This window comes from Aquimarina litoralis, from assembly GCF_019295435.1.
Lineage (GTDB): Bacteria > Bacteroidota > Bacteroidia > Flavobacteriales > Flavobacteriaceae > Aquimarina > Aquimarina litoralis_A.
In genome coordinates this window covers 1-56,925 of record NZ_WEKL01000030.1, presented here as the reverse complement: position 1 = coordinate 56,925, position 56,925 = coordinate 1, and the positions used below count along the sequence as shown (strand labels likewise).

Genomic DNA, 56,925 nt, shown 5'->3' with positions numbered 1-56,925 from the left:
GTTTTATTTATGAGTTGTGAAGAGTTATTTTGGAATACTTGATTTGGCGCTTCTCCAGTTGGCATAGCTTCTAAAGACTTTATTAACCAATCTTTGTTGTTTCTAGATTTAGATTTAAAAGAATTGGAAAGGTATTTCATAAAATCAAGATTGTTAGGTCTTTTATAAACTCCATTTGTTATAAATAAATCTTGACGAGTATCGTTATCAAAATCTGCAAATAAGGGAGACCAGCTCCAGTCTGTAGCAGCAACATTGTTGTATAGTCCGGTTTCGTAAAAATAGTTTCCGTCTTGATTTATTTGGAGCATATTTCTTGCATATTGCTTTTTATATCCTTGATTTAGAAGAAAACTTTGCGTGTTATATGAAACATCTCCATCAGATTCTTTCACAATTTTTTCATCATACGGAAGCATGTCTAATGTGATAAGATCGAGATTACCGTCATTGTTGATGTCTGCTATATCGCTACCCATTGAAAATCTACTGGTATATGCGAATGTTTTAGAGAGTTCATTTCTGAAAGTTCCATCACCATTATTTATATAGTAATAATCATCTTCATGGAAATCATTACAGACGTATATGTCATCTAAACCATCATTATTAATGTCTCCAATTGATGCGCTAAGACCGTATCCATTAGCTCCTCCGTAAATCTTAGCTTCTTGGCTAACATCTATAAATTTTTGGTCATCATTTCTTAGTAGTCTATCACCAATATAATCAACTCTTTTCTTTCGAATGTAAGAAGGACCATGTGAGTTTTTTGTGTGTAAAGCATGATTAACAATGTAGACATCTAAATCATTGTCTTTGTCATAATCAAAAAAATAAGCTTGAGTGGCATATCCTTTTAGATCTAATCCGTATTTTTTAGACTCTTCCCTAAATGTTCCATCGCCATTGTTGATGAATAATTCGTTGTTTCCTTGGTATCCTAATATTTTTGAGACTGCACAAACGTATATGTCTAAATATCCATCGTTATTAATATCCACCATTGTAACTCCTGTGTTCCATTCTGAATTACCTTCGGTTCCAGAACTTTTGGAGATGTCTTTAAATTTTAAGTTTCCTTGATTTAAAAAGAGTTTGTTTTTTCCTCGATTTGAAACAAAATAAATATCAGGAAGTTTGTCATTGTTAATGTCTCCAATTGCTACACCACCACCATTATAGTAATACAAATAATTTACAATATTGAATTTTTCGTTTTCCTTAATTTCGTTAATGAAGTTTATTCCGGTTATTGAACGATCTACCTTATTAAGTAAAAAGGATTTTTTATTTGTTGTTTCATTAGAGCAACTAATGATTAACAACGATATGATAAGTTGAGTTATTCTCTTCATTTGTTTGAAGTCTTATAAGAGTTTTAGTTTTGACGGAACTAAATTAAGGTAACAAGAAAACTTACTTGCTAAAATTGTTTTCGTTTTTAATTTGCAAGTATTTATGGGGAACTATAATAGAATTAATTCCTTTGTTTATGACTAGGTAGTTCTTAAGATAAATATTTAAAAACACTGAAAAAGAAAAATCCGAACAAATTTTAATTCATTCGGATTTATTATTTCTCTCACCGTATAAATACAATTAGATCTATAAAGGTGAATCAGTCTGTTTTTAATTTAGATCTCCAGGTAATGGATTGAAGTCAGTTTCAAATGCTGGAACTGGCCAATATTCTAAATAGTCATAATTAATAGTTGCGTTAGTGTTTAGTACACCAGCTGCATCCAATATCCATGCGCCAGTTCTAGAACCTGATGATATACCATAACGTCTAGCATCGTAAAATGATACTGCTCTAAAAAGTAATGCTAGTCTTCTTTCTTTTCTTACTTCTTCTAAAGCATCTGCTTCACTAAGACCGGTTCCTACAGTAGCAGCCAAACCTGATTCTTGAAGTGTTCTTACAGCATCTAAGTGTCCAAGACCTCCTTCAATATCTCCAGTTCTTATTTTAGCTTCTGCTAAGAAAAGTTGGTTTTCTTCGTAGCTACCTGCATAGTACATGGATACTGTTTGTGATCCACTGGATACTATTGCTGATTCATCTTGCCAGAAGTGAGAAGCTCCATACTGTATACCTCTACCTCTTGGATTTGGGAAGTCAAAATCAGCCTCGAAATAAGCAGCTAATCTTTCGTCACCCGCATTGATATCCTGTATCAAACGATCACTTGGGAAATACCAGAATCCTGTTACTACTCCTGGAAGCCAGCTACCATTTAAGAAAGTGTCTTCTGATTTGATAGTGAAAGAATTCGTGTTGTCGCTAATACCACTATTTCCTAATGTGATAACTTCATTCCACTGAGCAGTAGTCATGGCTGCAACTGTCGTGTTGTATACAAGGTTTCTAATTCTTAACGTGTTTACATTTTCCATTAATCCACTAAGTCCCACAGTGTTTTCAATGATAGCTAATTGGAAGTTTCCTAAAAGAGTATCAAAGGCTGCTTGATCAGCTACTCCATTCAGTAAAGTTTCTAACTCACTTAAAATGGAATTTGATTCATTAATAAGATCTGTGTTTGGAACAAATTCATTGTTGATGGTACCTAATCCATCATTACCAATTAGTCCTAATTCAACAATTAGCCCTTGCTCATATAATGATCCAATTTTATGATAACCGTAAGCTTTCCACCATAGTGCCCAAGCTCTGAAAGCATCTAATTCTGATGGTGTTGCATCAGTAATGTTTGGTAATGCTTCAAGTATAGTATTTGCTTGACCTATAGTTCTATAGATATCTCTCCATTCGTATTGAGTAGCATTATCTGCACCAGCTGCTCTCGTGTTTCTAATAGCGATTTCACCTGGTTGTGGACCTCCAGCTGGAGGGGTTACAACAGTACCATCATCAAGGACTACAGAAGATGTTTGGTTTACCCATCTTCCTCCAAAATTACCCCAAGGCATGGTCATAACATCACCCATCGTTTCATGATAACCATAGTTAAACCATAAGTATGGGTTATCTATATGATTATATACTCCTTTCGCAAAAGTTGTTAACCCTGCTTTGTTTCCTAGAGATGCAAGAGATGGAGAGTTAAGATCTTCTGGTTCAATATTAGTATCTAGAATATTATCCTGGCAAGAATATATACCTAGTAAAAGTGTCAATAGTACTGATATTCGTTTTATAGTTTTCATAGTTCAATTTTTTTAAAAAGTTATGTTAAGACCAAAGTTGTAACTTTTCGTGTTTGGATGTGTAAATTCATCGAAACCTCTTTGAAAAGTATTACCAAATGATCTAGCTGCTTCTGGATCTAATCCCTTATAATCAGTTATAGTGATTAAATTTCTTCCAGAAATACTTAAACTCAATTTGTCAAGGAAATTAAACTTCATGAGATTGTTAAGGTCAAATCTTAGAGTGATATCTCTAAAACGTAAGAATGAAGCATCTTCTACGAATTCTGATGTCGGAACATTAGTGTTGTAAAGAGATGTATAATAGCTTACAAAAGCACCAGTTTGAACTGCACCTGTAGGATCTTCAATAGAAATAGGAACTGCTGTGTCTTCATGTAAAGCGTTGTTATATAGCCATTGTCTTGCTCTGTTGTAAACATCTAAGCCTTGAAACCAATCCAGTTGAACTGATAAAGAAACAAAGTTGTTAAATCTGAAATCATTTAAAAATGTCATAACGAAATCAGGCTGAGAACTACCAACTGTTCTTTTGTCTGGAGTAAGTACTACATTACCAGTGTTTTTATTTACAACATATCCAGAACTAGCAACGGTAAAATCATTTTCATCTGCAGCAGCAATAATTCTATTACCTTCAAGATCTGTTTGATCTAGGCTTGTTAGCACTTCAAATACTGAGAAAGAACCAATTTCCTGTCCTTCTTCTAAAACAAAGTTATCTGCAATTACTACAGGTAATCCATTTTCTATTCTATCTAAAATTGCTTTAGATTGTGTATATCGAATTCCAAAATTCCATGAGAATTTGTCAGAGTTGTAAACTGAAGTATTCAAAGAGGCTTCAATACCATCTGAAGTGATATCGTAAGCATTATCCTGAACATTTCCTGAAGAAGAACTTGTAGGAACACCAGCTCCAAAAACAGCACCTTCAGTTTTTCTATCAAAGAAGTTTACGAATCCGTCTAATGAAGAAAACCAAGCATTGTCACTTAATCGAATACCGAAATCAGCACCTACTTCAAGCTCTCTTGAAATTTCCACATCTAAATCTTCATTAGAAAGTGTGCCAGGTATACTTGAGATAGCTTCACTTCCTACTGTTTGTGAATTAAAGGTTAAGATGTTTGCACTAAATAATGGCTGGATACCAGCTTCACCATATGCAGCTCTAAGTTTTAGGATGTTAATATTATCACTTTTAATTAAATCATCGAAGTTGATATAAGCATCCGCTCTAGGGAAAGTAAAGTTTTTACCTGACCCAAATCTGTTGGAATAATCTGTTCTAAAACCACCAGAAAATCCAAATAATCTTCCATAAGTAAACTTTTGGTTTACAAGTACACCATATGTTCTAAATGGAGCTCCGAAAAAGAAATTAAATGTTTTTACATTCGCTTGGTTGATATTAATACTTCCAAAAGGTCCAGCCGGAATATCTGCTCCACTTACACTGGTTTGTTCTAAATTTCTATCTCTCCAGTCAAAATTAACAGTAGTTGTAGATTTTAATGGGATGCTCCAACTAAAATCTTCTTCAAAATCTAAGTTTAAGTTAGCTGATAATAATAAGTTTTGAAAGTATTCCTGAGAAGTTAATTGGTTAATTAAACCTGTTCTGTTACCTCCAATTGTGCTTGCTTGTAAGTGACTATCTTGATTTTCTTGAAAAAATGTAAATACTTCGGTGTAAGTATCATATCCATATTTCAAATTAAAAGATAAGTAATCTACCGGATCGTAAGTAATATCAATATTTGCTAAATAACGAGTAATGTCATCTTGTCTTATTTGGATGTCTCTAAAAAAGAAAGGGTTCGTGGAGTTAGGATCTGTTTCATCTGGAGAAACAGTTAAATCTCCATCACTATTTAAAATGTCAAATCTTACATGAGGAAGGTTTTGAAAAACGTTATTAATAGCGTTATTAGCGTTAGCGTTATCTGTATTTGCACCAGTTGTGTTAGAACTGTTAACAACGTCAAAACGAGTGTTGATTCTTATTTTTTTAGATAGATCAAAACCAAAATTTAATCTAGCGTCATATTTTGTGTATTTTCCTGGAACTAAAACACTTTCTTCTTCTGATCTGTTTCCTGAAACAGCATAGTTGATAGTGTCAGAACCTCCAGATACTGTTATTCCAGTACTTTGACTTACAGCAGTCTCAAAAAGTAGATCCGTAGCATCAAAAGTTTCTTCTGCAAAAGGAGTATCGTTAATTCCTTGTGCTCCTAATTGAGTTCCATTTACATCAACTACATTAGGAACTACAGCTCCATATTGTGATTCGTCATTTAAATCAATTACACGTGTTCCGTCTAAACGTGTTAAAAAGCCTTGAGCATCAGTTTGATAATGGTGAAGACGTGTTCTGCGTTGGTCTTTACCTGTAATCGCATTAGTGAAACCTACGTTAGTTCTAATGTTAACTTTTGGAGCTCCAGCTTTTCCTTTTTTGGAAATGATGTTAATAACCCCATTAGCACCTTGTGCACCATAAATGGTACCGGCAGCTGCACCAGAGATTGTTTCAACTCTCTCTACATTGCTGAAATCAAGATCAGCTAATCTAGAACTAAGGTTGGAAGCTCCACCAATACTGTTTTGGCTTGCTAATACTTGAACTCCATCAATAAGAATTAGTGGTTGAGAAGAATTTAAACTGTTAATTGCTCTTAATACTATATTTTGTTGCTGTCCTGGCTGTCCACTAGTAGACTGGATAATAGTACCCGCAATTTTTCCTTGAAGCGCTTCGTCAACAGATTGTGCTCCTAAAGCTTCTAAATCTTCCGCTTTTACCGAATTTACCGAAACACCAATGTCTCGTTTAGAGGTTCCTGATGCAACTCCCGTTACAACAACCTCATCAAGTATAGCGGCATCTTCTTCCATTTGAACATTAATTGCCGTTTCATTGCCCACGGTAATTAACTTTTTTGTGAAACCTAAATAACTGAAAGTAAGTACTGATCCTTTAGAAGCGTTGATGGTAAAATTACCATCAAAATCGGATTGGGTTCCGTTGTTAGTACCTCTTTCTACTATGTTTACCCCAGGAAGCGGTAAACCTTGATTATCCGTAACTTTTCCAGTTATGGTAGTGCTGTCTTGCGCAAACGAAATTTGCGCTACTAATACTAATAAAAGTACTAGTAGGTGATTTGTGTGTGATCTCATTATAGTTTTAAAAATTTGAATTAGCCAATTCCAAAAATCATAATAAAATCTTAATAAAACAACTTTTATTTAGTAAAAAAATAATTTGCTGTTCAGGTTTAGTTAACATAGAGCGCGATAAAGCTATATGTTTGAGATACTGTGTTTAAAGTGTCTTTTTGATGTTTTTTGTGGTTTGTTTTGATTAAAAAAGAAATTGAAGTAAACAGAAGGAAAAGTGTGTAACTGTCTGTTTTTTAATGTTTTGTTTTGATTTGTTTCTTAGGGTTAAGTTAGGTGTTTTGCTGTTAAGACTTTTGCTTAATTTTTTGTTTAATTGTTAAATTATTGGTTTTTGTTTAATCAACTTTCGTTGTTAACAATTTGAAAAATATATAGGCGGAATTAGATTTTTTTTTGTGGTGAATTCTATGTCACTTAAAAAGTTGCATTCAAGCTAATGTGAACCTTGGTGTTCGAAAATTTAAAATTTGAATCGCTGTTTTTCCCATTAGCAAAAATTAGCCTAAATAGACCGGTCTTCGTGTTTAGGCCTAATCCAAATCCAAAACTGGTTAAGTTGTCAGTCAAATTATTGCTTTCATCTTCAAAATATGAGAAATCTGTTATCGTGTGTACGTAGATGTTTTTAGAAAGTAGGTATCTATACTCAGAGTTGATAACATTAAATAGAGAAGCATTAATACTGTTTTCTTCAAACCCTCGAATTGAGTTAATTCCACCAAACCTAAAAAGTTCATTAAAAAAAAACTCATCAGAGAGAATTATAGCGGTGGAGTTTTTTAGGAAAATAGAATTTCTTTGATTGAGATTAAAAATATAGTTCACATCTATTTTTCCTTTTGCTTGCTCGGTGTTTAGGGTTTCACTTTTTCTTGATCCATATTCAATTTCTATATCGAGACCGTTTTTTACTGGAAAAAGAGGGTTGTTTTGTCGTGTGATCCGGTTAAAACCAATTCCGAAGAATGATGATGAGTAATTGTCTATATTTAAAGAAGGTTGTGGTATATCAAGAAGATCGTCTGATGAAATTGTTTTATATCCTATATAAACATTGTTTTTGTCGTTGATTATGTAATTCAAACGAAATCTTTGCTCAGTAATTAAAAAACTAGAGTCTTTTTTAAAGATATCTAAACCTGCTTCAATACCAATAGGAGTTTTTAGTAGGTAAGGTAAGGATATGTTAGCTTGGAATCTTTGTTGTTCGTTTCCGTCGCTTTTGTAAATTAGATTGAGTCTTTCTCCAAAATTTAGATTGTTGATAAGATTTAGATTTAAGTAGCCATTTAGTTCAAGATTTCCTGATTCGGAGTCGTTTGAAAATCCAAGAAAACCATCGAAGTTGTTAGCGGATTTTTTTTCTAAATACAAGTAAACTTTAGTAGAATCCTTTTCGAATAATACTTCAGGTGGCTTAAGGTTTTTGGCGAAACCTAAATTGTCTATAGTGAGAGATTTTTCAATAATCTTATTCTTTTTAAAAATCTCACCTTTTCTTATTTTACTGTTGTATTTTAAAAAGGAGTAGGGGAACTTAGTGTAGCCTTTTATAATAATGTCATCAATTTTTCTTTCATTGCTTTTGGAACTTACAAGTTTTGCTGAAATTTCATGGTTGTTTTTTTTGATCTCAGTTAGATATAGGTTGCTAAAAGTATTTCCTTGATTTACTAGATATGTGGTTAAAAGTTCTAATGTCTCTTTAGTTTTTTGAAAGGGAATAGTGAAAGTTTCGTTCGTAATGTTAGTTGAAATTTTCTCAATAATTGCTTTTGGGATAGTTTCTTGATTGTATTGTATTGTTATTCTTTCATACTTTCTGTTTAATTCAAAAATTCCTACGAATGAAGTGTCTGAGCTTTTTTTTAGTTCAATTAATTGAGAATCTAGATATCCTGTTTTAAGTAATTTTTCATGTAGGGTTTCTGTTTCGGTTTTTAATTCTAAGTAGTTTTTGAATATTTTGTTATATGTAATGCTATCAATTTTTGAAGTTTCTGTGGAATCTTGTCCTTTTAATTGAAGTGAGATTAAGGAATTCTGTGCATTACAAAATGAATGTATACATATATTAAGGACAAAGATATAAAATGATAACGTTTTCAACTTGCAATTTAATACTGCTAAAATAACGGAAAATACAGGGATTTCTTACGGCTAAATCGTATCATTTTAAATGTATTTGAAAATTAATGCATTAGGATTTGAATTGCTGAAAAATATTTCTACCTTTGCAGCCCTCTATAAAGAGGTAATTTAAATTATTTAATAATAGTGTAAAGCAAATTATGCCAACAATTTCACAATTAGTAAGAAAAGGTAGAGCCAAAATAACTAAGAAGAGTAAATCGGCTGCTTTGGATTCGTGCCCACAACGTCGTGGTGTTTGTACGCGTGTTTATACTACTACACCAAAAAAACCAAACTCGGCAATGCGTAAAGTTGCCCGTGTTAGGTTAACTAATGGTAAAGAAGTAAACGCATACATCGGAGGTGAGGGTCACAATCTACAGGAGCACTCGATAGTATTAGTTAGAGGTGGAAGGGTAAAAGATTTACCAGGAGTTAGGTATCACATCGTTCGTGGAGCTTTAGACACCGCAGGTGTTGAAGGTAGAACACAACGTAGATCTAAGTACGGTGCAAAACGCCCTAAGAAGTAATTAAAAAAACTTTAAGAAGAAGACATGAGAAAAAGAAAGGCTAAAAAAAGACCTATTTTACCAGATCCACGTTTTAATGATCAATTAGTGACTCGTTTCGTTAATATGATGATGTGGGATGGAAAGAAATCGGTTGCTTTCAAAATTTTCTACGATGCAATTGATATTGTAGAAGAGAAAAAACAGAACGAAGAAAAAACAGCTTTGGAAATGTGGAAAGATGCGTTATCAAACGTAATGCCACATGTAGAAGTAAGAAGTCGTCGAGTTGGAGGGGCAACTTTCCAGATTCCTAATCCTATTAGACCTGACAGAAAGATATCTACCGCGATGAAGTGGTTGATTCAATTTGCTCGTAAGAGAAATGAGAAGTCTATGGCACAGAAATTAGCTGCAGAAATTATCGCTGCAGAAAAAGAAGAAGGTGCAGCGGTTAAGAAGAGAGTTGATACTCATAAGATGGCTGAAGCAAATAAAGCATTCTCACACTTTAGATTTTAATCACGAACAGAAATGGCTAGAGATTTAAAATATACAAGAAATATAGGTATTGCTGCACATATTGATGCAGGGAAAACTACAACTACAGAGCGTATCTTATACTATACAGGTGTTAGTCATAAGATCGGTGAGGTGCACGATGGTGCTGCTACTATGGACTGGATGGAGCAAGAGCAAGAAAGAGGTATTACTATTACTTCTGCTGCTACCACTTGTGAGTGGAAGTTTCCAACAGAAAATGGTCAGGCTGTTGCTGATACTAAAGGATATCATTTTAATATTATCGATACTCCAGGTCACGTTGATTTTACGGTAGAGGTTAATCGTTCTTTACGTGTTCTTGATGGATTAGTATTCTTGTTTAGTGCTGTTGATGGTGTTGAGCCTCAATCAGAAACTAACTGGAGGCTTGCAGATAATTACAAAGTTCCGCGTATTGGATTTGTAAATAAAATGGACCGTCAAGGATCTAACTTTATGGCAGTATGTCAGCAGGTGAAAGATATGTTAGGTTCTAATGCAGTTCCTATTGTAATGAATATTGGTGATGAAGCCGATTTTAAAGGGATTGTAGATTTAGTAAAGAACCGTGCTATTGTATGGCATGATGAAACTCAGGGATCTACTTTTGATGTAATTGATATTCCTGAAGAGCTAAAAGAAGAGGCTGCCGAATTAAGAGGTAAATTAATTGAGGAGGTTGCTGCTTATGACGAAAATCTTTTAGAAAAATTTATGGAAGATGAAGATTCAATTACAGAAGAAGAGGTGCATGCTGCACTTAGAGCTGCTGTAATGGATATGTCTATCATTCCTATGATTTGTGGATCTGCATTTAAAAATAAAGGAGTACAGTTTTTATTAGACGCTGTATGTCGTTACTTACCTTCTCCAACTGATAAAGAAGGTATTGTAGGGATTAATCCTAATACAGATCAGGAAGAATTAAGGAAGCCTGATGTAAAAGAGCCATTTTCTGCTTTAGCATTTAAGATTGCTACAGATCCTTTTGTAGGGCGTTTAGCATTCTTCCGTGCATATTCAGGACGTTTAGATGCAGGTTCTTATATATTGAATAATCGTTCAGGTAAGAAAGAGCGTATTTCTCGTATCTATCAGATGCACTCAAACAAACAAAATGCAATTGAATATATCGAGGCTGGAGATATTGGTGCAGCAGTAGGTTTTAAAGATATCAAAACTGGAGATACAATGTCGGATGAAAAAAATCCTATTGTATTAGAATCAATGGATTTCCCTGATCCAGTAATTGGTATCGCAGTAGAACCAAAAACTAAAGCTGATGTTGATAAGTTAGGTCTTGCTTTAGCTAAGTTAGCGGAAGAGGATCCAACATTTACTGTAAGAACAGATGAGGCTTCTGGTCAGACTATTATCTCAGGAATGGGAGAGCTTCACTTAGATATTATTGTTGATCGTTTAAAGCGTGAATTTAAAGTAGAGGTTAATCAAGGTCAACCACAAGTAGAGTACAAAGAGGCTATTACACAGCGTGCAGAACACAGAGAAGTTTATAAGAAACAATCTGGTGGACGTGGTAAGTTTGCTGATATTGTATTTACTTTAGAGCCGGCTGAAGAAGGTAAAGTAGGTTTAGAGTTTGTTTCTGAGATCAAAGGTGGTAACGTTCCTAAGGAATTTGTTCCTTCTGTTGAAAAAGGATTCAAAATGGCAATGCAAAATGGTCCATTAGCTGGATACGAAGTAGATGCTATGAAAGTTACTCTTACTGATGGTTCTTATCATGATGTGGATTCGGATCAATTATCATTTGAGTTAGCGGCTAAGCTTGGTTTCAAAGCTTCTGCTAAGGCTGCAAAAGCAGTGATAATGGAGCCTATTATGAAGTTAGAAGTTATTACTCCAGAAGAAAACATGGGTGATATCGTAGGTGATTTGAATAGACGTAGAGGACAGGTAAGTGATATGGGTGATAGAGCTGGTGCAAAAACTGTAAAAGCTACTGTGCCACTTTCAGAAATGTTTGGATATGTAACTACTTTAAGAACATTGTCTTCAGGTAGAGCAACGTCTACAATGGAATTTTCTCACTATGCTGAAACTCCTTCTAATATTTCAGAAGAGGTAATTGCAGCAGCAAAAGGAGTTAACGCTTAATTTTACAGAAATGAGTCAAAAAATTAGAATAAAATTAAAATCTTACGATCATAATTTAGTAGATAAATCTGCTGAGAAGATTGTTAAGACTGTAAAAAGTACTGGAGCTGTGGTGACTGGACCAATTCCATTACCAACGCATAAAAAGATCTTTACAGTTTTAAGATCTCCACACGTAAATAAGAAGTCAAGAGAGCAATTTCAACTTAGCTCTTATAAAAGACTTTTGGATATATATAGTTCTTCTTCAAAAACGATTGATGCGTTAATGAAGTTGGAATTACCAAGTGGGGTTGAAGTAGAAATCAAAGTTTGATAAAACTTCAAAGTAAGATAAAGAACTTACATGAAAATGTCCTGAGCTGCGTGCGAAGGAAAAACGGCAAAAAATACATTCAGGGTTGAAGTATTTTGACCCTGTTTTTTTGCAAAATTTTAAATAAGAATACTAATTAATAATTAATAAATATGTCTGGGTTAATAGGAAAAAAGATCGGTATGACCAGCATTTTCGATGAGAATGGAAAGAATATTCCATGTACAGTTATCGAAGCTGGACCATGCGTGGTTACCCAAGTCAGAACTGAGGAAGTGGATGGTTATGAAGCTATCCAATTAGGTTTCGATGACAAAGCAGACAAAAATGCTACAAAAGCGGCTTTAGGTCACTTTAAAAAAGCAGGAACTGTTGCTAAACGCGAAGTTGTAGAATTCCAAGGTTTTGAGGAGGAGTACAAATTAGGTGATACAATCACTGTAGAACACTTCGTAGAAGGAGAGTTCGTTGATGTGTCAGGAACTTCTAAAGGAAAAGGTTTTCAAGGGGTTGTGAAAAGACATGGTTTTGGTGGTGTTGGACAAGCAACACATGGTCAGCATAACCGTTTAAGAGCTCCTGGTTCTATTGGAGCTGCATCGTATCCTGCAAGAGTGTTTAAAGGAATGCGTATGGCAGGAAGAATGGGTGGAGATAAAGTAAAAGTTCAAAACTTAAGAGTGTTAAAAGTAGTTGCTGAAAAGAACTTACTTGTTGTAAAAGGATGTGTTCCTGGTCACAAAAACGCTTATGTAACTATTCAGAAGTAATGAAGGTAGCAGTAATTGATATTAACGGAAAAGAAACAGGAAGAAAGGTAGACCTTTCTGATGCTGTTTTCGGTATAGAACCAAATGATCATGCTGTATATTTAGATGTGAAGCAGTATTTGGCAAATCAACGTCAAGGAACTCACAAATCTAAAGAGCGTGCAGAGATCGCTGGAAGTACAAGAAAAATTAAGAAACAAAAAGGAACTGGTACAGCGAGAGCAGGTAGTATTAAGTCTCCGATCTTTAAAGGTGGAGGTAGAATATTTGGTCCAAGACCGCGTAATTATTCTTTTAAATTAAATAAAAATTTAAAAAGATTAGCACGTAAATCTGCACTTAGTATAAAGGCAAATGACAAGGCAATTACGGTTGTTGAAGACTTTACTTTTGATACAATAAAAACAAAGAATTTTACTGCTGTTTTAAAGTCTTTAGGGCTAGAAGACAAAAAATCTTTGTTTGTGTTGGGAGAGTCAAATAAAAATGTATATTTGTCGTCACGTAATTTAAAAAGCTCTGAAGTTGTAACTTACTCAGAATTAAGTACTTACAAAATACTTAATGCAAAGAGTGTTGTGCTTTTAGAGGGTTCTTTGAAAGGAATTGAAACGAATTTAAGTAAATAGAAGCCATGAGTATCTTAATAAAACCTATTATTACGGAAAAGGCTACTGCGGATAGTGAAATTTATAATCGCTATGGTTTTGTAGTAGAGAAAAAAGCGAATAAGGTAGAGATCAAAAAGGCAGTTGAGGCTGCTTATGGAGTATCTGTTACTAAAGTTCGAACTATTAATGTCCGTCCAGACCGTAAAACTCGTTACACTAAAACGGGAATGGTTACTGGTAAAACAAAAGCTATTAAAAAAGCTATTGTACAGGTGGCGGAAGGTGATGTAATTGATTTATATAGTAATCTTTAAGACTAAGAAATGTCAGTAAGAAAATTGAAACCAATTACCCCAGGTCAGCGTTTTAGAGTAGTTAATGGGTTTGATGCCATTACTGCTGATAAGCCGGAAAAAAGCCTATTGGCTCCGAAAAAAAGATCTGGAGGTAGAAACAATCAAGGAAAAATGACCATGCGCTACAAAGGTGGAGGTCATAAAAAAAGGTATCGTATTATCGATTTTAAAAGAGACAAGCAAGGAATACCTGCTACTGTTGCTACTATCGAATACGATCCGAACAGAACTGCTTTTATAGCGCTTGTAAATTATCAAGATGGTGAAAAGCGTTATATTATTGCTCAAAATGGGCTTCAAGTGGGGCAAAATGTCGTTTCTGGTAGCAATGTTGCTCCAGAAATTGGAAATGCGATGCCACTTAGTGATATCCCTTTAGGTACAATCATATCTTGTATAGAATTAAGACCAGGTCAAGGTGCTGTTATGGCAAGAAGTGCTGGTTCTTTTGCTCAGCTTATGGCAAGAGATGGTAAGTTTGCTACTGTAAAATTACCTTCTGGAGAAGTAAGAATGGTGTTAGTAAACTGTATGGCTACTATTGGAGCAATTTCTAATAGTGATCATCAATTAGTAGTTGGTGGTAAAGCCGGTAGAGGAAGATGGTTAGGTCGTCGTCCACGTACAAGACCAGTAGCTATGAACCCTGTTGATCATCCAATGGGTGGTGGTGAAGGACGTTCTTCTGGAGGTCATCCACGTTCTAGAAAAGGTCTTCCTGCTAAAGGATTTAGAACCCGTTCTAAGACGAAAGCGAGTAATAAGTATATTGTAGAACGTAGAAAGAAATAATAAGATATGGCACGTTCATTAAAAAAAGGACCTTACATTCACTATAAGTTAGAGAAAAAAGTTGCAGCGAATGTAGAGGCTAATAAGAAAACTGTAATTAAGACTTGGTCAAGAGCCTCTATGATTTCTCCTGACTTTGTTGGTCAAACAATTGCAGTTCATAATGGTCGCCAGTTTGTTCCTGTATACATTACAGAAAATATGGTAGGTCATAAATTAGGAGAATTTTCGCCAACACGTTCTTTTAGAGGGCACGCTGGTGCTAAAAATAAAGGTAAAAAATAATTTAAGCTATGGGAGTTCGTAAAAGAGAAATGGCAGAAAGAATTAAGGAAGAGAAAAAGCAGATTGCTTTTGCTAAACTTAATAACTGTCCTACTTCACCTCGCAAAATGCGTTTAGTAGCAGATTTAATTCGTGGTGAAAAAGTTGAAAGAGCGCTTCATATTCTTAGATTTAGCCAAAAGGAAGCAGCACGTCGTTTAGAAAAACTGTTGCTTTCTGCAATAGCAAACTGGCAAGCGAAAAATGAAGACGCAAGTATAGAAGATGCAGATCTTTTCGTTAAAGAGATCCGTGTTGATGGAGGTAGTATGTTAAAAAGACTACGTCCAGCTCCACAAGGTCGAGCACACAGAATAAGAAAACGCTCTAATCACGTAACAATCGTGGTTGCAGCAAAAAATAATACACAAAGCTAATATAAATAGTATGGGACAGAAGACAAATCCAATCGGAAATCGCCTTGGTATCATCAGAGGATGGGAATCCAACTGGTATGGAGGTAATGACTACGGTGATAAATTAGCCGAAGACGATAAGATTAGAAAGTACGTACACGCACGTTTATCAAAAGCTAGTGTATCTAGAGTAATTATTGAGCGTACGCTTAAACTTGTAACCGTTACTATCACTACTGCTAGACCTGGTATTATTATCGGAAAAGGTGGACAAGAGGTAGACAAGTTAAAAGAAGAGCTTAAGAAAATTACTGATAAAGAAGTTCAGATCAATATTTTTGAAATCAAAAGACCAGAACTTGATGCATTTTTAGTTGGATCTAGTGTTGCGAGACAGATTGAGAGTCGTATCTCATATCGTCGTGCAATAAAGATGGCTATTGCGGCTGCAATGAGAATGAATGCTGAAGGTATCAAAATTCAGATTTCAGGACGTTTGAATGGTGCGGAAATGGCACGTTCAGAGTCGTATAAAGATGGAAGAATTCCTTTATCAACATTTAGAGCTGACATAGATTATGCTTTAGTTGAAGCACATACTACTTATGGTAGATTAGGTGTTAAAGTATGGATTATGAAAGGCGAAGTATATGGTAAGAGAGAACTTTCTCCTTTAGTGGGTCTTTCTAAGAAACAAGGAAAAGGAGGAGATAGAGGTTCCGGAAGAGGTGGAAATAATAAATCACGCCGTAGAAAGTAATTTTTTAAAGTAAATTAACAATGTTACAGCCTAAAAGAACAAAATTCCGTAAGCAGCAAAAAGGACGTATGAAAGGTCTTTCTCATAGAGGGCATACACTTTCTAATGGAACTTTCGGAATAAAAGCATTAGATTCAAGTTTTGTAACTGCTAGACAAATAGAAGCAGCTCGTATTTCTGCTACTCGTTATATGAAAAGAGAAGGTTCTCTGTGGATTAAAATATTCCCGGACAAACCTATTACTAAGAAACCTCTTGAAGTACGTATGGGTAAAGGAAAAGGTGCTGTAGAATATTGGGCAGCAGTTGTAAAACCAGGAAGAATCTTATTTGAGATAAGTGGTGTTCCTCATGATGTTGCTAAAGAAGCATTGCGTTTAGCAGCTCAGAAATTACCAGTAAAAACTAAGTTTATCGTAGCTAGAGATTATCAAGCTTAATAATTGAAGATTATGAAACAATCACAAGTAAAAGAATCGTCGACAGCTGAATTACAAGAGGAGCTTGGTAAATATCGAAAAGAATATTCAGATTTAAAAATGGCTCACACTATGTCTCCATTAGAAAACCCTTTACAATTACGTAAAGTTAGAAGATCTATTGCGAGAATGGAAACTGAGCTTACTAAAAGAGAATTAAACGGTTAATTCTGCTGAAAGATGGAAAAAAGAAACTTAAGAAAAGAACGTATAGGTGTAGTTACTAGTAACAAAATGCAGAAATCGATTGTGGTTTCTGAGGTGAAAAAAGTAAAACACCCGATGTACGGAAAGTTCGTGTTAAAAACAAAGAAATATGTTGCACACGACGAGAAAAATGACTGCAATATTGGTGATACTGTAAAGATCATGGAAACAAGACCTATGAGTAGAACCAAATGCTGGAGATTAGTAGAAGTAATTGAAAGAGCTAAGTAATTATGGTACAACAAGAGTCTAGATTAAAAGTAGCAGATAACACAGGTGGTAAAGAAGTTTTAGTTATCCGTGTTTTAGGTGGTACAAAGAGAAGATACGCCTCTGTAGGAGACAAGATCGTTGTCAGTGTAAAAGAAGCAACTCCAAATGGAAACATAAAAAAAGGAGCCGTTTCAACTGCAGTTGTAGTTCGTACCAAAAAAGAAGTGCGCAGACCGGATGGTTCATATATCCGTTTTGATGATAATGCTTGTGTTCTTTTGAACCCAGCAGGAGAAATGAGAGGAACACGTGTGTTCGGTCCTGTAGCGAGAGAACTTCGTGACAAACAGTTTATGAAGATTGTATCACTAGCGCCAGAAGTGCTTTAATAGTATTGCAGACATGACAAAACTAAAAATTAAATCAGGAGATACAGTAAAGGTTATTGCTGGTGACAATAAAGGTCAGCAAGGAACTGTACAGAAGGTATTGAAAGATAAGAACAAGGCAATTGTTGAAGGTGTAAACCTTGTTTCAAAACACAAGAAGCCTAGTGCTGCTAATCCACAAGGTGGTATAGTAAAGCAGGAAGCACCAATTCATATTTCTAACTTATCATTGTTAACATCTAATGGTGAAACAACAAGAGTTGGTTATAGAATGGAAGGTGATAAGAAAGTGAGATTTTCTAAAAAATCTAATGAAGTAATATAGTTATGGCTTATATCCCAAGACTAAAACAAGAGTATAAAGACAGAATAGTGTCTGCTCTTACAGAAGAATTTAGCTACGGCAATGTAATGGAAGTTCCAAAACTTAAAAAAATTGTTTTAAGTAGAGGAATTGGTGCAGCTGTAGCAGATAAGAAGTTAATTGATTACGCAGTTGATGAGTTAACAACTATAACAGGACAAAAAGCAGTAGCTACAATTTCTAAGAAAGATGTTGCTTCTTTTAAATTACGTAAAGGAATGCCAATCGGTGCAAAGGTTACGTTAAGAGGAGAGAGAATGTATGAATTCTTAGATCGTTTGATTACTTCAGCTTTACCACGTGTAAGAGATTTTAATGGTATTAAAGCAACTGGTTTCGATGGTAGAGGTAATTACTCGTTAGGAATTACTGAACAAATCATTTTCCCAGAGATTGATATTGATAAAGTGAATAAAATTTCAGGAATGAATATCACTTTTGAAACTTCTGCGAATACTGATAAAGAAGCAAAATCATTGTTAACTGAACTAGGTTTACCATTTAAAAAGAATTAATTATGGCTAAAGAATCAATGAAAGCCCGTGAGGTGAAGAGAGCTAAAACGGTTGCTAAATATGCTGAAAAACGCAAAGCTTTAAAAGAAGCTGGAGATTATGAGGCATTACAAAAATTACCGAAAAACGCTTCACCAATCCGTATGCACAATCGTTGTAAGTTAACGGGAARACCAAAAGGATATATGCGTCAGTTTGGAATTTCTCGTGTTACTTTCAGAGAAATGGCAAATAAAGGATTAATTCCAGGTGTAACTAAAGCTAGTTGGTAGTAATAAAAAATTAATTGGTCTAAGGTTCGATTAGGTTATAATTGAAAACCAAGACCATAAATATTAGATAATGAATACAGATCCTATTGCAGATTATTTAACTAGAATTCGTAATGCGAATAGCGCTCAACATAGAGTTGTTGAGATTCCTGCATCGAAAGTTAAAAAGGAAATTACTAAGATATTATTCGATCAAGGATATATCTTAAGTTATAAATTTGAGGACAATACAACACAAGGTAGTATTAAGATAGCTCTTAAATACGATAAGTTAACAAAAGAACCTGTAATCAAAGAATTACAAAGAATCAGTAAGCCTGGTTTACGTAAATATGCAGGATCTAAAGAGATACCAAGAATTCTTAATGGATTAGGTATTGCGATCGTTTCTACTTCTCACGGTGTAATGACTGGTAAGCAAGCTAAGCGAGAGAATGTAGGTGGAGAAGTACTTTGTTACGTATACTAACAGTAAAAAAAGACAAAAGAAATGTCAAGAATAGGAAAAAATCCAGTAACTATTCCGTCTGGTGTCACTGTAGAAGTGACAGGTAATGTTGTTACTGTTAAAGGAAAATTAGGAGAGCTTTCACAAGAGATTGATAGTATCAATGTGAAAGTAGAAGAAGGTCAGGTTGTTCTAGAAAGACCTAGTGATGCTAAAGATCATAGAGCAAAGCACGGATTATACAGAGCTTTGATTAATAATATGGTACAAGGTGTTTCAGAAGGTTTTACTAAGGAGCTAGAATTGGTAGGAGTAGGATATAGAGCTTCTAACCAAGGACAGAAATTGGATTTAGCTTTAGGTTTTTCTCATAATATCGTTATTGATGTTGCGCCAGAGATAAAAATCGAAACTATATCGGAAAAAGGTAAAAACCCAATCGTAAAATTAACTTCTCATGACAAGCAATTGGTAGGTCAGGTAGCCGCTAAGATTAGAGGATTCCGTAAGCCAGAACCATATAAAGGAAAAGGAGTTAAGTTTGTAGGAGAACAATTAAGAAGAAAAGCAGGTAAATCTGCATAATAACGAAGTTATGGCATTCTCAAAAGATTTAAGAAGATTAAAAATCAGAAAGCGAATCCGCGGTACAGTAAGCGGAACAGAACAACGTCCTAGATTATCTGTTTTTAGAAGTAATAAAGAGATCTATGCTCAGATCATAGATGATGTAACTGGTAAAACTATTAGTGCTGCTTCTTCAAGAGATAAAGATATTGCTGCTGCATCAGGAAGCAAAGCTGAAAAAGCTGGCTTAGTTGGTAAAGCTCTAGCAGAAAAAGCTAAGAAAGCAGGTGTAGAAACCGTATCTTTTGATAGAGGTGGGTATTTATACCATGGAAGAGTAAAATCATTAGCTGAAGGAGCTAGAGAAGGAGGACTTAAATTCTAAGAAATTATGTATCAAAAATATAAAAACGCAGAATTAGTAAAACCAAGTGGACTTGAATTAAAAGATCGTTTAGTTGGTGTACAACGTGTTACTAAGGTAACAAAAGGGGGTAGAGCATTTGGATTCTCTGCTATCGTAGTTGTAGGAGACGAAAACGGTGTTGTAGGTCATGGTTTAGGTAAGTCTAAAGAAGTTGCTGAAGCTATTGCTAAAGCAGTAGAAGATGCTAAGAAAAATCTAGTACGTATACCGTTAAATAAAGGAACTTTACCGCACGAGCAAAAAGGTAAGTATGGTGGAGCAAGAGTATTATTAATGCCTGCTGCAACGGGTACAGGAGTTATTGCTGGTGGAGCGATCCGTGCGGTGTTAGAATCTGTTGGTGTACATGATGTACTTTCTAAGAATCAAGGATCATCTAACCCTCATAACGTAGTAAAAGCAACTTTTGATGCTTTGTTACAAATGAGAAGTGCAGAGCAAGTAGCTAAGCAACGTGGTGTTTCACTTGAAAAAGTGTTTAAAGGATAAATTAGGAACAATGGCAAAGATTAAAATAACTAAAGTAAAAAGCGCTATAAACCGTACTCAGAGACAAAAAAGAACTCTAGAGGCTTTAGGTCTTAAAAAGATCGGTCAGGTTGTTGAGCATGATGACACTCCTAATATCCTAGGAATGGTAAATAAAGTTAAACATTTAGTTTCTGTTGAAACAAAATAATATAAGCACATGGATTTAAGTAACTTAAAACCTGCTGCAGGTTCAGTAAAAAATAACAGCAAACGATTAGGTCGTGGACAGGGTTCTGGTAAAGGTGGAACTGCTGCTCGTGGTCATAAGGGAGCAAAATCTCGTTCGGGTTATTCTAGAAAGATTGGTTTCGAAGGAGGGCAAATGCCTCTTCAAAGACGTGTGCCTAAATTTGGATTCACTAATATTAATAGAAAAGAATATCAGGGAATCAACTTAGATACACTACAGAAATTAGTAGATGCTGGTAAAATAACTGATACTGTTGATCTTGATGTGATTTTAGAAACACGTCTAGCAGGAAAAAATGATTTAGTTAAGATACTAGGAAGAGGTGAGCTGAAAGCAAAGCTAAAAGTTTCAGCACATAAATTTACAGCAACTGCAAAAGCTGCTATCGAAGCAGCTGGTGGTGAAGCGGTAACCCTATAAAAGATATTTCATGAAATTTATTGATACAATAAAAAACGTTTGGAAAATCGAAGAACTTAAAAATAGAATTCTTGTTACATTAGGACTTCTATTAGTATATCGATTTGGAGCACAGGTAGTACTTCCTGGAGTAGATGCAGCAGAACTTGCTAACTTAGGAACTCAAACTCAAGATGGTTTGCTAGGTTTGCTTAATGCCTTTACAGGTGGAGCATTCGCAAATGCATCTGTTTTTGCTTTAGGAATTATGCCGTATATATCAGCTTCTATTGTGGTGCAGTTGATGGGAATTGCTATTCCTTATCTTCAAAAATTACAAAAAGAAGGAGAAAGTGGTAGAAAGAAAATTAACCAAATTACTAGATGGCTAACCATAGCTATTACCTTAGTACAAGGTCCTGGTTACATTTATAATTTGTTTGCTACGCTTCCGCCTACAGCTTTTAGTGCAGAAATAAGTCAAACCGTTTTTGTTGTGTCATCTGTTATCATCTTAACTACGGGTTGTATTTTTGCAATGTGGTTAGGGGAAAAGATTACAGATAAAGGTATTGGAAACGGTATTTCCTTATTAATTATGGTTGGTATCATCGCAACATTACCACAATCTTTTGTTCAGAACTTTATTTCAAGAACTTCTGGAGAAGGTGGTGATATTATTATGGTACTAATTGAATTGGTAATTTGGTTTGTTATTATTCTTGCTTCTGTTTTATTGGTAATGGCGGTACGTCAGATTCCTGTTCAGTACGCAAGAAGAACCGCAAGCGGAGGATATGAAAAGAATGTTTTCGGTTCACGCCAATACATACCTTTAAAACTAAATGCTTCGGGAGTAATGCCAATCATTTTTGCACAGGCAATTATGTTTATACCTGCTGCGGTAGCTGGATTATCAGATTCAGAGACGTCACAAGGAATTGCTGCTGCATTTAGTGATATTTTTGGTTTTTGGTATAATGTTGTATTTGGATTATTAATTATCATATTCACATATTTTTATACCGCTATTACAGYTCCAACAAACAAGATGGCTGATGATTTAAAAAGAAGCGGTGGATTTATTCCAGGTATAAGACCAGGTAGTGAAACAGCTGAATATTTAGATAAAATAATGTCTCAGATTACCTTACCTGGATCAATATTTTTAGCGTTGATTGCTGTTTTTCCGGCAATCGCTGTTAAATTGTTAAATGTTCAGCAAGGATGGGCATTGTTCTTTGGAGGTACTTCATTGTTAATCATGGTTGGAGTTGCAATTGATACAATGCAACAAGTTAATTCCTATCTGTTGAATAGACATTATGATGGATTAATGAAAACTGGTAAAAATAGAAAAGCAGTAGCATAATGGCAAAACAACCAGCAATAGAACAAGACGGAAGTATTATCGAGGCATTGTCTAATGCAATGTTTAGAGTAGAATTAGAAAATGGTCATGTAGTGACTGCTCATATCTCTGGTAAAATGCGAATGCATTATATCAAGTTATTGCCAGGTGATAAGGTTAAATTGGAAATGAGTCCTTATGATTTATCAAAGGCTCGTATAACATATAGATACTAATAATTTTAAGAATATTAGTTAATTAAGATTTTTTGTGTACTTTTGCAGGCTGAAAATCTTGTTAACGAGACCTTCTGAAATGCTTAATATGTATTTTCAGGATTTAAACACAAAGAGATGAAAGTTAGAGCATCAATAAAAAAGAGAAGTGCCGAGTGCAAGATTGTGCGTAGAAAAGGCCGACTTTACGTAATTAATAAAAAGAATCCTAGATTTAAACAAAGACAAGGGTAATTATGGCAAGAATTGCAGGGGTAGATATACCTAAACAAAAGCGAGGAGTTATAGCATTAACCTATATCTTCGGAATCGGTAGAAGTAGAGCTAAAGAAATATTAGCAACTGCCAAAGTAGATGAGAGTATTAAAGTTTCTGACTGGGATGATGATCAAATTGGTCGAATTCGTGAAGCTGTAGGAGCCTATACCATAGAAGGAGAATTACGTTCAGAAGTACAATTGAATATTAAACGTCTAATGGATATTGGATGTTATAGAGGTATTCGTCATAGAGCTGGTTTACCATTAAGAGGACAGCGTACTAAGAACAATTCTAGAACACGTAAAGGAAGAAGAAAAACAGTTGCTAACAAGAAAAAAGCAACTAAATAATAATTAATTAAAGAGACATTAGTCATTAGTGAATAGAAGTTAGATGAATCTGTTTGAGATAGCAATGTTTAGGATTCTAACAACTAAAAGCTAACAACTAAAACTAGACAATATGGCAAAGTCAACTTCAAAAAAACGTAAGGTAATTGTTGAGTCAGTAGGAGAAGCACATGTTACTGCTTCTTTCAACAACATTATAATTTCGTTAACGAATAAAAAAGGAGACGTGATTTCTTGGTCTTCAGCTGGTAAGATGGGATTCAGAGGTTCTAAAAAGAACACTCCATATGCTGCGCAATTGGCAGCAGAAGATGCTTCTAAAGTAGCTATCGAAGCTGGATTAAAGAAAGTAAAGGTATACGTTAAAGGTCCTGGAAATGGTAGAGAGTCTGCTATACGTTCAATACATAATTCTGGAATTGAAGTTTCTGAAATTATTGATGTAACTCCAATGCCTCACAATGGATGTCGTCCTCCTAAAAGACGTAGAGTATAATTAAAAGTTGTCCCGAATTAGTTCGGGATATCTTTTATTGATATATAATTAAAGTAAGTCTAAAAAGAGGGAAGACAATTATCGAAGGAAAGAGACCTTAATTCATAATTACCTCTTAAAATTTAAGTAATAATCAAATGGCAAGATATACTGGTCCAAAAACTAAAATCGCTCGTAAATTTGGTGAAGCGATCTTCGGAGACGATAAGTCATTCGAAAAGAGAAATTATCCTCCTGGTCAACATGGAAATAACAGACGTAGAGGAAAGAAAAGTGAGTATGCAATTCAGTTAATGGAAAAGCAGAAAGCTAAATATACATACGGAATATTAGAACGTCAGTTCAGAAATATGTTCGAAAAAGCAACTAGATCACAAGGTATTACCGGTGAGGTTTTACTTCAACTTTGCGAATCTCGTTTAGATAATGTTGCTTTTAGAATGGGATTAGCGAACTCTCGTAGAGGAGCAAGACAATTAGTATCTCATAGACATATCACTGTTAATGGAGAGTTAGTTAATATTCCTTCTTACCGTTTAAAGCCTGGTGATGTAGTAGGAGTAAGAGAAAAATCAAAGTCTTTGGAGGTTATTCAAAACTCACTAGCTAATAATAGCAAAGTGTACGAGTGGATTACTTTTAACAATGACACAAAAGAAGGTACTTTTGTATCTGTACCGGCAAGAATTCAAATTCCGGAAAATATCAACGAACAATTCATCGTCGAATTATATTCGAAGTAATAAATAACTCTTAGAAGAAACAATAATATGGCAATATTAAATTTTCAGAAGCCCGATAAAGTTATCATGATCGACTCTAGTGAGTTTGATGGTAAGTTTGAATTTAGACCATTAGAACCTGGATACGGACTGACAGTTGGTAACGCTTTACGAAGAGTTTTGCTATCTTCTTTAGAGGGATTCGCTATAACTTCATTGAGAATAGAAGGAGTAGATCACGAGTTTTCTACAATTTCTGGAGTTGTAGAGGATGTAACTGAGATTATTCTAAACCTGAAACAAGTTCGTTTTAAACGTCAGATTGAAGATATAGATAATGAATCAGTAACCATTTCTATTTCAGGGCAAGAGCAATTAACTGCTGGAGATTTTCAGAAGTTTATTTCAGGTTTCCAAGTGCTTAATCCAGACTTGGTGATCTGTAATATGGATAAAAAAGTTGCTCTGAATTTAGAGATAACTATAGAAAAAGGTAGAGGTTATGTACCAGCAGAGGAAAATAAAAAGACTAATGCACCAATAGGTACGATTTTTACGGATTCTATATATACACCAATTAAGAACGTAAAGTATAGTATTGAGAATTACCGTGTAGAACAAAAAACAGATTACGAAAAACTAGTTTTCGAAATTGTTACAGATGGTTCTATACATCCAAAAGATGCTTTGACAGAAGCAGCTAAAATCTTGATTCACCACTTTATGTTATTCTCAGATGAGCGTATCACATTAGAAGCTGATGAAATTGCTCAAACTGAAACATATGATGAGGAATCATTACATATGAGACAGTTATTAAAAACTAAATTGATAGATATGGATCTTTCTGTTAGAGCATTAAATTGCTTGAAAGCTGCAGAAGTTGATACTTTAGGAGATTTAGTTTCTTATAACAAAAATGATTTAATGAAGTTCCGTAATTTCGGAAAGAAATCTTTAACAGAGCTTGAAGAGCTTGTAAATGTTAAAGGGCTTAATTTCGGTATGGATCTTTCTAAATACAAATTAGATAAAGACTAACACATCATATTTTGCTCTCTGCACGAGGCGGATTGAGCAAGATGATGCTTAAATTTTTAATGTCATGAGACACGGAAAAAAAGTAAACCACTTAGGAAGAAAAACTGCACATCGCAAGGCAATGCTTGCAAACATGGCTTGTTCTCTTATCGAGCATAAAAGAATAAATACTACTGTTGCAAAAGCAAAAGCTTTAAAACAGTTTGTAGAGCCATTAGTTACAAAATCTAAAGAAGATACTACACACAACCGTAGAATTGTGTTTAGTAAATTACGTAATAAGTATGCTGTAGCAGAATTGTTTAGAGATGTGGCTGCTAAAGTTGGTGATAGACCAGGAGGATATACTAGAATTATCAAGTTAGGAAATCGTCTTGGGGATAACGCTGATATGGCAATGATCGAATTAGTGGATTACAACGAATTGTATAACGCTGGTAAACCTGCTAAAAAGAAATCTACTCGTAGAGGTAGAAGCAAAAAAGCAAGTGCTCCTGCAGCTCCTGCACCAGAAGCTACTAATTCAGAAGAAGAATAAATGATTAGTATTAATCACACATAATAAAAAAGGATAAACGTTCTGTCGTTTATCCTTTTTTTTTGAATTTTTGTAAAAGTTTAAATCCTAGAAAAAGGGAATTGTAATATTAAAATATATAAAGGATGAAATATCAATCTCGAAAAAAGGCAATTGTTTTATTAGCAGATGGTACTATTTTTTATGGAAAAGCGGTTGGAAAAGAAGGAACTGCATTTGGAGAAGTTTGTTTTAATACCGGAATGACGGGTTATCAAGAAATTTTTACGGATCCTTCTTATTTTGGGCAGCTAATGGTTGCTACCAATGCACATATTGGAAATTATGGAACACAAGAAGAAGAGGTTGAATCTGATTCAATAAAAATTGCAGGGTTAATTGTAAAAAACTTTAGCTATGAGTTTTCTAGAGATCGAGCTGATAGTTCTTTACAGGATTTCTTAGAGAAAAATAATCTATTGGCAATATCAGATGTAGATACAAGAGCATTGGTAAGTTATATTAGAGATAATGGTGCCATGAATGCTTTAATATCTACAGAGATTGATGATATAGAATCATTAAAAAGAAGATTGGCAGAGGTTCCAGATATGAATGGTTTGGAATTAGCATCAAAAGTATCTACAAAAGAACCTTATTACTTTGGAAACCCTGAAGCAACCTATAAAATATCAGCATTAGATATTGGGATTAAGAAAAATATATTACGTAATCTTTCTGAGAGAGATGCTTATATAAAGGTTTTTCCTTATGATGCTACTTTTGAAGAAATGAATGAATGGGGACCTGATGGTTATTTTTTATCCAATGGTCCTGGTGACCCAGAGCCTTTATCACAAGCGATTGAGACTGCTAAAGAGATCATTAGTAGGAATTTACCTTTGTTTGGTATTTGTTTAGGACATCAAGTAATAGCATTAGCTAATGGAATCAGCACGTATAAAATGCATAATGGACATAGAGGAATTAACCATCCTGTAAAGAACTTAACAACTGGCAAAGGAGAGATTACTTCACAGAATCATGGTTTTGCGATTAATAGAGAAGAAACTGAAGGTAATCCAGATGTAGAGATAACTCATGTTCATCTAAATGATGACACAGTAGCAGGTATAAGACTAAAAAATAAAAATTGTTTTTCTGTACAATATCATCCCGAGGCAAGTCCTGGTCCAAATGATTCTATTTATTTATTTGATCAGTTTATAAATAATATTAAAAACGCAAAAGTAGAAGCTTAAAAACTGCATATTTTTCACAAAATCAATACGTAAAATATAATTAGTTGACCTATAACGTTATAGTTGATAACTTGTCGTGTTTACTGGGGTTTAAGCAATAAATTAAGAGGTTTTCTGAGGTATTTAAACTAACTGGTTTTGTATATTGCGAAGAATTAAAATTATCCAACAAAAACAAATCAAGAAATGAGTGTAATAATTAATATTCACGCCAGACAAATTTTAGATTCACGTGGTAACCCAACAGTCGAAGTAGATGTGATTACCGAAAATGGAGTGTTAGGTAGAGCTGCAGTTCCATCTGGTGCATCAACGGGAGAACATGAAGCAGTAGAGTTGAGAGATGGTGGTAGTGATTATATGGGTAAAGGAGTTAAAAAAGCTGTTGAGAATGTAAATACAATAATTGCAGAAGAGTTACTTGGCTTTTCTGTATTCGATCAGAATCTATTAGATCAGACAATGATTRAATTAGATGGTACTCCAAATAAATCAAAACTAGGAGCTAATGCTATTTTAGGTGTTTCCTTGGCTGCTGCTAAAGCTGCTGCTAATGAATTGAATATGCCATTGTATAGATATGTAGGAGGAGTAAGTGCAAATACGTTACCTGTTCCTATGATGAATATTATCAATGGAGGTTCTCATAGTGATGCGCCAATCGCTTTTCAAGAGTTTATGGTAATGCCAGTAAAAGCTGAAAACTTCACACATGCAATGCAAATGGGAACTGAGATTTTTCATAATTTGAAAAAAGTTCTTCATGATAGAGGATTAAGTACAGCTGTTGGAGATGAAGGAGGTTTTGCTCCTACATTAGAAGGAACAGAAGACGCTTTGGATTCTATTGCACTTGCAGTAGAGAAAGCAGGATACAAGTTTGGTGATGAAGTAATGGTAGCTTTAGATTGCGCTGCTGCAGAATTTTTTGTTGATGGAAAGTATGACTATACTAAATTTGAAGGGAAATCTGGTGTTGTGAGAACAAGCGAAGAACAGGCTGATTATCTTGCAGAATTAGCTGAAAAATATCCAATAATTTCTATTGAAGATGGTATGGATGAGAATGATTGGGAAGGATGGAAGTATTTGACAGATAAAGTGGGAGATAAAGTTCAGTTAGTTGGTGATGACTTATTTGTAACCAATGTTGAGAGATTGTCTAGAGGTATTGAAAATGGTATTGCAAATTCAATTTTGATAAAAGTTAACCAGATAGGTACACTTACAGAAACAATTGCTGCTGTAAATATGGCACATAATGCAGGATATACTTCTGTAATGTCACATAGATCTGGAGAAACTGAAGATAATACAATAGCAGATTTAGCAGTTGCTCTAAATACAGGACAAATTAAAACTGGATCAGCATCCAGAAGTGATAGAATGGCTAAGTACAATCAATTACTTCGTATTGAAGAAGAATTGGGAATTGTAGCCTATTATCCAAAAGAGAAAGCATTTAAAGTTAAATAGTATATTTAGAAATGTAGGAAAAAGCTCACTTTTAAGTGAGCTTTTTTTTTGTGGATAACCCGTATTTATAAGGTTTTTTACCCGTTTTCTTAAAATTTTGAACGATGAAAAGCATGTTTCTTTGGTTAAAATGCTGATTTTTAACTTATTTTAACTATTTTAGAAGGCTGGGTAAGTATTTTTTAATACTTTCGCGGAATCAAAACACATTATATGAAGAGACTTTTACTATTGTTCTTCTTACTGACTTTATCAACTAATCAAACATTTGCATATGAATTTGTGAGAGAAGATGATATTGTAGATTTTGTAAATAATTCTAGTCGATCATTATCCTACAATGATATGTCAGATGAAGAATTTTATAAGACAAAAGAGTTTGATGCTACTTTTAGTTATACACCCTCAGAATTTTGTCAGAATGATATAGATCCAATTCCTAATGTAACAACTCCAGGAGGAATTTTTACCAGTACATCCGGTTTAATATTTTCTAATAATAGTACAGGAGAGATTGATTTAGATGCAAGTACACCAGGAACCTATCAGATAACTTATACTGTAGCTAGCGGAAGTCCCTTAACATTTATGCAAAATGTTACGATTCATTCTTCTCAATCTACTAGTATTACATATAATAGTAGTGCTACAACTTCAACAACTCTATGTACATCAGGATCGAATCCTACACCAGTTATTACAGGAATCACAGGTGGAGAGTTTACAAGTTCACCTTCTGGTTTGGTATTTGTAAGCGGTGGCGGCGGTTCTGATTTTTCGATTGGAGGAAATAAGTCCGCCAAAATGCCTTCAACAACTGGAGAAATTGATTTGAATGCTTCTATACCTGGTGAATATACTGTTCAGTATACCACTCCAGGAGGTTGTGTAATCGCTACTCATACTGTGAAAATAGTAGTTACTCTTGATCCAAACTTTTCTTACACCTCAGATAGTTTTTGTAGTGACGACAATACTCCTATAGTCCCAATATTAAATGAAGAAAAACCTGAGTCATCAGGTCAAGTATTTTTAGCAGGAGCGGGTTTGGCTATGAATGCTTCAACAGGAGTTATAAGTCCGGGATCTTCAACACCCGGAACTTATTTTGTAAGAAGGTTTGTTACAAATAACTGTCAAGGAGTAACTAGTTCTTCTACTCCTTTTACTATAAATATAGTATCATCAGGAGATGCTTCATTTTCGTATGATAGTTCATCCTATTGCAAAACAGGAACTAATCCGATAGCTACGATATCAGGAACTGGAGGAGGAACTTTCTCAAGTACTGATAGCAGTTTGGTATTTACAGATACAAGTACAGGTGAAATTGATTTAGCATCCACGCCTGTTGGAACTTATCCTATAGTGTATGCATTAAGCGGTGGTTGCGCAGCGACAAGTGCACCTCAAAATATAACCATAACACAAACAGATACTTCGTTCAACTATTCCTCAACTGAATATTGTAGTGATGCTTCAGATCCAACTCCAACCATTACAGGAACAACAGGAGGAACCTTTAGCAATAGTTCTGCTTCAGGTTTGTCAATAAATCCTTCTACAGGTGTCATTGATATAAGCGCAAGTTCCTTAGGAGCTCATGAGGTTACCTACTCAATTACTGGAACATGTGCTTCTTCAAGTACTTTTGATCTTACCATTACATCAACAGGAATAGCTACATTTAATTATGGAGCATCTACGTATTGTACATCTGATAGTAATCCAACTCCAACAATTACAGGAACCGCTGGAGGAACTTTTTCAAGTACAGATGCTAATATCATATTTGCGGATGCTAGTACCGGAGAAATTGATTTGATGGCTAGCCTTCCTGGTACATACGCTGTTGTCTATCAGATTTCAGGGAGTTGTGGAGCTACAAGTAGCCCCGTCAATATAACTATTGCTCAGGAAGATGCTACTTTTAGTTATGGAAATACAAATTATTGTAGTGGAGATATTGATCCTTCCCCAACGATTACTGGAACCACAGGTGGAGCTTTTAGCAATAGCTCTTCTTCTGGTCTATCCATAAATACTATGACAGGGTTAATAGATTTGGGTGCTAGTACTCCAGGGAATCATGAAATTACATATACAACACCTGGATTATGTTCGGACACAAGTACTTTTGATATTACAATTACAACTACAAGTGTTGCAGATTTTAGTTATAGCGCATCCACATATTGTACTTCTGATAGTAATCCGGTTCCAACAATAACTGGAACTCCTGGAGGTACATTTTCTAGCGCAGATGCTAATATAGTATTTGCTGATGCAAGTACAGGTGAAATAGATTTAGCAACTAGTCTGTTAGGTACGTATTCAATTGTATATCAGATTTCAGGAAGTTGTGGTGCAACAAGTACTCCTGTAGATATAACGATTACCGAGGAGAATGCCGGTTTCAGTTATGGAAGTACAAATTATTGTAGTGGTGATGCAGATCCCACGCCTACTATAACAGGGACTATGGGAGGAACTTTTAGTAATAGTTCTTCATCCGGACTTTCTATAGATACTAGTAGTGGACTGATAGATTTGGATGCTAGTACTCCAGGGAATCATGAGATTACATATACAACACCTGGATTATGCGCAGCTACAAGTACTTTTGATATTACAATTACAACTACTGGTGTTGCTAGCTTTAGTTATGCAACTTCTAACTATTGTAAGACAGACGCAAATCCAATACCTACTATTTCAGGAACTACTGGTGGAACATTTTCGAGTTCTAATAATAATTTAATATTTGTTAATACAAGTACCGGAGAAATTGATTTAACTGCTACTCCGGTTGGAACTTACCCTATTGTATATGAGTTATCTGGAAGTTGCGGAGCTACAAGTGCTCCACAAAATATAACAATTGGAGAAGCAGACGCATCATTTAGCTACAGTGCTTCTGTATATTGTGCAGATGCTACTAATCAGACTCCAACTATTACGGGTACAACAGGAGGAACTTTTACAAATAGTTCAGTATCTGGATTGGTTATTAACTCCACTACTGGTCTAATTAATATAAGTGCAAGTTCAATAGGAACTCATGAAATTACATATGCAATTACTGGAACTTGCTCTTCTTCTAGTACTTTTAATATTACAATTACATCAGCAGGAGTTGCAGCATTTAATTATGATGCATCTACGTATTGTACATCTGATAGTAATCCAATCCCAACGATTACTGGAACCTCTGGAGGTGTATTCTCTAGTTCAAATGTAAATATTGTATTTGCTGATGTGAATACTGGAGAGATTGATTTATCAACAACTCCTGTGGGTACATACTCAATAATTTATCAAATTGCTGGCAGTTGTGGAGATACGAGTACGCCTTTTAATATAACTATTACCGAGGAAGATGCTACTTTTAGTTATCCAGATACCGATTATTGTAGTGGCGATGTAGATCCTACAGCTACAGTTACAGGAACTATGGGAGGAACTTTTAGTAATAGCTCTTCTTCTGGATTATCTATAGATACAAATTCCGGGACAATAGATCTAGATGCTAGTGTGGCGGGTAATCATGAGATTACCTATACAACACCAGGTCTTTGTGGAGTGACAAGCACATTCAATATTACTATTACTACCAATGCTGTTACGGATTTCAATTATTCTTCAACTACGTTTTGTGAAGCTGATAGTAACCCAATACCTTCTATTACAGGAACTGGTGGAGGTGTTTTTAGTAGTACAACAGGTTTAGTTTTTGTAAGTGCAAGTACTGGAGAAATAGATTTATTGGCAAGTACACCAGGAATGTATACAGTTAATTATGACATAAGTGGTGCCTGTGGCATATCTGTACAAAAAGATATCACGATTGATAGTGCTAACCCGACACTTTCATTTGAAACAAGTGTAGATGATGCTGCCTATGTAGCAAACCCCGCAGCATCCATTAATGTTGAAATTGGAAGAAGATTAGAGCTACATTTAGTGGAATCATTTAATGGAACTGTTTCTTGGAGTGGACCTAATGCTTTTTCAGCTTCTGGTAGAGAAGTTCTAATTTCTGATGATATGCAAATCATAAATTCAGGTATATATGTTGCTACAGTAACCTTCGATATTACTTGTGGTGCTGTACCAACCGTTTATAATTTTGCAGTGAATGTTCTTGATGATGTAGTTAGAGTATCTCCAAAAGCATTTTTACAGGGAGCAATGTTAGGGAGTACGGACAATTTGATGAGAGATGATCTAAGAACAGCAGGTTATATACCTAATAATACACCTTATACAGATGGCGTTTCAGTTGATGGAACTATTTTTAATGATGCTGTTTTGGATAATGATAATATTGTTGATTGGGTGTTTTTAGAATTAAGAGATGATACGGACAATACAATTGTTTTGGACACACAGTCTGCATTTATTCAAAGAGATGGTGATATTGTTGATACAAATGGTAATCCAGAGATCACTATGAATGCAACTTCAGGAGGAAGCTACCATGTTGTTGTAAATCATCGCAATCATTTAGGAATAATTACAGATGCTGCGGTTACTTTAGATCGAAGTACTACTACAGTACTGGATTTTAGAGATGGTACGCAATCTGCTGCTGGAACCGATAGTCAAACTTCTTTTGGAATGCCAATAGGAACCGTTGGGATGTGGGCTGGTGATGCAGCTCAAGATGAGGAAATTAACATCATAGGATCTGTAAATGATAGTGCTTTTATTAGGAATGTTATTTTAAATGATCCTACAAATGTAGCTATACAGTTTTATGGGTTTTCTGTTTCAGGATATAATAATGGAGATGTTAATATGAACGGACAAACAAACATTGTTGGTGTTGGAAATGATGCAAATGTAATTCGAAACAATGTATTGAATCATCCCGTCAATATGTTTATACAGTTTTATGGATTTATAATCGCTGGTCAAACTCCATAGTTTGAATCATTGATTTATTATCAAAAATTAATAGTTTTAAAAAGAGGATTCGTTACGAATCCTCTTTTTTTAAACATAACTTCAAAATGATATTTATGATCTAAAATAGATGCGATGATTAATAATATATTAACACTATATTTCGTAATTTAGCAACCCTTATTATAACAGCAAAATTCGAAATAATCACAATGTCAAAAAAAGCTATTTTAGAAATCGACGGTAACAAATATGAGTTCCCTATAATTGAAGGAACAGAAAAAGAATTAGGAATTGATATCAAAACTCTCAGAGGTGCTACAGGTGGTATAACAACTATAGATCCTGGATATAAAAATACAGGAAGTTGCGAGAGTGCAATTACTTTCCTAGATGGAGAAAAAGGAATTTTAAGATACCGAGGATATTCTATTGAAGAATTAGCAGAAAAGGCGGATTTTTTAGAAGTAGCTTACTTATTAATTTTTGGCGAACTACCAACTGCTGAACAACTTGATAAATTTGATAAAGATATTAAAGAAGAATCTCATATCGATGAAGATATGAAAAGGATCTTAGATGGATTCCCTAAAAGTGCCCATCCAATGGGTGTACTTTCTTCTTTAACAAGTGCATTAATAGCCTTCAATCCAGGATCTGTGGATGTAGATTCTGAAGAGGCAATGTATGGTGCTATTGTGAAAATAATGGCCAAGTTTCCTGTATTGGCATCTTGGACAATGAGAAAACGTAAAAGTCTTCCTTTAGACTATGGAGATAGCTCTCTAGGATATGTAGAGAACTTGAGTAAGATGATGTTTTCTAGGCCAAATAAAACTTATGAAGCAAATAAAATTGTAAACGATGCATTGGACAAATTATTAATTCTGCACGCAGATCACGAGCAGAATTGTTCTACATCTACAGTACGTATTGTAGGTTCTTCTCATGCTGGTCTTTTTGCTTCTTTATCGGCTGGAATCTCTGCTTTGTGGGGACCTTTGCACGGAGGAGCAAATCAAGCAGTGATAGAAATGCTTGAAGCTATCAGAGAGGATGGAGGAGATACAGCAAAGTATATTGCCAAAGCTAAAGATAAAGAAGATCCATTCCGTTTAATGGGATTTGGTCATAGAGTATATAAAAACTTTGACCCAAGAGCGAAAATTATTAAAGTTTCTGCAGAAGAAGTATTAGGAGATCTTGGAATTGAAGATCCTGTTTTAGATATCGCGAAAGGACTTGCGCAAGTTGCATTAGAGGATGAATATTTTGTAAAAAGAAAACTATATCCTAATGTAGATTTCTATTCTGGAATTATCTACAGAGCTTTAGGGATACCAACAGAAATGTTTACGGTTATGTTTGCATTAGGAAGACTGCCAGGATGGATAGCTCAATGGAGAGAAATGCGTCTTAGAAAAGAACCAATTGGAAGACCTAGACAAATATATACTGGAGCAAATTATAGAGAATTCAAAGAGGTTGCAAAAAGGTAATCATAACCTAAATAATATTAAAAAGGTGTTGAAAACATTCAACACCTTTTTTTATGAGATTAACAAAAAGTTAAAGCCTGAGAAGCTAAATTTCAGAATTTGACAAAAAGTTGATATTTTTTTTGAATAAAATTAGTGTGAACAGAATGCCTCTTCCTATATTTGTTCAGCATGAAAATTAATGTGCTGCTATAGTTTCACCTTAAATTTATACCATTGAAATTAAACGTTAAAAATGAAACTTCGAGGTTAAGAGCTGTTGTTCTAGGTACTGCCGTAAGTAATGGTGCTGTGCCAAAAATTGAAGATGCTTACGATCCTAAATCAATAGAACATATTTTAGCAGGGACATATCCTAAAGAGGAAGATATGGTTGCAGAAATGACTGCAGTTGCTAATGTTTTTGAAAAATATGATGTTAAAGTATACAGACCTAAAATAATAGAAAATTATAATCAAATTTTTGCAAGAGATATAGCTTTGGTAATAGAAGACACTTTTATAAAATCTAATATTCTTCCAGATAGAGAAAAAGAGATCAAAGCGATTCAGTATGTGATAGATGAAATTGATCCCGAAAAGGTATGTAAAGCTCCATCTGAAGATATACATTTTGAAGGAGGTGATATTATAGTTCATAATGATCATATTTTTATTGGTACTTATAAAGGAGATGACTATAGTGATTGCATTGTTGCAAGAACTAATATGAAAGGAGTAGACTATATAAAATCACTTTTTCCAAATAAGATTGTAAAGGAGTTCGATCTTAATAAATCCATGAGTGATCCTAAGGATAATGCTTTGCATTTGGACTGCTGTTTTCAACCAGTTGGAAAAAATAAAGCCATTATTCACAAAGAAGGGTTTAGAAAGTTGGAGGATTATCAGTATTTAGTTGACTTTTTTGGCAATGAAAATTTATTTCATATCGACAGAAATGAAATGTATTACATGAATTCTAATATCTTCTCTATATCAGAGGATATTGTTATTTCTGAAAAAGGATTTACAAGGTTAAATAGTTGGTTGAGAAATCAGGGGATAACTGTTGAGGAAGTCCCTTATGCCGAAATCGCAAAACAAGAAGGACTATTAAGATGTTCTACTATGCCATTAATTAGAGATTAAATTGTTAGTACTGAAATTTTGAAAATGTATGAAACAGGTTACTAATACTATAGTTATGATTCGTCCAGTAAAATTTAGGATGAATGAAGAAACAGCAATAAATAATTATTATCAGAAATCCTCAGACAATAGTGCTGTTGACGAAAATATAAAAGCTCAAGAAGAGTTTGATACTTTTACTACAAAGCTTAAAGAGGTAGGAGTGGAAGTTATCATTATTGATGATAAAATTGAAAATGATACACCAGATTCTATTTTTCCAAATAATTGGGTTTCTTTTCATGAAAATGGAGATATAGGCTTGTATCCTATGTTTGCGGTTAATAGACGTAGAGAAAGAAGACCTGAGATTTTAGATATAATTGAGAGTTCGGGTTTTGAAATAAAAAATGTAGTAGATTATACTTCTGCAGAAAATGATGATATCTTTCTTGAAGGTACAGGAAGCTTGGTATTAGATAGAGTAAACAGAAAAGCTTACTGTGCATTATCACCGAGAGCAGATGAAGAGTTACTCATTGAATTTTGTGAAGATTTCGAGTATGCGCCAGTAATCTTTACAGCATATCAAACTGTTAAAGGAGAGAGGCTTGCTATTTATCATACAAATGTGATGATGGGGGTTGGAGAAACTTTTGCAGTAGTATGTTTAGACTGTATAGATGATAAAAAAGAACGTAAAAACTTGTCGAATCATTTAAAAAATGATGGTAAGGAGATTATTGCTATTACCGAAGCGCAGGTGAATCATTTTGCAGGAAACATGCTTCAGGTTGTCGGAGCAGATGGAAAACGTTATTTAGTGATGTCGTCAGCAGCATTCAATAGCTTAACTCAAAATCAGATTACCTCCATAGAGAAGCATTGTGAAATCCTTCATAGCGATTTACAAACCATCGAAAAACTCGGAGGTGGAAGCGCTCGTTGTATGATGGCAGAGGTTTTTCTTCCTCAAAAATAAACAAGCTTTTACAGATTCATTAAGAGATTTAAATTGGCAGTATAACTGGCAAAGGAAATTTGTATAATGACGAAGTAATATCTTTTAGTTATTTTTGAGTATTATAAAGTCGATCAGATGCTCTCGAAAAAAACAAAATATGGCTTAAAAGCCTTGACTTATATCGCTAGAAAAAAGTGTGAGCATCCAGTTTTGATATCTGAAATTGCTAAAAGTGAAAATATTTCTCAAAAGTTTCTTGAAAGTATATTATTGACACTTCGTAAAAATGGCTTCTTAGGATCTAAGAAAGGAAAAGGAGGTGGGTATTATCTGATCAAATCTCCAAAAGAAATTTCTATGGCAGCAGTCATTAGGGTTTTAGAGGGGCCAATAGCTATGTTACCATGTGTTAGTTTAAATTTCTATGAAAAGTGTGATGACTGCCCTGATGAAGATGCCTGTACTGTGCACGAACTGATGATAGAAGTTAGAGATAATACATTAAAAGTTTTAGAAAATAAAACTTTGCATGATTTTGTAGAACAATAATAGGTTTTATTAGTTTTCTGTAATACGAATAAATTCATAGGGTCCTTGAATTTTGCCCCATACCTGTTTTCCATTACTATCATAACCTCTATCCCAAGAAGAAATTTTATTTCTACTAATCACAATATTGCTCGTAGTATAAGATATTTTTTTACTAAAACTACTAGAACATGTCTCTTTATTAGTCTTTCCTTGATAGATCGTAGAGGTTTTCTTTCTGAAATATACATCACATCCTTCTCTAATAGTAAGGCTGTCTATGGTTAAATTATCAAAAACCGAAATATCTTTCCAAGCATTGATATATTTTTTTTGATTTGGAATTACATAACTTGTACTACTTAGGGTGTTACTATCCACCCTTTTAATATTTAAGATTCTTTGATTATAAATAGCATTAGTTTTTCCTTCAGCAAATAATTCTTGATATAGCCAAATTCCCGATCTATCTTTCCAAATAACTTTATTGATGAGACCAACAGCAGAATACCCAGATTCTTCTTTGGCTTGTTTTTTAGAAGAAAAATTCCCCACTAAAATTTTTGCAAAATCCTCTAATTCTGGATCATCGATTGTCTTGGTGTTACAACCAATCGAAAAGATTAATATGATAAGAAAGAGGAGGGATTTCCGCATCTGTTTTTTTGCAAAAATACTAATTTTTACTCAAAAATACGTTGATTATCGATATAATTTGCTTTTCATCTGTATTTTTTGTTGTGATTGGATGTTATGTTACGTATCATTCCTCCAAAAATAAAATAGTGAAAAGGTACCATAAGGTACCAATATAATCTACCCCATAAACCTCTAGGACGAAATGTTGCAGTCTGATGAAGTATGTCGTTTTTGTCAATGTCAAATTCCAACCAAGCTTCTCCCGGAACTTTCATTTCAGCAAACAACAATAAGCGCTTTTCGATTTTATCTGCAACTAGTACTCTCCAGAAATCTAAAGCGTCACCAGAATTAATTTTATCTGGATTAGTTCTACCTCTTCGTAAACCAACACCTCCAAAAAACTTATCAATATGACCTCTTATTTTCCACATCCAGTCTCCATAATACCATCCCGTTTCACCACCAATTGCCCATATTCTTTCAATTACATGATTAGGGTTATCTACTTTTATTCTTTTCCGATCTCGTAAACACCCTTTTTTAGGCACTGTAACGTATTTCTGAATATCTTGATCAAAACGACCACTTATCATAGAATCTTTCCAACTAGATACCACCTGATTTTGCTCTATTTTAATAAAAGCAAGCTCTAATGCTTTTGTATAAGTCATTGGTTCGATACCTAATATTTTTTGTAGACGTTTATCATTCGCGACAACAGGAATACTCATACTGTCGACTAGGTTTAATGCTAATTTGTAAGAGGTAGATGTAACAAAATATAGCCAATAGGAAGATAATTTCGGTGTCATTACTGGAAGTGTGAAAATCAGTAATTTAATCCCTCGAACTTTGGCATACAATTGTAGCATTTGTTTATAGGTAATAACGTTAGGGCCACTAATGTCAAAAGATTGATTATAACATTTAGAGTTTCCTAATACTCCTGTCATGAAGCTTAAAACATCTCTTATAGCTATAGGATGCGTTTTTGTGTTTACCCATTTTGGTGTAATCATGATGGGTAACTTTTCGCACAGATCTCTAATGATTTCAAAAGAAGAGCTCCCTGATCCGACTATAATTCCAGAACGTAAAACAGTAAGATTAAAATTACCCTTGTACAATGTCTCTTCTACATTCTTTCTTGACCATAAGTGCTTAGATAAATTTTTCTCATTAACAATACCGCTAAGATAAATCACCTGTTTGATTTGCGTATTGGAAACGAGAATATTAAAGTTTTGAGCTGAGATCTCTTCTTTTTTATCAAAATCTGATGTAGAAGAACTCATGGAATGAATCAGGTAATATGCAGCATCTATTTTTTCTGGAAGCTTATTAGGATCTGGTTTTTCTAAAAAATCTATTTCGACAATCGAAATCTTATCTGACATATCTTTGTCTACAGAAAATCGATCTTTATCTCTTACACAACAAATTACATCATGACCTGCATCTATTAATAATGGCAGTAATCTCATACCAATGTAACCATTTGCTCCAGTAAGTAATATCCGCATGTTTTTATTTAAAAGATACGAAGAAATATAGTATTCTAGATATAAATTAGGAGTAACTTATCATCTGTTTAATGTCTTTTTGTTTGTTTAAATGTTATGGGTATTCCAAGCTTTGTGGCCCATGATCCGCTTTATAGCTTATTATTTTTTGCACAAATTTGTGAATAGCAGTATCTGTTTTAGAGGCTTTAAATTTTATAAAATAGTGATCCTTGTATATACTATATTCTTCTGCTTTACCTTTATAGATGACTAATTTATAAAAAGGGATTACCAATAAATAAGTTTCTAAACGTACACCAAAACCAAGTAAGATTCCTTTAGGTCTCAATTCAATATTGCAGGAATTTATACGATTATCTAATAAAAGTAGATTGTTAATCTCTAAACTAGCTTCAGTAATGTGAAGTTTTGGAGAACCTATTCCTCCTAATTTGATTCTTTCTAATAAAGTAAAAGGTTTACCAACCTGTTCTCTTAATGTTTTTTTTAGTTCAGGATCTCTATACGTATTATTAACGAGCAATTTTTCTTTTCTTACAAGATACGAATTGATATGAATAGAAGTGGTAGAACCTGATATTTCTTTTATCTTTGCTGCCTGATTTTTAGATCAAATACAATTTATAAAATGACATTACATCAAATCATTTCAGAACAGGTAAAAGCAGCTATTAAAAAGCTATATGAAGCAGATTTAGAATCGGTAGAACTACAAAGCACTCGTAAAGAGTTTGAAGGTGATATTACCGTGGTAGTTTTTCCTATGCTTAGAGTGGTTAAAGGAAATCCTGTTCAAATTGGTGAATCGGTAGGAACATATCTTGTAGAAAATGTAGAAAATGTTACTTCTTTCAATGTAGTGAAGGGTTTTTTAAATCTTGTAATTTCAGATACTTATTACCTAGACTTTTTTGCTGAAATAAAGGATGAAGAAAATTATGGCTTTGTAATTCCTACAGAAGGAGATAAAGCGGCTATGGTAGAATATTCTTCTCCTAATACCAATAAGCCTTTGCACTTAGGTCATATTAGAAATAATCTGTTGGGATATGCAGTTGCTGAAATTATTAAGGCTAGTGGGAAAAAAGTGTATAAAACTCAAATTATCAATGACCGAGGAATACATATTTGTAAAAGTATGGTAGCTTGGCAAAAGTTTGGTAATGCTGAAACTCCGGAATCTACAGGATTAAAAGGAGATAAATTAGTAGGTAATTATTATGTGAGATTTGATAAAGAATATAAAAGTCAGATATCAGATTTAATAGTGTCAGGTAAATCCGAAGAAGAAGCTAAAAAAGAAGCCCCAATTTTATTAGAAGCCCAGGAGATGCTAAGAAAATGGGAAGCAGGAGAAGCTGAGGTTGTAGATCTATGGAAAACCATGAATAATTGGGTGTATGATGGTTTTGAGCAAACATACAAAGCACTTGGAGTAGATTTCGATAGCTATTATTACGAAAGTAATACTTATTTGTTAGGTAAGGATAATATCGAAGAAGGTCTGGCCAATGGAGTATTCTTCAAAAAAGATGATGGTTCTGTTTGGTGTGACCTTACAGATGAAGGATTAGATGAAAAATTAGTGTTACGAAGTGACGGTACTGCTGTATACATGACACAAGATATTGGAACTGCTATTCAACGAGTAAAGGATAATCCTGATATTGGAGGAATGATTTATACCGTAGGGAATGAACAAGATTATCATTTCAAAGTGCTCTTTCTAATCCTTAAGAAATTGGGATACGACTGGTCAAAAAATTTACATCATCTAAGTTATGGGATGGTTGATCTGCCAAGTGGTAAAATGAAGAGTAGAGAAGGTACAGTAGTTGATGCGGATGATCTTATTGTGGAAATGGCAGAAACAGCAGGTGAGATTTCTAAAGAATTAGGGAAATTAGATGGATATACAGATACAGAAAAAAATCAAGTATATAAGACCATTGGATTAGGAGCGTTAAAATATTTTATTTTGAAAGTAGATCCTAAAAAGAGAATTTTATTTGATCCTGCAGAATCTGTCGATTTTCAAGGTAATACAGGACCTTTCATACAATATACTTATGCTAGGATTCAAGCTATTCTTCGTAAAGCAGACTTTAATTGGAAAGATCAAATAAAAGATATTAGTTTAGAAGGAAAAGAGAAAGAGCTTCTTAAATTATTGGAAATGTATCCTGAAATAATTCAGAATGCAGCCAAAGATCTAAGTCCTGCAATTATTGCTAATTATACCTATGATTTGGTAAAGGCATATAATTCATTCTTTCAAAATGTTTCAATATTTGGGGCCGACACAGAGAATGAAAAAGTATTTAGAATCCAACTTTCTGGGGCAGTAGGGCAAACTATTAAGTCTGCATTTGGATTGCTGGGAATACAGGTGCCAGAGCGAATGTAAAATACATCTTATAAGATATTATTCTTGGGTAGTTGGATACAAAACGTACTTCCTTGCCCAAGAATACTTTTTACTTCTAATGTTCCATGATTTAGAGATATTAACTCTTTACAGATCTTTAAACCTAATCCCGTTCCAGATTCGTTATCAGTACCCTTAGTTGTTAGTGTTATATCTGAGAATAATTTTGATAGATTCTCTTTTGGAATTCCAATTCCAGTATCTCTGAAATAAATCCTCATGATATCTTTTTCTTCTTCTTTATGAATTGTAAGTGTATCACCAGATTTGCAAAATTTAATAGCATTGGCAATAAGATTTTGAGCTACAATAGTACACATATCTTTATCTGCAAACACCTTCGTGAAATCTGTAAGATTATTAATAAGCTTAACTCCTTTTTGAGAAGCTCTAGAAGTAAAAAATACAATTTTATCATTAATAACTTCAGTAAAGTCAAAGTCTTTTGGACTTGCTTTAAGTTCTTTCATTTGGGATTTGGACCAATTCAAAAGATTATTTAATAATATTGAAGTTTGGTGTGTGCTATTAGAAAGTACAGGTATAATTTCCTTAAATTCAGTTTCCGAAATTACATCTTCTTTTAATAGGTTAAGCGTTTTGTCTAACCCATGTATTTCATTTTTTAAATCGTGAGATACGATAGAAAACAATTTATTTTTTACTTGATTTGATTGGTTTAACTCTTTTATATATTTAGCTCTTTGTATTCTCGCTTTTATAATTCCAATGATAAAAATAAAAGCAACAATAAATGCTGCAATTGCAACATAGGTATATATTTTTTGTTTAAATAACTCTTCTTTAGCCTCTTGTTTTTCTCTTTTTTGCTTATCCAATGATGCTTGTTGTTTCTTTTCATTTTCCAATCTACTTTTTACAATATCAATTTGCTGAGTAGTTTCTTTAAGAGTGTGTTTCTGGTAAAGATCTTTATATTGTTTTTGCCATTTATAGGCATTTAAATAATCACCTCTTGCAGAATCTAGAACTGAGTATAAATCATAGGTGTTAAGAAGAAGCGGCGTAGAATTCATTTTTTTTGACTCTTCTTTTGCTGATGAAATATAATTTTCTGCTTCTTCAAATTTCTCTGTTTTAATGGCRATTTCAGCTAGAGACAATTTTGTCCTAATAAGTCTTTCTTTATAGGCAACTTTCCCTCCGATAAAAAGTGCAGATTCATAATATTTTTTAGCCTTCTGATAATCTTTTTTGATGAATGATATTCTACCAAGTGCATTGTAACTTTCAGCAATTCCGTAGCTATAGTTCTCCTTTTTGTTCACTTCTAAAGATTCATTAGAAAATGCTAACGCACTATCCAATTTATTTTCTTTCACATAGATTATTGCTATGTTATGTAATGTAGAACCTATGGTATTGGAACCGGTTTTTCTTTTTAATTCAAGAGATTGTCTATAATATTTTTTAGCAGACTCAAAATTCTTTAAATGGGCATATACATTCCCAATATTATTAATAGTAGTAGCTAATTTGGAACTATCTTTCAGTTTTTCATAATAGGAATAAGCTTCTAAAAGATGAACTAAGCTTTTTTCAGAGTTCCCTAATCTTTGTTCAATAACAGCTTTATTGTTTTGCGTTATTGCCAAACCACGAGTATGATTAACTCTTCCATAATATAAGAAGGCTTGATCATAACACAATAAAGCGTCAAAAAGCTGATCCATCTGGTTGTAGATATTTGCTTTTTCATTGTACAATTTTCCAACACCTTTATCATACTTTATTTTTTGTGATATTCGAATAATTGTGTCTGAATATTGAAGACCTTCTTCAAACTTCTCTTTTAAACTTAGATCATAAATTAAATCTGCGGCTAGATCAATGTTAAGGGAATCTGAAATAGAACTGGTCGTATTCACAATACTATCCAACTTTGTATGCTGACTATAGGATATTGCATACAGAAATAGCATAGCGAACGCTAAATAGTAGGTTGTAGGTTTCATATAAAGATTTAAGGCTGTTAAAAATTACGATTTTTTTAGCTACGTTATATTTTTTTTAACAAAAAATTTCATTCCTATCTCATTTTTCTTATTTTTATAGGAAATGACGTTTTACCCCAAAAGATTAGAAGACTTCTTCTGTTTAATTCATGAATTACCAAATATCTAGAGCTACCGACAGTGATTTGCCATTGATGCAACGTCTGTTTTATCAGACGGTTACTATTTATGGATCAAAAATATTTACGAAGGATGAAGTAAAAATTTTTTCCAGATTGGCATTGGATAATAATCATTGGAAACAAAAATTTAAAAATGATTATGTCTATAATGCCAAGCTAAATGGTGAAGTTATTGGATCATTTTCGCTTACTAAGAATGGTGAGATAGAATATGTCTTTGTGCATCAAAACTATCAGGGAAGAGGTATTGCAAAAAAATTATACCAGAAACTAGAAGAGGTTGCTAGAGAAGTTGGTATGGATGTGCTTACAACCCAAATTAATACCAATATGAAAGCTTTTTTCGAGAAAAATAAATTCAAGATTATTAAAAACAWTGAAAAGGTGGCAGGAGGCGATGATGTGATTAGTTATAACGGAGTAAAACACCTTTAGAAACTTAGACGAAAGAAAGCATTCGGTGTAATTCCTAATCCAAATTCACGTATTTCTTCAATTTCTCCTTCTTCATCTAGCGAATAGTATTCATTAAAGATATTTTCTTGATCTAGAACATTCCATATAGAAATACCGGTAAGCCCACTTATAAACTTATTTATTTTAAATGTATATGTAGATGAAAGATCGATTCGTATATAATTACGCAATCTTGAACTGTTCGGAGCTACATAATTAATTGTGCCATTTGTGCTAGTATTTGTAAAATCTGGCAGTGTTGTAGGTTTACCACTATGCCAATTAATACCAGCTGATATTTTAAGGTTATTTTTATTATATGTTGCGGCAAAATTGATATTGTGCCTTATGTCTATATTATTAGCAAAATCAGAAGGAATCAAATTGTTAAAAGAATATGTGTTGTCTGCATAGGAATAGCTAAGCCAACTACTAAAATTTTTAAATCTTTTATTAATTAAAAAATCTATTCCTAGTACTGTATAAGAACCGTGATCATCAGAAAACTCAAATTGATTCTGAAAACCTTGACTTCTAGTGATGATTCCGTCAACATTTTTACGATAAAGATCAGTAGATACTAACCAATTATTGTGATTATAACTAAGTCCAACCGAAATTTGATTACTTTTTAAAATAGGAATATTTTGGTCATTAGACAATACCCATCTTCTGTTTTCTATACCCAAAAAGTCGTTTTGTAGATCTATAATCTGAGATGTGGATTGACTTTTTATCTCACCTAATACTTCTAAAGTGAAATGATTAGAAAATCTTTTGTAAAAATTAATTCTTGGTTCTAAAATATAAGTATCAAATTTGTCTAAATAGTTAAGTCTAGCACCAAAGTTACCGTATAAAGAACCATTTTCAGAACGATATTCAATTTCAGAAAATAGGCTATGTGTTCTAACCACTTCTTTCGTTAGATTTCTGAAAGTAGGATTATTGACATCTTGAAGATAAGTAATACCGGTTTCATTAAATTGATAACCGTTTTTAAGGTTGATGTTCGAATTAGTTTTGAGAAATGTATTTAGTTTAAGTCCATTTTCTAAAACATCATTTTCCTGCAGAAGTCTTTGGTTATTCTGTATGTCAGAGTTGATTGTTTCCAATTGGTAATTAGTTCCATAAAGAAGTAATTCCGTTTTAAAAAGGTTACTCCAATTGCGTTGATATAAAATACCTCCAACCAAATTGTTTTGTTTTGCACTGCTTTCTCTAGAGATATCAATTTGACTATCTAAAGAGTTTTCTTGAAAAACAAGATCATTTCTCATAAGCAACCCATTGATTTTAATAAGATCTTTTGGAGATAGTTGATATAACCATCTTAAGCTGACATCATAGAAAGAAAACCGCTGACCAGAATTACCGTTACTAATAACTTCTGAATTTTGGAAGGCTTTGTCAAAATACTGATTATAGGTAGGTGTTTCTAACAGCTCATTGATGGAATGCCTTACTGCAAACTGAACAGAGGATTTGTTACCGATTGGTGTGTCAATATAAGTGTCAGCACTGATTAAATTTAAACCAATACTAGCTTCTAATTCTTTGTTGATCTTATCGGTTGTATTCATTGCTATAACACTAGAAACGCCATCACCATATCGAGCACTTGATCCATTTTTGAATACTTGTACATTCTTTGTTAGATATGGGTTAAAAGCCGAAATAAGACCAAAGAAATGACTCGATTGATACATTTTAATTCCGTCCCAAAGAATCAGGTTTTGGTCATTAGTGCCTCCTCTTACATTAATGTCTGAAACAGTTTCGTTAACACTTAATACTCCAGGAAGTGCTTGTATAGTTTGTAATAAATCAGGCTCAACAAGTCCTGGAAGAATTCCAAAATTATTATAGTCAATCTGAATGGAACCATCCAATTGTTTATCGATTCCTTTGATCAAATAATCGTTAATAACAATTTCGTTTATATATTCAAGTTTAGGTGTAAGAATTATTTTTTTACAAGGTTTTTTTAGAAAATCCAAGGCTTTTATAGTAGTGGAGGTATATCCTAAAAAACTAATTACAATGTTTTCATTAGGTGAATCAACTTGAAGGGAAAATTTTCCTGAAACATCACTTATTGAAGCATTCTGCTGTCCAATGATAGATGCATCTGCTATGATTTGATTGTCTGTATTGTATAATATTCCACAAATTTCTTGTGGAATAAAACTTATAGTTACCGTATTGTCAGATAACTTGGTGTACTTAAAAGGAGTGTTTTTTTCTAAATAAAGAATTGTATCCTCAAAAGATAATGTTGTTGAAGGTGAATTTATATAGATGTCTTCTAATTCTTTATTTACATATGAGAAATCGTATCCGTACCGTTCTTGAATAGTGTTCAAAACAGAAATAAGTGTGTATTTATCCTTTTTAGTCTGGGATTGACTTGTAAAAAGAATTAAAAATATGAAGATAGTAGATACGAGGATTTTGGGTTGAATCACTCTTTAAATAAGGTTACGGTTTTGTTATTAATCACATATTTCAACCGCATCGGAATCGTAATCGATTGTAATGCCGTTTCAATATCTGAATGTACAAAATTACCCGTAAAAACAATAGTAGGATCAATGTTTTTTGTTTTAACCTCTACACCGTATTGCCATTCCAATTCTTTTAGCACTCTATCATAAGAAGTTTTATTGAAATAACTTTTGTTAGTATACCATGTTGGTTCTTGATCAGTTACCTTTAGTTTTTCACTAATTTCTGAATTAAATATAATAGCATCTCCAGCTTTTAAATATTCGATTTGATCATTACTATTTACACTAACGATCCCCTCATAACAAACAACTTCAAAAATATTTTCTCTTTGTTTGACATTAAATCGGGTTCCAATTACACTAACTACACCTAATGATGTGCGCACATCAAATTTTTTCCCTTTTGCTACATTAAAATACGCTTCACCGTCTAAATATAATTCTCGATTATTTTCCCAACCTTTTTCATCATAAGCTAAGGAAGATGTAGCATTTATTTTTACAATAGAATTATCAGGTAATGTAATTGTTGCTTTTTGGCTAGCAATTGTTTTAATCTCTTTACCCTTGTACTCATTAAAGAAAGAAAAATAAATACCAATTCCGATAACAAAAACTGCTGCAATACGCAGAATGGAATAGAAATACGTTTTTCCGGAAGTCTTAGTGTTAGGTGCTTTCAACTGTTGAGTTACGATGTCTAGATTACTGGTGACATCATATTCAGGAGCTTTGAATTGTTTTGCAGTTTCAGAGATTCTTACATAAGAATCGTAGGCGTCCAATTTCTCAAACGCCTCCGATTCCTGCTTAGTGAGTTGTTCGTTGTCCAACCACTTTTTAATAAGATCTTCCTTTTTCATAGCAAAGTTCTTATGTATATAACAATTGATGACATAAAATTCCTACCCTGTTCGATATTATTTTTTTAAATTCCATCAATATCTTTTCTTAATTTCTCCAAAGCACCATAAATCCTTTTTTCTACTGCCTTTCTGGATATCCCCAAAATCTCAGCAATTTCTTTATGTTTTTTACCTTCAATTCTGTTCATTAAAAAAGCTACACGTTGGGATTCTGTTAGATTAGAAAGTGCTTTCTGATATTTTTGAAGATATTCTTTTTCTTCCATAATGAATTCAGGACTTTCATTAGTACGATCTTTTTTTTCAGTTGATTGATATTTTAGCTTTACCTTATCATGTTTGACTTTGTTTAAAGAAAGATTATTAGCAACCGTAAATAAGAAACTCTTGGCTTTATCGACAGAAACCTTATTACAATTATCCCAAAGTTTGATAAAAGCTTCCTGAACTTGATCTTTAGGATCTATATGTGAACCATATTTATAGTAGATAAAATCATGAAGGTTTTTTGAATGTTTTTTAAAAAGCTCAGAAAATAATCGTTCGTCACAAACATCCTGAAATAGGGACTTAGACATTTTGTATTTTTTTCAAATGTAAAAAAAATATAAAGTTAGTGGGAATTTGGGCTCTGAAATTGTTATTATAGTAGTTAATTAGAAGATTTGGATATGAGTGATTTAAGAAAATGTTTTTTGATGATGATGCTTGGTTGTTTACTCCTTACGATTTCATGTCAGGAAGAAGAACAGGAGATTATTGATCCAACGATTGATAATACAATACCTCAAAGCTCGCAGTTGGTAGGTTTGATGAAAAATATTGTTACACACGATGGTTCATTTGATGATATCGTAGATGGAGGCAATTGTTTTAGTATTAACCTTCCGTATATGATTATACGTAATTCAGAACCTTTGGTAATCAATAAAATTGAAGATTATAATCAATTGCAGGTGTCTGATAATATCCAGATACAGTTTCCTATTACCATCACAAGAGATGATCATGTTAGTGAGATTATAGAAAATGATGCTGCTTTAAGAAACCTGGCAGATACGTGTCAAATTGAAGATGAAGATATAGAATGCGTAGATTTTGTATATCCATTTAGGTTTGCGACATACGATTCTAATAATAATATAATAGGTACTACTGAAGTGTTTCACGATGCACAGGTGTTCGGGTTCATGGGGAATCTGAATGCAAATACCGTTGTCGCAATTAACTACCCTATCCGATTACTTCTTAGTAATGGAGAATTTCTTGACATAGCACATAATACTGATTTACTCTCGGGAATTCTGGCTTTTCAGGCATCTTGTGAGGAAAATGATGGGTAAATTTTGTTTAATTTTTTTAACTAAAACGTTAAACAAAAAGTTAAAAAAGTATTAAAATCATATTTTGAGGTAGCACTTTTAATCTATCAGTTGTTTCATCATCGAACAATAAATTAAAATTAAAAACCAATAATATGAAAAATTTCTTCAAAAAAGCTTTTTTAACATTGTGCTTAGTTTCTATCGTTTCATGTAGCGATGATGATGATACGATATTCATCCCTGATACAATGACTATAGCAGACTTTGTATCTGATAACGCAGATTATAGTTCGCTATTAGCAGCCTTACAAAGAACAGATCTTGATGTTACCTTAAATGGTAATGGAGATTTTACCGTTTTCGCACCAAATAATGCAGCATTCACTGAATTCTTAGACGGAACAGCTTTAGAAGATGTGCCTGTAGAAACTTTACGACAAATTCTTTTAAATCATGTATTAGGAGTAAGAGCTCCATCTTCTGGCCTGACTACAGGATATGTTAATAATTTAGCTACTGAAGCTAATTCAAGTGCCAACCTTAGTATGTATATCAATACATCCAGCGGTGTTGTAATCAATGGAGAATCAACTGTTACTACTCCAGATATTATGACAGATAATGGAATTATTCATGCAGTGGATAAAGTGATACCATTACCTACAATGTTAACTTTTGTAGCTGCAGATAGTGAGTTTTCTTCATTAGCTTCAGTTGCAACAACTACAACAGGCTTTACTACTGATTTTGAAGCAGTGCTAAGTGGAGCAGATAGTAATCTAACGTTATTAGCACCAGATAATGCAGCATTTACAGCTTTAGGAGATATTTCTGGAGTACCTGTTGCAACTTTAGAGCAAATTTTATTAAATCACGTAATTGCTGGCACTAACATTTCTTCAGGTTTAACTACTGGTTATGGAAATACTTTAGCAACATATAGTGATACTATGAATAATCTTAGTATTTATATCAATACAGATGGAGGAGTATCATTTAATGGTATTTCAACTGTGACTCAAGCCGATATTGTAGCTTCAAATGGAGTTATTCATAAAGTTGGAGCTGTAATTACATTACCAACAGTGGTAACTTTCGCTACAGCAGATGCTAACTTTTCTACGCTTGTAAGTGCATTAACCGACTTAACACCTGCTACAGATTTTGCTTCTATCTTATCTAGAACTGAAGGTGGAAATTTGGATAGTATAGATCCTGCTTTCACCGTATTTGCTCCTTTAAATAGTGCGTTTGATGCATTAACTGAAATTCCAGATGAAAGTGGATTAACTCCTATATTACTTCATCATGTAATTGCAAATGCAAATGTACGTTCTGGTGATTTAAGCGATGGTTTAGTAACTCCTGGTACTTTAGAAGGAGATCCTCTTACGGTTATTATTCCTGGAACGAATAGCGCAATTGCTAATTTAACTGACGGTGGTGGAAATACGGATATTGAAGTTGTTGCAGTAGATGTGCAAGCAAGCAATGGAGTTATCCACGTGATCAACAAAGTGATGATTCCGAATCAATTGAACTAATATAGTTTCCCCCAAAATAAAGATTCCCCCCAAAAGGGCATTTAGAAATTGAAACCCTTGATTTCTCTTCATAACTAAATGCCCTTTTTTCACACACGCATCTTAATATTAACAAATAAAATTAAAACCCATGAGAACGCTAATCAAAAGATTAACGGTACCATTCCTGTGCCTTTTTGTAATCAACGTTTTTATCTCTTGCCAAACAGATAATGACGAATTAAATCAACCAGATCCCGATCAAATTGAATTTGAAGAATCAAAGATCATTAGCTTCGATGAAATCGAAGAAATGACTAAAAACATTATTGATGGAGAGTTGTTAGAGCCCGAAAATGAGGAAGAAGCTTTTGGTGATGCCAAAAACGCTATTTTCGATATTAGCAGAGAGCGCAGAGTATATGACTTTTCGGCTTCCATAAATAGTGGAGCTGGTGCCGGAACTGATATTGTTGGAAAGCTTAGATTAAATTTCACGCTATACCATGCAAGTTTTACTATTGTAAGAGGAAACTTAGTACTTCCTGATGGATCTAGAGCAAGAACAAGAGGAGCTATTGTAAGTGACGGTATTGTTTATTTAATCATTAATCCACCAGGAAGAAACTTAATTTTTGGAATAGGACGTGTAGATGAAGAAGGAAATTTAGAAGGAGGTTTTAGAATATTTGGAAATGGAATCGGAAGAGGAGAATGGGAAGCAGAATTAATCAAAACAATTTTCCCAGATAAAACTATTGTGGAATTAATAGTTGAAGATGGTAGGTTTACCTCTTTAGTAGGAGCTTTACAAGCTACTGATTTAGTTGCACCATTATCTGGAGAAGGACCTTTTACAGTATTTGCTCCTACAGATGAAGCTTTTGCTGCTCTTGATGAAGTACCAGAATTGGAAGTGTTAAGGCAAGTTCTGTTATATCATGTTGCAAGTGGAAGACTGAATACTCCTCAGTTGCTAGCTCAAGAAATGATAGAGACGCTACAAGGAGAAAATATAAAAGTTAGTCTTGATGAAAATAATGAAATAGTTATTAATGATACTGTTAAGTTGCTTTCAGCTAATGTTGGAGGATCGAACGGTGTTATTCAGATTATCGACACTGTGCTAATACCACCTTCATTTGAACCTTTACCTTCTATAGTTGAAATAGCTGTGGCGACACCAGAACTTTCCACTTTGGTAGGTGCTTTGCAAGCTGCTGATTTAGTTGATACTTTAAATGGAGATGGTCCATTTACCGTATTTGCACCAATGAATGATGCATTTGCAGCACTAGATGAAATTCCAGGAGGAGATGCACTTACAGAAGTATTATTATATCATGTTGCTGCAGGAAAATTTTCAGCTGAAGATTTAATCGCAGGTCAGACAGTAACCACAATACAAGGTGATGAGGTAACCATCGAAATGGTTGATGGCGAAGTATTCTTAAATGGTTCCATTAAAGTATTATTAGCAGATATTGAAGCATCTAATGGTATTGTTCATTTAATCGATGGTGTTTTACTTCCTGCAGCAGATTTACAGTCCATTGTTGAGATCGCTGTAGCAACACCAGAACTTTCTACTTTAGTAGGTGCTTTGCAAGCTGCTGATTTAGTCGATACTTTAAATGGAGATGGTCCATTTACCGTATTTGCACCTACGAATGATGCATTTGCAGCACTAGATGAAATTCCAGGAGGAGATGCCTTAACAGAAGTATTATTATATCATGTTGCTGCAGGAAAATTTTCAGCTGAAGATTTAATCGCAGGTCAGACAGTGACTACCGTACAAGGTGATGAGGTAACCATCGAAATGGTTGATGGCGAAGTATTCCTAAATGGTTCTATTAAAGTATTATTGGCAGATATTGAAGCATCTAATGGTATTGTTCATGTAATAGATGGTGTTTTACTTCTTCCAGCGGATTTACAATCTATTGTTGAGATTGCTGTAGCTACACCAGAACTTTCTACTTTAGTAGGGGCATTACAAGCTGCTAATTTAGTTGATACTTTAAATGGAGAAGGTCCATTTACCGTATTTGCGCCTACAAATGATGCGTTTGCTGCATTAGATGCAATTCCTGATGGAGATGCTTTAACTGAAGTGTTATTATATCATGTTGCTGCAGGAAAATTTTCTGCGGAGGATTTGATAGCAGGTCAAACCGTTACAACAGTACAAGGGGATCAGGTGAGTATAGAAATGATCGATGGCGAAGTATTCTTAAATGGTTCTATTAAAGTATTATTAGCAGATATTGAAGCTTCTAACGGTATTGTTCATGTAATTAATGGTGTATTAATTCCATCCTCACTACATTAAAAAGACAGACATTTTGAGTTAGCCTAAAATAATTGTCTGAAAAGCTATTAGGAAGAAAATATAGAGTCTTTCTAATAGCTTTTTTTGTTTACAAATTTATTTATCGTTTGATATAGAATTCTATCTTAACCATTCTTTATAAATACACTTCAAATTATTAAATTTGCACCTGTCCGTCAAAAAGAGGACATTGAAAAACCAGAAGAAAGCATATGTTTGATAATTTAAGTGATAAGTTAGATAAGGCGTTACATATTTTAAAAGGTCACGGACAAATTACGGAAGTAAATGTTGCAGAGACACTTAAGGAAGTTCGTAGAGCATTGGTTGATGCCGATGTGAATTATAAGATCGCTAAAGATTTTACAGCCACGGTAAAAGAAAAAGCCTTAGGTCAGAATGTACTTAAATCTTTGAAGCCAGGTCAGTTAATGGTTAAACTTGTAAAAGACGAGTTAACTGATTTGATGGGAGGAGAAGTAGCAGGAGTAAATCTTTCTGGAAATCCTTCCGTGATATTAATGTCAGGTTTACAAGGATCTGGTAAAACAACATTCTCTGGGAAATTAGCAAATTATCTAAAAAATAAAAAGACTAAAAAACCACTTTTAGTAGCTTGTGATGTTTATAGACCTGCAGCAATAGATCAGTTACACGTTGTTGGAGAGCAAATCAATGTAGAGGTTTTTAGTGATAGAGGAAATACTGATCCAGTTGCTATTGCAAAAGCAGGTGTTGCCCATGCAAAAGCAAATGGATTTAATGTTGTTATTATTGATACAGCAGGTCGTTTAGCTGTGGATGAAGTAATGATGACTGAGATAGCTAATATTCATAAAGCTGTTACACCTGGAGAAACATTATTTGTTGTAGATTCAATGACAGGTCAAGATGCAGTGAATACTGCCAAAGCATTTAATGATGTTTTGAATTTTGATGGTGTTATTCTGACCAAACTTGATGGTGATACGAGAGGTGGAGCCGCAATTTCTATTAAGTCTGTTGTTAATAAACCGATAAAATTTATTGGTACAGGAGAGAAGATGGAAGCTATTGATGTTTTCTATCCTTCTCGTATGGCGGATCGTATTCTAGGGATGGGAGATGTTGTTTCTTTGGTAGAAAGGGCACAAGAGCAGTTTGATGAAGAAGAAGCTAGAAAATTACAGAAAAAAATTGCTAAGAATCAATTTGGGTTCGATGATTTTCTAAAGCAAATTCAACAGGTAAAGAAGATGGGGAATATGAAAGATCTTGTTGGAATGATTCCTGGAGCTGGAAAAATGATGAAAAATGTTGATATCGATGATGATGCTTTTAAGCATATTGAAGCAATTATCCATTCAATGACTCCAGAAGAACGTACAAAACCACAAATTATAAATGCAAGTAGAAAAAAACGTATAGGAAAAGGTTCTGGTACTTCGGTACAACAGGTGAATCAATTGCTAAAACAGTTTGATCAGATGAGTAAAATGATGAAGATGATGCAAGGTGGAGGTGGAAAACGTATGATGCAAATGATGGGTAAAATGCGATAACCATTCGTAAATATTCAATTTTAATAATTTAAATATAGAGCAGGGGCTTAACTATGGAAGTTTTAGACGGAAAAAAAATAAGTAACGATATAAAAAATGAAATTGCTGCGGAAGTTCAAAAGATGAAAGATCGTGGCGAAAAAGTTCCACATTTAGCAGCTGTTTTGGTCGGTAATGATGGAGCTAGTCTTACCTATGTAGGAAGTAAAGTAAGAGCATGTGAAAGGATAGGTTTTGAATCTACTTTGGTGAAAATGCCAAGTACAACCAGTGAAGTAGAGCTACTTGCCAAAATAAAAGAGTTGAATGAAAATTCAGATATTGACGGGTTTATCGTTCAATTACCATTGCCTCCACAAATTGATACTCAAAAAGTACTTCTAGCAGTAGATCCAGATAAAGATGTGGATGGTTTTCATCCAATGAATTTTGGAAAAATGGCCTTAGATATGTCTACCTTTATTCCTGCTACTCCTTTTGGTATTTTGGAATTGTTAGAACGTTATAATGTGGATACAAAAGGAAAGCATACGGTTGTTATTGGAAGAAGTCATATTGTGGGTAGGCCAATGAGTATTTTGATGGGAAGAAAAGGTTGGCCTGGTAATTCCACTGTAACTTTAACTCATAGTCATACGAAGAATATAACACAGATTATTTCTCAAGCTGATATCGTTATTTCTGCATTAGGAGTTCCTAATTTCTTGAAAGCAGAGATGGTTAAAGATGATGCAGTTATTATTGATGTTGGTATTACTAGGGTTGCTGACGATTCGAGAGAAAAAGGATATAGAATAGTTGGAGATGTAGATTATGAAAATGTAAGTAAGAAAGCTTCATTTATTACTCCAGTTCCTGGAGGTGTAGGTCCTATGACGATTGCTATGTTGTTAAAAAATACATTATTAGCTCGCGAAAGGCATAGAAAATAGCAGTGCTGTTACTGTTATAATATTTCTTATAGTTTACATATTATAAAAAAATAAAACCTCAAATTTAATAATAAATTTGAGGTTTTTTATGCGCTATATCTATAGCCAAAGAATATTAATAATTTAATTTTCTTGAATAAATTTTAATCTCTTTTATTTAGTTTTAATTTTATGTATTGCAGAGAGGGTTAGTTTATCACAATAAAAAAGGTGTCGTTTTACGACACCTTTTTTATCTACATTTATTATTGGTGATAATAAATTATAATTATGTATGTTTTATTTTTTAATATTCTCCAAATGCCTTAGCATCAATATTGTCTTGATCTTCAGCATCATTATATAATGTACCATTTGGTAAAAGATCTAAAGATAAACTATACGATGGAACATTCATACCAACATCAGTTTTGATAACATTGTAATCTAAGATATCTTGACCTTTCTCATATAAAGGATTTTTAGTAAACTGTCCTTTACCGCTTCCTGCAGGTGCATTTGGATTTTCTCTCCAGTCACTACCATATGCAATAACACAATAGTACTCTCCTTCAGGAATGTTTCTAATAAATTGTGTTTGATTACTATTAATGTATACGATTCTTATAGTTTCATCGTCTTTTGCTGTTTTACCCATTTTTACAAGCTTAACAACAACATCTGTATTTTTACCAACTTCTATTTTAAGGTAGTTGTCTAATTTGTATTCATACTTACCTTTGAAGTTGAATGATTTAGGAGTAGCTCCTGATTTATATGTTTTCTTTTCCCAAGTTGAGAATTTATTTTCTCTAACAGCTTTTGAAGGAGCAGCAGATGCGGAAGAAGATTGAGTAGAGCTTGGATTGCTTCCACTAGAGGAAGTTTTTGACTCTATAGGTGTATAAGCAGTTTCAGAACTACTTAAAGTTCTTTTATTAGCTGCTTCAAGTGCTTTTTGTGTTTCAGCTAATTCAGCTAACCTTCTTCTTTCAGCGGCACTTTTGTTCTGATTCGCA

General features: G+C 33.8%; 57 protein-coding genes and 1 pseudogene. 46 read left to right on the top strand and 12 right to left on the bottom strand.

Annotated elements, in window-relative coordinates; translation table 11 throughout:
• From GBO31_RS15865 to GBO31_RS15850, 4 genes are all read right to left on the bottom strand, one after another.
• Window positions 1–1,358, bottom strand: a 1,358-nt coding sequence (locus tag GBO31_RS15865) for an FG-GAP repeat domain-containing protein (protein WP_219009337.1), incomplete at its 3' end; no start/stop codon positions are given.
• Window positions 1,359–1,632: 274 nt separating this feature from the next.
• Window positions 1,633–3,174 carry a RagB/SusD family nutrient uptake outer membrane protein gene (locus GBO31_RS15860; RefSeq protein WP_219009336.1) on the bottom strand — a complete coding sequence of 514 codons (1,542 nt, stop codon included), beginning with the start codon at window positions 3,172–3,174 and terminating at the stop codon, window positions 1,633–1,635.
• Between the two features lie 12 nt (window positions 3,175–3,186).
• Entirely contained in the window at window positions 3,187–6,366 is a 3,180-nt protein-coding gene (locus GBO31_RS15855; RefSeq protein ID WP_219009335.1) for a SusC/RagA family TonB-linked outer membrane protein, read from the bottom strand.
• 417 nt (window positions 6,367–6,783) lie between these two features.
• Window positions 6,784–8,478 carry a BamA/TamA family outer membrane protein gene (locus GBO31_RS15850; protein ID WP_219009334.1) on the bottom strand — a complete coding sequence of 565 codons (1,695 nt, stop codon included), beginning with the start codon at window positions 8,476–8,478 and terminating at the stop codon, window positions 6,784–6,786.
• Between the two features lie 182 nt (window positions 8,479–8,660).
• On the opposite strand from GBO31_RS15850, the gene rpsL reads away from it, so the two are divergent.
• The 39 genes from rpsL to GBO31_RS15655 all read left to right on the top strand — a co-directional run bounded on the left by rpsL (window position 8,661) and on the right by GBO31_RS15655 (window position 37,703).
• Window positions 8,661–9,035 (top strand): 30S ribosomal protein S12, encoded by a 375-nt coding sequence (gene rpsL / locus GBO31_RS15845; protein WP_024770883.1) that lies wholly within the window; start codon window positions 8,661–8,663, stop codon window positions 9,033–9,035.
• Window positions 9,036–9,059: 24 nt separating this feature from the next.
• Window positions 9,060–9,536, top strand: a complete 477-nt coding sequence (rpsG, locus tag GBO31_RS15840; protein ID WP_219009333.1) for a 30S ribosomal protein S7 — start codon at window positions 9,060–9,062, stop codon at window positions 9,534–9,536.
• A 12-nt stretch (window positions 9,537–9,548) separates the two neighbouring features.
• Window positions 9,549–11,675 (top strand): elongation factor G, encoded by a 2,127-nt coding sequence (gene fusA / locus GBO31_RS15835; RefSeq protein ID WP_219009332.1) that lies wholly within the window; start codon window positions 9,549–9,551, stop codon window positions 11,673–11,675.
• A 10-nt stretch (window positions 11,676–11,685) separates the two neighbouring features.
• Complete coding sequence (gene rpsJ, locus GBO31_RS15830) at window positions 11,686–11,991, top strand: 30S ribosomal protein S10 (RefSeq protein ID WP_010181931.1); 306 nt, start codon at window positions 11,686–11,688, stop codon at window positions 11,989–11,991.
• 152 nt (window positions 11,992–12,143) lie between these two features.
• Window positions 12,144–12,761: a 50S ribosomal protein L3 gene (gene rplC, locus GBO31_RS15825; RefSeq protein ID WP_219009331.1), complete on the top strand. Its 618-nt coding sequence runs from the start codon at window positions 12,144–12,146 to the stop codon at window positions 12,759–12,761.
• Window positions 12,761–13,390: a 50S ribosomal protein L4 gene (gene rplD, locus GBO31_RS15820; protein ID WP_219009330.1), complete on the top strand. Its 630-nt coding sequence runs from the start codon at window positions 12,761–12,763 to the stop codon at window positions 13,388–13,390. Before rplC ends, rplD begins: the two co-directional genes overlap by 1 nt.
• A 5-nt stretch (window positions 13,391–13,395) precedes the next feature.
• Complete coding sequence (gene rplW / locus GBO31_RS15815) at window positions 13,396–13,686, top strand: 50S ribosomal protein L23 (protein WP_219009329.1); 291 nt, start codon at window positions 13,396–13,398, stop codon at window positions 13,684–13,686.
• Window positions 13,687–13,695: 9 nt separating this feature from the next.
• Window positions 13,696–14,520, top strand: coding sequence for a 50S ribosomal protein L2 (gene rplB, locus GBO31_RS15810; RefSeq protein ID WP_219009328.1), 825 nt, complete (start codon window positions 13,696–13,698; stop codon window positions 14,518–14,520).
• 6 nt (window positions 14,521–14,526) lie between these two features.
• A complete protein-coding gene (rpsS, locus tag GBO31_RS15805) occupies window positions 14,527–14,805 on the top strand; it encodes a 30S ribosomal protein S19 (RefSeq protein ID WP_027392549.1) in 279 nt (92 codons plus the stop codon).
• An 8-nt stretch (window positions 14,806–14,813) separates the two neighbouring features.
• Window positions 14,814–15,221 carry a 50S ribosomal protein L22 gene (rplV, locus tag GBO31_RS15800; protein ID WP_219009327.1) on the top strand — a complete coding sequence of 136 codons (408 nt, stop codon included), beginning with the start codon at window positions 14,814–14,816 and terminating at the stop codon, window positions 15,219–15,221.
• A 10-nt stretch (window positions 15,222–15,231) separates the two neighbouring features.
• Window positions 15,232–15,960, top strand: coding sequence for a 30S ribosomal protein S3 (gene rpsC, locus GBO31_RS15795; RefSeq protein WP_219009326.1), 729 nt, complete (start codon window positions 15,232–15,234; stop codon window positions 15,958–15,960).
• Between the two features lie 20 nt (window positions 15,961–15,980).
• Window positions 15,981–16,400, top strand: coding sequence for a 50S ribosomal protein L16 (rplP, locus tag GBO31_RS15790; protein WP_219009325.1), 420 nt, complete (start codon window positions 15,981–15,983; stop codon window positions 16,398–16,400).
• A gap of 12 nt (window positions 16,401–16,412) precedes the next feature.
• Window positions 16,413–16,607, top strand: a complete 195-nt coding sequence (rpmC, locus tag GBO31_RS15785; RefSeq protein WP_219009324.1) for a 50S ribosomal protein L29 — start codon at window positions 16,413–16,415, stop codon at window positions 16,605–16,607.
• A gap of 12 nt (window positions 16,608–16,619) precedes the next feature.
• Window positions 16,620–16,877 (top strand): 30S ribosomal protein S17, encoded by a 258-nt coding sequence (gene rpsQ / locus GBO31_RS15780; protein ID WP_025741866.1) that lies wholly within the window; start codon window positions 16,620–16,622, stop codon window positions 16,875–16,877.
• A 2-nt stretch (window positions 16,878–16,879) separates the two neighbouring features.
• A complete protein-coding gene (gene rplN / locus GBO31_RS15775) occupies window positions 16,880–17,248 on the top strand; it encodes a 50S ribosomal protein L14 (RefSeq protein ID WP_027392543.1) in 369 nt (122 codons plus the stop codon).
• Between the two features lie 13 nt (window positions 17,249–17,261).
• Window positions 17,262–17,573: a 50S ribosomal protein L24 gene (gene rplX / locus GBO31_RS15770; protein ID WP_219009323.1), complete on the top strand. Its 312-nt coding sequence runs from the start codon at window positions 17,262–17,264 to the stop codon at window positions 17,571–17,573.
• 2 nt (window positions 17,574–17,575) lie between these two features.
• Entirely contained in the window at window positions 17,576–18,127 is a 552-nt protein-coding gene (rplE, locus tag GBO31_RS15765; protein WP_219009322.1) for a 50S ribosomal protein L5, read from the top strand.
• A gap of 2 nt (window positions 18,128–18,129) precedes the next feature.
• The gene (rpsN, locus tag GBO31_RS15760) at window positions 18,130–18,399 is read left to right on the top strand and encodes a 30S ribosomal protein S14 (RefSeq protein ID WP_219009321.1); all 270 of its coding nucleotides are present in this window, start codon (window positions 18,130–18,132) and stop codon (window positions 18,397–18,399) included.
• Between the two features lie 70 nt (window positions 18,400–18,469).
• Complete coding sequence (gene rpsH, locus GBO31_RS15755; RefSeq protein ID WP_219009320.1) at window positions 18,470–18,868, top strand: 30S ribosomal protein S8; 399 nt, start codon at window positions 18,470–18,472, stop codon at window positions 18,866–18,868.
• A gap of 21 nt (window positions 18,869–18,889) precedes the next feature.
• A complete protein-coding gene (gene rplF, locus GBO31_RS15750) occupies window positions 18,890–19,432 on the top strand; it encodes a 50S ribosomal protein L6 (protein WP_219009319.1) in 543 nt (180 codons plus the stop codon).
• Window positions 19,433–19,442: 10 nt separating this feature from the next.
• Complete coding sequence (rplR, locus tag GBO31_RS15745) at window positions 19,443–19,799, top strand: 50S ribosomal protein L18 (RefSeq protein ID WP_219009318.1); 357 nt, start codon at window positions 19,443–19,445, stop codon at window positions 19,797–19,799.
• 6 nt (window positions 19,800–19,805) lie between these two features.
• On the top strand, window positions 19,806–20,330 hold the full coding sequence (gene rpsE, locus GBO31_RS15740; RefSeq protein WP_219009317.1) for a 30S ribosomal protein S5: 525 nt from the start codon (window positions 19,806–19,808) through the stop codon (window positions 20,328–20,330).
• 10 nt (window positions 20,331–20,340) lie between these two features.
• The gene (gene rpmD, locus GBO31_RS15735; protein ID WP_027392536.1) at window positions 20,341–20,520 is read left to right on the top strand and encodes a 50S ribosomal protein L30; all 180 of its coding nucleotides are present in this window, start codon (window positions 20,341–20,343) and stop codon (window positions 20,518–20,520) included.
• A gap of 9 nt (window positions 20,521–20,529) precedes the next feature.
• Window positions 20,530–20,982: a 50S ribosomal protein L15 gene (gene rplO / locus GBO31_RS15730; protein ID WP_219009316.1), complete on the top strand. Its 453-nt coding sequence runs from the start codon at window positions 20,530–20,532 to the stop codon at window positions 20,980–20,982.
• A 10-nt stretch (window positions 20,983–20,992) separates the two neighbouring features.
• The gene (gene secY, locus GBO31_RS15725) at window positions 20,993–22,333 is read left to right on the top strand and encodes a preprotein translocase subunit SecY (protein ID WP_219009315.1); all 1,341 of its coding nucleotides are present in this window, start codon (window positions 20,993–20,995) and stop codon (window positions 22,331–22,333) included.
• Entirely contained in the window at window positions 22,333–22,548 is a 216-nt protein-coding gene (infA, locus tag GBO31_RS15720; protein WP_010181908.1) for a translation initiation factor IF-1, read from the top strand. The genes secY and infA overlap by 1 nt, the downstream gene beginning before the upstream one ends.
• A gap of 117 nt (window positions 22,549–22,665) precedes the next feature.
• The gene (ykgO, locus tag GBO31_RS15715) at window positions 22,666–22,782 is read left to right on the top strand and encodes a type B 50S ribosomal protein L36 (protein ID WP_013621733.1); all 117 of its coding nucleotides are present in this window, start codon (window positions 22,666–22,668) and stop codon (window positions 22,780–22,782) included.
• Between the two features lie 2 nt (window positions 22,783–22,784).
• Window positions 22,785–23,159, top strand: a complete 375-nt coding sequence (gene rpsM / locus GBO31_RS15710; RefSeq protein ID WP_073316874.1) for a 30S ribosomal protein S13 — start codon at window positions 22,785–22,787, stop codon at window positions 23,157–23,159.
• Between the two features lie 112 nt (window positions 23,160–23,271).
• Window positions 23,272–23,655, top strand: a complete 384-nt coding sequence (gene rpsK / locus GBO31_RS15705) for a 30S ribosomal protein S11 (protein WP_219009314.1) — start codon at window positions 23,272–23,274, stop codon at window positions 23,653–23,655.
• 137 nt (window positions 23,656–23,792) lie between these two features.
• Window positions 23,793–24,398: a 30S ribosomal protein S4 gene (gene rpsD, locus GBO31_RS15700; protein ID WP_219009313.1), complete on the top strand. Its 606-nt coding sequence runs from the start codon at window positions 23,793–23,795 to the stop codon at window positions 24,396–24,398.
• A gap of 27 nt (window positions 24,399–24,425) precedes the next feature.
• Complete coding sequence (locus tag GBO31_RS15695) at window positions 24,426–25,418, top strand: DNA-directed RNA polymerase subunit alpha (protein ID WP_219009312.1); 993 nt, start codon at window positions 24,426–24,428, stop codon at window positions 25,416–25,418.
• 64 nt (window positions 25,419–25,482) lie between these two features.
• A complete protein-coding gene (gene rplQ / locus GBO31_RS15690) occupies window positions 25,483–25,956 on the top strand; it encodes a 50S ribosomal protein L17 (protein ID WP_219009311.1) in 474 nt (157 codons plus the stop codon).
• Between the two features lie 125 nt (window positions 25,957–26,081).
• On the top strand, window positions 26,082–27,197 hold the full coding sequence (carA, locus tag GBO31_RS15685; RefSeq protein ID WP_219009310.1) for a glutamine-hydrolyzing carbamoyl-phosphate synthase small subunit: 1,116 nt from the start codon (window positions 26,082–26,084) through the stop codon (window positions 27,195–27,197).
• A 186-nt stretch (window positions 27,198–27,383) separates the two neighbouring features.
• Window positions 27,384–28,673: a phosphopyruvate hydratase gene (eno, locus tag GBO31_RS15680; protein WP_219009309.1), complete on the top strand. Its 1,290-nt coding sequence runs from the start codon at window positions 27,384–27,386 to the stop codon at window positions 28,671–28,673.
• A gap of 213 nt (window positions 28,674–28,886) precedes the next feature.
• Window positions 28,887–33,602 carry a beta strand repeat-containing protein gene (locus tag GBO31_RS15675; RefSeq protein ID WP_219009308.1) on the top strand — a complete coding sequence of 1,572 codons (4,716 nt, stop codon included), beginning with the start codon at window positions 28,887–28,889 and terminating at the stop codon, window positions 33,600–33,602.
• A gap of 191 nt (window positions 33,603–33,793) precedes the next feature.
• The gene (locus tag GBO31_RS15670; RefSeq protein WP_219009307.1) at window positions 33,794–35,080 is read left to right on the top strand and encodes a citrate synthase; all 1,287 of its coding nucleotides are present in this window, start codon (window positions 33,794–33,796) and stop codon (window positions 35,078–35,080) included.
• A gap of 216 nt (window positions 35,081–35,296) precedes the next feature.
• A complete protein-coding gene (locus tag GBO31_RS15665; RefSeq protein WP_246615893.1) occupies window positions 35,297–36,211 on the top strand; it encodes a dimethylarginine dimethylaminohydrolase family protein in 915 nt (304 codons plus the stop codon).
• Window positions 36,212–36,239: 28 nt separating this feature from the next.
• Window positions 36,240–37,172 carry a citrulline utilization hydrolase CtlX gene (gene ctlX, locus GBO31_RS15660; protein WP_219009306.1) on the top strand — a complete coding sequence of 311 codons (933 nt, stop codon included), beginning with the start codon at window positions 36,240–36,242 and terminating at the stop codon, window positions 37,170–37,172.
• Between the two features lie 117 nt (window positions 37,173–37,289).
• Entirely contained in the window at window positions 37,290–37,703 is a 414-nt protein-coding gene (locus GBO31_RS15655; RefSeq protein ID WP_219009305.1) for an RrF2 family transcriptional regulator, read from the top strand.
• 9 nt (window positions 37,704–37,712) lie between these two features.
• Here GBO31_RS15655 and GBO31_RS15650 read toward each other — a convergent pair whose 3' ends face one another.
• From GBO31_RS15650 to GBO31_RS15640, 3 genes are all read right to left on the bottom strand, one after another.
• Window positions 37,713–38,339 carry a chromophore lyase CpcT/CpeT gene (locus GBO31_RS15650; protein WP_219009304.1) on the bottom strand — a complete coding sequence of 209 codons (627 nt, stop codon included), beginning with the start codon at window positions 38,337–38,339 and terminating at the stop codon, window positions 37,713–37,715.
• A gap of 65 nt (window positions 38,340–38,404) precedes the next feature.
• On the bottom strand, window positions 38,405–39,847 hold the full coding sequence (locus GBO31_RS15645; protein WP_219009303.1) for an SDR family oxidoreductase: 1,443 nt from the start codon (window positions 39,845–39,847) through the stop codon (window positions 38,405–38,407).
• Window positions 39,848–39,941: 94 nt separating this feature from the next.
• Window positions 39,942–40,373: a hypothetical protein gene (locus tag GBO31_RS15640; RefSeq protein WP_219009302.1), complete on the bottom strand. Its 432-nt coding sequence runs from the start codon at window positions 40,371–40,373 to the stop codon at window positions 39,942–39,944.
• Window positions 40,374–40,478: 105 nt separating this feature from the next.
• Here GBO31_RS15640 and argS point away from each other — a divergent pair, with 105 nt between their 5' ends.
• Window positions 40,479–42,257 carry an arginine--tRNA ligase gene (argS, locus tag GBO31_RS15635; protein WP_219009301.1) on the top strand — a complete coding sequence of 593 codons (1,779 nt, stop codon included), beginning with the start codon at window positions 40,479–40,481 and terminating at the stop codon, window positions 42,255–42,257.
• A gap of 8 nt (window positions 42,258–42,265) precedes the next feature.
• Here argS and GBO31_RS15630 read toward each other — a convergent pair whose 3' ends face one another.
• On the bottom strand, window positions 42,266–44,254 hold the full coding sequence (locus tag GBO31_RS15630) for a tetratricopeptide repeat-containing sensor histidine kinase (protein WP_219009300.1): 1,989 nt from the start codon (window positions 44,252–44,254) through the stop codon (window positions 42,266–42,268).
• 149 nt (window positions 44,255–44,403) lie between these two features.
• Between GBO31_RS15630 and GBO31_RS15625 the strand changes: the two genes are divergently transcribed.
• A complete protein-coding gene (locus GBO31_RS15625; RefSeq protein WP_219009299.1) occupies window positions 44,404–44,871 on the top strand; it encodes a GNAT family N-acetyltransferase in 468 nt (155 codons plus the stop codon).
• Here the strand turns inward: GBO31_RS15625 and GBO31_RS15620 are convergent.
• The 3 genes from GBO31_RS15620 to GBO31_RS15610 all read right to left on the bottom strand — a co-directional run bounded on the left by GBO31_RS15620 (window position 44,868) and on the right by GBO31_RS15610 (window position 48,849).
• Window positions 44,868–47,261, bottom strand: coding sequence for a TonB-dependent receptor plug domain-containing protein (locus tag GBO31_RS15620; RefSeq protein WP_219009298.1), 2,394 nt, complete (start codon window positions 47,259–47,261; stop codon window positions 44,868–44,870). The two genes, GBO31_RS15625 and GBO31_RS15620, sit on opposite strands and share 4 nt — an antisense overlap.
• A gap of 98 nt (window positions 47,262–47,359) precedes the next feature.
• The gene (locus tag GBO31_RS15615; RefSeq protein WP_219009297.1) at window positions 47,360–48,268 is read right to left on the bottom strand and encodes a FecR family protein; all 909 of its coding nucleotides are present in this window, start codon (window positions 48,266–48,268) and stop codon (window positions 47,360–47,362) included.
• 65 nt (window positions 48,269–48,333) lie between these two features.
• On the bottom strand, window positions 48,334–48,849 hold the full coding sequence (locus GBO31_RS15610) for an RNA polymerase sigma factor (protein ID WP_219009296.1): 516 nt from the start codon (window positions 48,847–48,849) through the stop codon (window positions 48,334–48,336).
• Between the two features lie 93 nt (window positions 48,850–48,942).
• Here GBO31_RS15610 and GBO31_RS15605 point away from each other — a divergent pair, with 93 nt between their 5' ends.
• The 5 genes from GBO31_RS15605 (at window position 48,943) to GBO31_RS15585 (ending at window position 55,927) form a co-directional block, all read left to right on the top strand.
• The gene (locus GBO31_RS15605) at window positions 48,943–49,614 is read left to right on the top strand and encodes a hypothetical protein (RefSeq protein WP_219009295.1); all 672 of its coding nucleotides are present in this window, start codon (window positions 48,943–48,945) and stop codon (window positions 49,612–49,614) included.
• Window positions 49,615–49,748: 134 nt separating this feature from the next.
• Entirely contained in the window at window positions 49,749–51,140 is a 1,392-nt protein-coding gene (locus tag GBO31_RS15600; RefSeq protein ID WP_219009294.1) for a fasciclin domain-containing protein, read from the top strand.
• 130 nt (window positions 51,141–51,270) lie between these two features.
• Entirely contained in the window at window positions 51,271–53,454 is a 2,184-nt protein-coding gene (locus tag GBO31_RS15595; protein WP_219009293.1) for a fasciclin domain-containing protein, read from the top strand.
• Between the two features lie 212 nt (window positions 53,455–53,666).
• Window positions 53,667–54,995 (top strand): signal recognition particle protein, encoded by a 1,329-nt coding sequence (gene ffh, locus GBO31_RS15590; RefSeq protein ID WP_219009292.1) that lies wholly within the window; start codon window positions 53,667–53,669, stop codon window positions 54,993–54,995.
• Between the two features lie 53 nt (window positions 54,996–55,048).
• The gene (locus GBO31_RS15585) at window positions 55,049–55,927 is read left to right on the top strand and encodes a bifunctional 5,10-methylenetetrahydrofolate dehydrogenase/5,10-methenyltetrahydrofolate cyclohydrolase (protein WP_219009291.1); all 879 of its coding nucleotides are present in this window, start codon (window positions 55,049–55,051) and stop codon (window positions 55,925–55,927) included.
• Between the two features lie 286 nt (window positions 55,928–56,213).
• On the opposite strand, the pseudogene GBO31_RS15580 reads toward GBO31_RS15585, so the two are convergent.
• Window positions 56,214–56,925, bottom strand: a pseudogene (locus GBO31_RS15580) (hypothetical protein); the annotation flags it as partial.

Bases quoted from the DNA above. Each gene is read 5' to 3' on its own strand.
- GBO31_RS15860 (WP_219009336.1), bottom strand. From the start codon at position 3,174: ATGAAAACTATAAAACGAATATCAGTACTATTGACACTTTTACTAGGT.
- GBO31_RS15855 (WP_219009335.1), bottom strand. From the start codon at position 6,366: ATGAGATCACACACAAATCACCTACTAGTACTTTTATTAGTATTAGTA.
- rpsL (WP_024770883.1), top strand. From the start codon at position 8,661: ATGCCAACAATTTCACAATTAGTAAGAAAAGGTAGAGCCAAAATAACT.
- rpsG (WP_219009333.1), top strand. From the start codon at position 9,060: ATGAGAAAAAGAAAGGCTAAAAAAAGACCTATTTTACCAGATCCACGT.
- fusA (WP_219009332.1), top strand. From the start codon at position 9,549: ATGGCTAGAGATTTAAAATATACAAGAAATATAGGTATTGCTGCACAT.
- rpsJ (WP_010181931.1), top strand. From the start codon at position 11,686: ATGAGTCAAAAAATTAGAATAAAATTAAAATCTTACGATCATAATTTA.
- rplC (WP_219009331.1), top strand. From the start codon at position 12,144: ATGTCTGGGTTAATAGGAAAAAAGATCGGTATGACCAGCATTTTCGAT.
- rplD (WP_219009330.1), top strand. From the start codon at position 12,761: ATGAAGGTAGCAGTAATTGATATTAACGGAAAAGAAACAGGAAGAAAG.
- rplW (WP_219009329.1), top strand. From the start codon at position 13,396: ATGAGTATCTTAATAAAACCTATTATTACGGAAAAGGCTACTGCGGAT.
- rplB (WP_219009328.1), top strand. From the start codon at position 13,696: ATGTCAGTAAGAAAATTGAAACCAATTACCCCAGGTCAGCGTTTTAGA.
- rpsS (WP_027392549.1), top strand. From the start codon at position 14,527: ATGGCACGTTCATTAAAAAAAGGACCTTACATTCACTATAAGTTAGAG.
- rplV (WP_219009327.1), top strand. From the start codon at position 14,814: ATGGGAGTTCGTAAAAGAGAAATGGCAGAAAGAATTAAGGAAGAGAAA.
- rpsC (WP_219009326.1), top strand. From the start codon at position 15,232: ATGGGACAGAAGACAAATCCAATCGGAAATCGCCTTGGTATCATCAGA.
- rplP (WP_219009325.1), top strand. From the start codon at position 15,981: ATGTTACAGCCTAAAAGAACAAAATTCCGTAAGCAGCAAAAAGGACGT.
- rpmC (WP_219009324.1), top strand. From the start codon at position 16,413: ATGAAACAATCACAAGTAAAAGAATCGTCGACAGCTGAATTACAAGAG.
- rpsQ (WP_025741866.1), top strand. From the start codon at position 16,620: ATGGAAAAAAGAAACTTAAGAAAAGAACGTATAGGTGTAGTTACTAGT.
- rplN (WP_027392543.1), top strand. From the start codon at position 16,880: ATGGTACAACAAGAGTCTAGATTAAAAGTAGCAGATAACACAGGTGGT.
- rplX (WP_219009323.1), top strand. From the start codon at position 17,262: ATGACAAAACTAAAAATTAAATCAGGAGATACAGTAAAGGTTATTGCT.
- rplE (WP_219009322.1), top strand. From the start codon at position 17,576: ATGGCTTATATCCCAAGACTAAAACAAGAGTATAAAGACAGAATAGTG.
- rpsH (WP_219009320.1), top strand. From the start codon at position 18,470: ATGAATACAGATCCTATTGCAGATTATTTAACTAGAATTCGTAATGCG.
- rplF (WP_219009319.1), top strand. From the start codon at position 18,890: ATGTCAAGAATAGGAAAAAATCCAGTAACTATTCCGTCTGGTGTCACT.
- rplR (WP_219009318.1), top strand. From the start codon at position 19,443: ATGGCATTCTCAAAAGATTTAAGAAGATTAAAAATCAGAAAGCGAATC.
- rpsE (WP_219009317.1), top strand. From the start codon at position 19,806: ATGTATCAAAAATATAAAAACGCAGAATTAGTAAAACCAAGTGGACTT.
- rpmD (WP_027392536.1), top strand. From the start codon at position 20,341: ATGGCAAAGATTAAAATAACTAAAGTAAAAAGCGCTATAAACCGTACT.
- rplO (WP_219009316.1), top strand. From the start codon at position 20,530: ATGGATTTAAGTAACTTAAAACCTGCTGCAGGTTCAGTAAAAAATAAC.
- infA (WP_010181908.1), top strand. From the start codon at position 22,333: ATGGCAAAACAACCAGCAATAGAACAAGACGGAAGTATTATCGAGGCA.
- ykgO (WP_013621733.1), top strand. From the start codon at position 22,666: ATGAAAGTTAGAGCATCAATAAAAAAGAGAAGTGCCGAGTGCAAGATT.
- rpsM (WP_073316874.1), top strand. From the start codon at position 22,785: ATGGCAAGAATTGCAGGGGTAGATATACCTAAACAAAAGCGAGGAGTT.
- rpsK (WP_219009314.1), top strand. From the start codon at position 23,272: ATGGCAAAGTCAACTTCAAAAAAACGTAAGGTAATTGTTGAGTCAGTA.
- rpsD (WP_219009313.1), top strand. From the start codon at position 23,793: ATGGCAAGATATACTGGTCCAAAAACTAAAATCGCTCGTAAATTTGGT.
- GBO31_RS15695 (WP_219009312.1), top strand. From the start codon at position 24,426: ATGGCAATATTAAATTTTCAGAAGCCCGATAAAGTTATCATGATCGAC.
- rplQ (WP_219009311.1), top strand. From the start codon at position 25,483: ATGAGACACGGAAAAAAAGTAAACCACTTAGGAAGAAAAACTGCACAT.
- carA (WP_219009310.1), top strand. From the start codon at position 26,082: ATGAAATATCAATCTCGAAAAAAGGCAATTGTTTTATTAGCAGATGGT.
- GBO31_RS15675 (WP_219009308.1), top strand. From the start codon at position 28,887: ATGAAGAGACTTTTACTATTGTTCTTCTTACTGACTTTATCAACTAAT.
- GBO31_RS15670 (WP_219009307.1), top strand. From the start codon at position 33,794: ATGTCAAAAAAAGCTATTTTAGAAATCGACGGTAACAAATATGAGTTC.
- ctlX (WP_219009306.1), top strand. From the start codon at position 36,240: ATGAAACAGGTTACTAATACTATAGTTATGATTCGTCCAGTAAAATTT.
- GBO31_RS15655 (WP_219009305.1), top strand. From the start codon at position 37,290: ATGCTCTCGAAAAAAACAAAATATGGCTTAAAAGCCTTGACTTATATC.
- GBO31_RS15650 (WP_219009304.1), bottom strand. From the start codon at position 38,339: ATGCGGAAATCCCTCCTCTTTCTTATCATATTAATCTTTTCGATTGGT.
- GBO31_RS15645 (WP_219009303.1), bottom strand. From the start codon at position 39,847: ATGCGGATATTACTTACTGGAGCAAATGGTTACATTGGTATGAGATTA.
- argS (WP_219009301.1), top strand. From the start codon at position 40,479: ATGACATTACATCAAATCATTTCAGAACAGGTAAAAGCAGCTATTAAA.
- GBO31_RS15615 (WP_219009297.1), bottom strand. From the start codon at position 48,268: ATGAAAAAGGAAGATCTTATTAAAAAGTGGTTGGACAACGAACAACTC.
- GBO31_RS15610 (WP_219009296.1), bottom strand. From the start codon at position 48,849: ATGTCTAAGTCCCTATTTCAGGATGTTTGTGACGAACGATTATTTTCT.
- GBO31_RS15605 (WP_219009295.1), top strand. From the start codon at position 48,943: ATGAGTGATTTAAGAAAATGTTTTTTGATGATGATGCTTGGTTGTTTA.
- GBO31_RS15600 (WP_219009294.1), top strand. From the start codon at position 49,749: ATGAAAAATTTCTTCAAAAAAGCTTTTTTAACATTGTGCTTAGTTTCT.
- GBO31_RS15595 (WP_219009293.1), top strand. From the start codon at position 51,271: ATGAGAACGCTAATCAAAAGATTAACGGTACCATTCCTGTGCCTTTTT.
- ffh (WP_219009292.1), top strand. From the start codon at position 53,667: ATGTTTGATAATTTAAGTGATAAGTTAGATAAGGCGTTACATATTTTA.
- GBO31_RS15585 (WP_219009291.1), top strand. From the start codon at position 55,049: ATGGAAGTTTTAGACGGAAAAAAAATAAGTAACGATATAAAAAATGAA.